Origin of the sequence: Cohnella lubricantis, from assembly GCF_014212015.1 — a bacterium.
Lineage (GTDB): Bacteria > Bacillota > Bacilli > Paenibacillales > Paenibacillaceae > Cohnella > Cohnella lubricantis.
In genome coordinates, this window is record NZ_JACJVN010000056.1 from 1 (window position 1) to 57671 (window position 57671).

The window sequence follows — 57671 nt, forward strand, 5'->3', positions numbered from 1 at the left end:
AGCACACAGTAAGGTTAGAGCACGATGCTTCACAAACGCGCAAATCGTTTCGTATCCGGTTATCAAGGCGCAAGCCTTGGCTAGACACCGGTCCGGTGGTGATGGCAGAGGGGTTCCACGCGTACCCATCTCGAACACGACCGTTAAGCCCTCTAGCGCCGATGGTACTTGGACCGAAGGGTCCTGGGAGAGTAGGACGTTGCCGGGCCGGCAACACAATTCAATATATTCCCTGATAGCTCAGTTGGTAGAGCACTCGACTGTTAATCGAGTTGTCACAGGTTCGAGTCCTGTTCGGGGAGCCATCTGGAGAGATGTCCGAGTTTGGTCGAAGGAGCACGATTGGAAATCGTGTAGGCGTCACAAGCGTCTCGAGGGTTCGAATCCCTCTCTCTCCGCCAGTATGGCCCGTTGGTCAAGGGGTTAAGACACCTCCCTTTCACGGAGGTAACATGGGTTCGAATCCCATACGGGTCACCATCTTCACTAAATTGCAGCAACAAATTTTCTTGAGAAATTGAGAAAATAGGGGTTGCAAAAGGGTAGACGCTTAAGGTATGATATTAAACGTCGCCTCTGAGGAAAGCATGTACAACGACGCGGGGTGGAGCAGTCCGGTAGCTCGTCGGGCTCATAACCCGAAGGCCGCAGGTTCAAATCCTGCCCCCGCAACCAAATGCTTACCTTCGGACTAACGATCCGAGAATGTCGTGGAGCCGTGGTGTAGAGGCCTAACATGCCTGCCTGTCACGCAGGAGACCGCGGGTTCGAATCCCGTCGGCTCCGCCATTCAAAACCTTACCTCGGCTCGGTAGCTCAGTTGGTAGAGCAGAGGACTGAAAATCCTCGTGTCGGCGGTTCGATTCCGTCCCGAGCCACCATTTAGGATTTAGGATTAAGGAATCGTATAATACGCCGGTGTAGCTCAACTGGTAGAGCAACTGACTTGTAATCAGTAGGTTGGGGGTTCAAGTCCTCTCGCCGGCACCATTGTTAGACTGCTTTGGAGGGTTAGCGAAGTGGCCAAACGCGGGAGACTGTAAATCTCTTCCTTCGGGTTCGGTGGTTCGAATCCATCACCCTCCACCACTTTTACCTTAAATTCTTAGGGGCATAGTTTAAAGGTAGAACAGCGGTCTCCAAAACCGTTAGTGTGGGTTCAATTCCTGCTGCCCCTGCCAAGCAAACTTGATATGGCGGTCGTGGCGAAGTGGTTAACGCACCGGATTGTGGCTCCGGCATTCGGGGGTTCAAGTCCCCTCGATCGCCCCATATTACAACTTCATATTGGGGATTAGCCAAGCGGTAAGGCAACGGACTTTGACTCCGTCATTCCAAGGTTCGAATCCTTGATCCCCAGCCATCATGCGGAAATAGCTCAGTGGTAGAGCATCTCGTTGCCAACGAGAAGGTCGCGGGTTCGAATCCCGTTTTCCGCTCCATATTCTTTCTAGGTACCATGTGTGAGTGACGGATTCCGTCGATTCAAAGGTCGAGCCTAGATCCTCAGCCACTTTGCGGAAATAGCTCAGTGGTAGAGCATCTCGTTGCCAACGAGAAGGTCGCGGGTTCGAATCCCGTTTTCCGCTCCAACTTTTCTCATGGCGCCATAGCCAAGTGGTAAGGCAGAGCTCTGCAAAAGCTTTACCCCCAGTTCGAGTCTGGGTGGCGCCTCCAACAACTTAATATACGCGCCCTTAGCTCAGCTGGATAGAGCGTCAGACTACGAATCTGAAGGCCAGGAGTTCGAATCTCTTAGGGCGCGCCACTTATGCTGGTGTGGCGGAATGGCAGACGCGGCGGACTCAAAATCCGCTTCCGGCGACGGAGTGGGGGTTCAAGTCCCTTCACCAGCACCAACTTTAAACAGTCAACCCTTGGGTTGCGGATATTCATCCGCGCTCAAGGGTTTTTGTTATTGCCACACAAGTCATGAATCAAAAATGTGCAATTGCCTGCAAAAGGCTGTGACGCTATGCTGAGAACAACGATGAGGTCTAGACTTCGATAGCGACGCAGTGAATGGAGGCGGTTCCTATTGAAAGCTAAATTAGAGAAGCTGGATCGAGGGCTGGCGGCAGCGGCGACCTCGGAAGGAGTCTTTCTCAGTTGGCGATTGCTTGGAGAAGAGGTCACTGGCTATTCCGACAAGGGGATGACGGGAGCAGACTTTCACGTCTATCGGGATGGGAAGCGGATTGCGCTGGTGACGGACAGCACCAATTATTTGGATCGCGGCGGATCGCTCGATTCCATCTACGAGGTGCGGGCAGTTGCAGGCGGTGTAGAGACGGACGGTTGCGAGCCGGTGACTCCTTGGGAAGGCAACTACATGGAGCTGCCGCTGCAGAAGCCGGCGGACGGTATGACGCCGAGAGGCGAAGCCTACAGCTATTCGGCGAACGATATGAGCGTAGGGGATGTGGATGGGGATGGCCAATACGAGCTCTTCGTCAAATGGGATCCTTCCAACTCGAAGGATGTGTCGCACTCCGGCTATACAGGCCCGGTGTATATCGACTGCTACCGAATAGACGGGACGCTGCTGTATCGGATTGATCTCGGCGTCAATATTCGGGCTGGCGCTCATTATACGCAATTTCTCGTGTATGACTTCGACGGGGATGGGCGAGCGGAGCTGATGTTCAAGACGGCGCCGGGGACGAAGACAATGCGCTATGACACTGCGGGGAGTCTGCTCTCGGAAGCCTACATCACGATACTCCCGGAGGATGCTGCCGCGGGATACAGCCATCAAGACGATTATCGCATGAGCAGCGAAGATTATGCCGAGCATATCGTTCAACTGTTCATGGCTTGGCATGAACAGGAGGAAGTTGCCGCCGGCCGCTGGCCCGCAAGCCTAGAGGCTTGCTTCGGCATCGAAGCGCGATTCAGCTATCCGTTATCCCGAGAGGATGCGCAGGAGCTGGCCGATTATTTCTTGGATGTATATGCGCCCTCTCGAAGCGACCGCAATCGGCTGCGGGCGTTCGAAGGCTTTGTTCTCAAAGGGCCGGAGTATTTAACGGTCTTCAGCGGCGAGAGCGGAGAAGAACTGCAGACGATTCGCTACAAGCCGGGCAGGTATGACGACGGTCTCATGTGGGGGGACTACGCCTGGAATCGAATCGAACCCGGCAACCGAGTGGACCGCTTCCTCGCTGGCGCGGCCTACCTGGACGGAGCGAAGCCCTATGCGATCTTCGCCCGCGGGTATTATACGCGGGCGGCAGTGGTTGCTTACGCTTGGGATGGGGTGAGGCTGCGGGAGGTATGGACGGCAGACAGCGGTTGGGTGCCGATGGACAACCCATTCGGCGATACGCTTCGAGAGTCGGACGGACGCGATGAGAAGCATGGCAGCCTCGCACGGCAAGGAGCGCATTCGCTAAGCATAGCGGATGTGGATGGCGACGGATGCCAGGAGATCATCTACGGCGCGGCGACCATCGATCACGACGGTTCTATCCTCTACAGCTCTAGAGCCGTCATGCCCCCGGAGAGCGCCGCGCCGGGGGAGATCGTGAAGCTGGGGCATGGCGATGCCTTGCATGTAGCCAAGATCGATCCGGATCGGCCTGGTCTGCAAATCTTCATGGTTCACGAAGGCGGAATCTGGGGGCCGTACGGGTATACGCTGCGAGACGCGGCGACGGGCGAGGTGCTGTTCGGTGCTTCAGCCCGCGAAGACGTAGGCCGCGGCATGATCGGACAGGTGGACCCGGACTGGCGCGGATTGCAGGTCTGGTCGAGCGAAGATATTTTCAGCCGGAATACGTTCGGATTGCTGTCGGCGACCGGTGAGCAGATCGATCGGAAGGCGCCGGGCACGAATATGAGCATCAGATGGGCGGCGGACATGACGACCCAAATCATTAGCGGATCGTTCGAGGAACCGGTGACGATCCAGGATTGGAAGCGAGGCTGTCTGTTAACGGCGGAAGGGACGAGGTCCAATAACGGCACGAAGGGCAATCCTTGTCTCGTGGCGGACATTCTCGGCGACTGGCGGGAAGAGCTGCTCGTTCGAACTTCGGACAGCTCGTCGATCCGCATCTACCTGAGCACAGAGGCGACCGACCGCAAGCTGTACACGCTGATGCACGACCTCCAATACCGCGTTGGCGTCGCTTGGCAGAACGTCGTCTATAATCAGCCATGCTATCCGAGCTTCTACTTCGCATCGGACATTGATTGGTCCAAGGTGCCGCTCCCAGGTAAGCCGGCACAAGGGATTTCGACTGTTTAGCAGACTTTGCACTTTCTTGATCGAGGCTGGCAGAGATGCATCATTACGCTGCTTCTCTGCCGCGCAAAAATGTCCGATTGGCGGCAAATTCAACTTCGGTCATAATCGGATCAGTTCCAGGCAGATCCAGGCCAAGAGACGAATCGCTACGGAGGTGACAATCGTTGAAGCTAACGGCCGAGTCAGCCCCTAGTTCCGCACACGCCCGCCAGCGCGCTACGGTCATGGCCCGGCTGCGCAAAGACAAATGGACATACGTGCTGCTCGCCCCCGGTTTGCTCTACTTCCTTATCTTCAAGTACGTTCCGATGTGGGGTGTCTTGCTTGCGTTCCAGAATTACCAGCCCTTCCTCGGCTTCTGGAAGAGCGAATGGATCGGGATGGAGAACTTCCGCATCTTCTTCGACAATCCCGAATTCTTCATGCTCTTGCGCAACACGCTAGTGCTCTCGCTCTATAACCTGCTCTTCTTCTTCCCGGCGCCGATCATCCTCGCACTGCTGCTTAACGAAGTCCGCCGCGCCTTCTTCAAACGAACGATCCAGACGATGATCTACGTTCCTCACTTCATCTCTCTTGTCATCGTGGCCAGCTTAACGTATGTCTTCCTAACGACGCAGAATGGGATCGTCAATACGATGCTCGAAAAGTATACGGGCGACACCATCGATTTCCTTGGCAGTCCCGACTGGTTCAGGCCAATGATCATCACCCAGACAATCTGGAAAGAGTCAGGCTTCGGAACGATTATATTTCTCGCCGCTCTGGCCGGAGTCGATGTGGAGCAGTATGAAGCCGCGATTATGGACGGCGCTAACCGCTGGCGGCAAATGTGGCATATCACACTGCCGTCGATCCGCAACACGATCGTTATTCTGCTCATTCTGCGAATGGGAGACGTGCTCGACAACGGCTTCGAGCAAATCTATCTGATGCTCAATCCGCTGAACCGCGAAGTCGCGGAAGTGTTCGATACGTACGTCTATATGATGGGCATTACGCAAGGCGCATTCAGCTACAGCACGGCAGTTGGCTTGTTCAAAGCGGTCGTGGGCGTCATTCTCGTGCTGGGAGCGAACTGGACGGCCAAACGGTTCGGCCAATCCGGTATTTATTAAGGCGCGCGGCTGGAAGGAGGAAGTCCGTTGTCCAAATCCTATCGATCGTTAGGCGGCACGCTGTTCGACATCTTCAACTACTTGCTTCTCAGTTTGATCGGAATCGCTGCCGTGCTGCCCTTTCTCTATATTGTGGCAGGCTCCTTCGCCAGCGACTCGGAGCTGACCCGGCGAGCGTTCTTTATCATTCCCCAGTCGTTCTCGGTGGCCGCTTACAAATACATTTTCTCGACCGATACCGTTACGCACAGCATCTGGAACTCGCTCATGATTACCGTCGGAGGGACGATCGTTAACCTGTTCTTCACCGTTACGATGGCTTATGCGCTGGCCAAACGGGGATTAATGGGCCGCAATCTTGTGCTCAACTTGGTGATCTTCTCGATGCTGTTCAGCGGCGGCATGATCCCGACCTATCTGGTTGTCAGGGAGCTCCAATTGTTGGACACCTTCTGGGCTCTTATTCTGCCGGGAGCGATCAGCGCGTTCAATCTGATTATCGTGAAGAACTTCTTCCAAGAGATACCGCCGGAGCTTGAAGAGGCGGCCCGCATCGACGGATGCGCGGAGATCGGCCTGCTCTGGCGAATCGTGCTGCCGCTGTCCATGCCGGTGCTGGCGACCTTCACGCTGTTCTATGCGGTTGGCCACTGGAACAACTTCTTCTCGGCGCTGCTGTATATCAACGACCCTGAGAAATGGCCCTTGCAGGTGATGCTCAGGCAGATCGTTCTGCTGTCGCAGATGGCTGCAGGCAGTGCGCAGAGCGTGGATTACAACTATGTCAAAGAAGCGGAGCAATCCATTAAGATGGCCGTCATCGTCGTCGGCACCATTCCCATTCTGCTCGTCTATCCGTTCCTGCAGAAGCACTTCGCCAAAGGGGTCTTGATCGGTTCGGTCAAGGGATAACGGATTGCGACCATAGCGCTACCTAATATGAAGAGGGAGGAAAGTGAATGAGCAAATTGAAAGTGAAATGGTCTTTGCTAGGTGCGGCGGGCGCGCTGGCGCTCGCATCGATCGCCGGCTGCGGCGGCAACAACGGGAACGGCAGCGCCTCGCCATCTGCAGAAAGTTCGGCTCCGGCAAGCGGCACCTCGTCGTCTTCGGCTTCAGCATCGGCCTCGGCAGCGCCATCGGCCTCGAATCAGGAGCCGCTTGATCTATCGATCATGCTGCCGATCTTCAAGACGAACTATCCGAAGGACGACGGACCTGTCACGACGGAGATCGAGAAGAAGACGAACACGAACATTCACCTCCAATGGGTACCGAACGCATCGTATGAAGACAAGTTCAACATTACGCTTGCCTCCGGCAAACTCCCGGATATCATCTATGTGCCTAGCGTGAAAGTCCCGAGCTTCGTCAATGCCGTCAAATCCGGCGCATTCTGGGAGGTTGGCAGCTACCTGAAGGATTACAAATACTTGAGCCAATCGAACGAGGTCATCCTGAACAACTCCTCGATCGACGGGAAGACCTACGGCATCTACCGCGGTCGCGCTCTCGGGCGCAACGGCATCAACTATCGCAAGGACTGGCTCGAAGCGGTCGGCCTGCAGCCGCCGAAGACGATCGACGACTTCTATAATATGCTGAAGGCATTTAAGGAGCAGGACCCGGATAAGGATGGCAAGGACGACACCTACGGCATGGTGCTCGTGAAGTGGACGGGAAGTTGGGCCAGCGGCTTCGATATTATGAAGCTATGGTTCGGCGCTCCGAACAAGTGGGGCGTCGTGGACGGCAAGCTGGTCCCTGAGCATCAGACGCCGGAATACTTGGAAGCGCTTAAGTTCATGAAGAAGCTGTACGATGAGAAGCTGATTAATCAGGACTTCGCCGTATTCGACAGCGCCAAATGGAATGATCCGGTTGTCAATGGCGAGGCTGGCGTCATCGTCGACGTAACCGACAACGCGGCGCGGCTGGATGATAAGATTCACCAGGCGCTCGCGCAGGAAGGCAAGGACGATCCGAGCGTCCATTACGTCGATAATATGATTGGCGTCACCGGCGACCACGGTCTTCGCGCCCTTCCAACCTCCGGCTTCGCCGGCGTGCTCGCCATTCCGAAGTCGTCGGTCAAGACCGAAGACGAGCTGAAGCGTGTGCTGCAATTCCTCGACCAGATGAACGAGCCGGAGCTGCAATCGCTCGCAGGCTTCGGCATCGAAGGCAAGCATTACACTCTTGAAGACGGCGCTGCTGTGCCAAGCAAAGACACAGCGCTGCTGGAGTCCGAGGTGGAGGGTCTGAATCAGATGCTGCCGTTCATTCCGGAGGACCAAGGAATCAAAGTGAAGCAGACGCCGCTGCGGCTTCAAACGGCGAAGCTTCAGAAAGAAGCGGAGCAGTATGTCGTGGCGAATCCGGCAGAGCCGTTCATCTCTACGGTCTATTCGCAGAAGGGCCAGCAGCTCGACAACATTATCAATGACGCCCGGATTAAGTTCATCGTCGGCCAGATCGACGAAGCCGAATTGCTGGAAGCCTTCGAGACGTGGAAGAAGACGGGCGGGGACGATCTGGTGAAGGAAATGAACGACTTGTACGCTGCTTCTCAAAGCAAGTAGGCAGGCAGGGGTGACACTAGGATGGCCGTCCGGCAGCTAACCCGGATGGCCATTCTCGCGCTGTTGCCGAGATCGCCGTCCTGTTATATTCTGGTATAAGAAGACGAATGCTTCCCCCGAACTTTCCATGTAGGCTGGTGAGAGCATGCTGAATGCCTTAAGAGCGAGACTGGCGAGAAGATGGGAACGATCCTCCGCTCGTCAGGGACTCTACTACAAGAAGAGTCTCATGATGATCTTCATCGTCTCCGGGATACCGGGGCTCATTACAGGCGCGCTCTTATATGGAATAGCGGGAGGAAGAATGGAGAGCGACCTGTTGCAGCTGCACTACCGGCAGATCGAACAGCGCTCCCGGAATATCGATGATCAGCTCAGCAATCTGGAGCTGCTACTGTCGCATTGGGCGTTCGATACTAAATTCGGCAGTTCCTTATACGACCTTGACTTTGTTCGGAGCTTCGATACGACGATAGACCTTACCAAGACGCTGATCGCGATGCAGGGCTCCAACGCCTTGGTTAAGCGGGCGGAGCTCTATGTCGGAGGCGTACAGAGGGTTCTGCTGAATCCGGAATACGAGAGGCTGAGCGCCGAGAAGGAGCAATCCGTGTATGAGCCGCTGGTCCATGGCCATCGGGAGACGTATTGGACACAGTGGGCATTCGATCCCGATGACCCTGATGCGAAGGATCTGGCGCTAATCCATCGAATTCCCGGCGGAAGCTTGCAGCCCTTCGGCGTGTTGATCTTCCGCTTCAGCCAGGAGAAGGTGGCTAACCTGCTCCGAACGATGTCCCCCTATAACAACGGGGAGACATTCGTGCTGAATCCTTCAAGCGATCTGTTCATATCCGGAAATGGAAGCGTTTACGATTCGCCGCTTATTCAAGCTTTGACGAAGAGAATTGCCGCTGCCGGCACGTCCAAGGGCTCGTTCTCCATGGATTGGAAGGGAGCGACCTATACGGTCTCCTTCGGCAGTCTGTCCCGAATTGCGGACGATTGGACTTATGTGTCCGCTTCACCGATTACGAACATCACATCGCCGGTTGTGTTCATCTCCAAAGTCATTATCGCGGTCAGTCTGGCTGCCTTGCTGCTGGCTGCGATTCTCGCGTGGCTGGCGTCGCGGCGCATCTACTCGCCGATCCGGCGTTTGGTCACGCTTCTGGCGGGTCCGCCAGGTGCGAGCGGACAGGATGAATTCGCGCTTCTCGAGCGGAAGTGGACCAGCTTGCACCAGCACAGCTTGGAATTAAGCAGCAGGCTGGACGCCCAGCTCCCGCATCTGAAGGAGAGCTTCCTGCACCAATTGCTTCAAGGCTACCTGTACGCCTACTCGGAGACCGAGCTGCAGCGCCGGATGAACCAGTTCAAGTGGGAGCTTGAAGGGCGCAAGTTGATCGTGCTCTATATCCAGCTTGACGGAATTGGCGGCGTGGAAGGCCGATTCCGTGAAGGAGACGAGGGGCTGATTACCTTCGCGGCCGTCAATATGATCGGGGAATTGGCGGGCCATCGGTTCGAGCAGAGCAATACGATTAATTTTCACGATCTCACGGCAGGTCTTCTTATTCTCGTTCCGGCAGGAGAGGATTACGCACGGTTGCTTCAGGAGTTCGGCGGCGAGCTGATTCAGTCGATCAACCAAATGCTGAATATGCGCGTCGCAATCGCGTTCAGCGGTCCTGTGCCGCGGATCTCGGATGTTCCGCTTGTCTTCGAGAGAACCAAACAGGCGGTCGGCTATCGGAACTTCGCCAGCGCGAACCAGATCATCAATATGGAAGATGCTCATTCCAGCGCCGATGCGGACGCTGCCCTCTCTTATCCCTTCACGTTGGAGCGTGAGCTCATCCAGGCGTTGCGAACCGGACGGGAGGACGAGGCGCATGAATTGCTGGAGTTGTTCCTGGACGCGTTGACCTGTGAAGGCGCCAAAGCGCTCGACGTCCAGCAGGGGATGCTTCACTTGCTCGGCAACGTGCTGCACGCGATTATGATATCCGGCGTCAACCCGAACCGCTTGTTCCAGGGGGAGAATCTATACGAGCAGCTGTCCCAAATCCGGGAACCGAAGCGGATGCTGGCGTGGTTCCGGAAGAAGGTGCTGCACCCGTTCCAAGCGGAGCTCGCAAACCGTTCCGATTCTCAGCTCAAACGGACGATTGAGCAGGCGATGATCTATCTGCAGAACAATTACATGAGGGACATCTCGCTCGACAACTGCGCGGACCATGTCGGCACCAATCCGTTCTATCTGAGCAAATCGTTTAAGCAGGTAACCGGCAAGAACTTCATCGATTACCTGACCGAGCTTCGCACGGACAAAGCCAAGGAGCTGCTGAGGGAGACGGAGCTGCGGATCAACGATATCGCCGAGAGCGTCGGCTATCAGCACAGCTACTTCAATCGCATCTTCAAGAAGCAGGAGGGCATGACCCCGACCCGCTATCGGGAGATGAGCCGGCAATCGCAGCAGAGCGGCGAACGTTCGTAGAGGAAGAGGCTGGCAAGGACAAAGAAGAGGAGAGATTCAGATGGGCAAAATTCTGCTGTGTTATCCCGGCGGACGGCACAAAGCGCTGACGATGAGCTACGACGACGGCCAGGGTGCTGATCGGCGGTTAGTGGACATTTTCAACCGATATGGCATTAGAGGAACGTTCCATTTGAATTCCGGACTGCTCGGGGAGTCGGATCGCGTGACCGCGGAGGAGGTTCGTGCGCTGTATGCGGGGCACGAGGTGTCGGCGCACACACTGACGCATCCAACCATCGCGCGCTGCCCGAACGAGCAGATCGTTCACGAAGTGATGGAGGATCGCCGCCGATTGGAACAGCTCGTCGGATACACGGTGCGCGGCATGTCATACCCGAACGGCTCCCACAGCCGGCGGATTCGGGAGCTGCTGCCGGGACTCGGCATCGAGTACGCGAGAGTCGTTCCCAGCTCCGGCCAGTTCGGCTTGCCGGATGACTGGCTGCAGTGGCAGCCGACGTGCCATCACAACCATAACTTGATGCCTTTGGCAGAGACGTTCGCTGGCCTCCACAAGACGCAATATTTGTACTTAATGTACGTATGGGGGCACAGCTACGAGTTCGATAACGACAATAACTGGGAGTTGATGGAGGAGTTCTGTTCGTCTATCGGCGGGCGGGACGATATTTGGTACGCCACCAATATCGAGATCGTCGACTATGTCAAAGCTTATGAGCAGTTGAAGTTCTCGGCTTCGCTGGCGTTCGTCCATAACCCGACGGCCACGAACATCTGGCTTAGCGTAGACGGGCGAATCATCGAGGTCAGGGGCGGAGAGCAAGTGCAGCTGAACATATCGGAAGCGCTGAACCGACTCGAATAGACGGGGAGGGTAAGATCGATGGATCAATTCAAGGAACCTTGTCTAGCGGGGAGAATCGACCTGCGAGCAGCAGGGCCGCGCTGCAAAATGCTGCTCGGCGATCTGAACGGCGACGGCCGCATGGAGATCGTGATGGTGCAGCCCGACAATCGCCAGGACGTGCGGTACATTCCGCATCAGACGCAATGCCTGACCGCCTTCGACCTGGAAGGCCGTCTGCTCTGGCAGTTCGGCACCCCGGATCCGGGCGCCGGCTCGCAGGGCTCGGACTACCCCGCCCAGATCGCCGATATCGACGGTGACGGCCAATTGGAGGTGCTGTGCGTCATGCACGGCAGTCTGCTGGCGCTGCATGGAAGCACCGGGCAGGTGAAGCGGTCACGCGAGCTGCCGGATCCGCAAGCGCATGACTGCCTTATCGTCGCGAATTTGGCGGGAGGCGAATATGCCGGGGATCTGATTCTGAAGGATCGGTACCGGACGCTATGGGCGCTCGACCGGGAATGGAACCTGCTCTGGAAGCACGAGGGCAATCCGGGGCATTACCCGTGGGTATACGACTTCGACGGTGACGGAAGAGACGAGGTGATGGCCGGTTACGATCTGCTCGATCACGACGGTCGGCTGCTATGGAGCTGTCAGGGCTTGGACGATCATGCAGACTGTATCTGGGTGGGAGACGTGAACGGCGATGGAAAGCCGGAGATTGTCGTCGGCGGCAGCGTCACGGTGATGTACGATGCGAAGGGGCATGAGCTGTGGCGATACGAAGGCTCAGTCGAATCGCAGCACATCGCGCTCGGCCGCTTCCGGCCGGAGCTGCCGGGCCTTCAGATCGCCGGCCTGGACCGGCTCGTCCGGGAGGACGACGGCAAAGGGCTGGCAGGCAAGGACGCATTGTTCTTGCTGGATAACGAAGGCCGCGAGCTGTGGAAGGAAGATCGCGCGACGGCTGGCTGGCTGACCATTGCGGAGACGCTTGGAGGCTGGGAGGCGGACGCGCCGGACTACATTCTCGCTTATCGCCGGGGCGGCGGCGTTCCGCCTACCTTATACGACGGACAGATGGGCATCGTCACACAGTTCCCGTTGAACGGTTATGCTGTCCATGCCGATCTGTGCGGGAGCGGGACGGAGCAGGTCATCGTCTACACCGACGAGACGGCGGAGATCTACGCCAGCCGTCCGCTCGATCTGAGGGCGAAGCGTCCCGGCGCGCCGTTGCAGCAGCCGAAGCGGCTGTCTCATTCGACGCTGTATCCGGGAGGGGAACAGATCGAGAAGGCGCTGACCGCTCAGTTCGGCCGTTAAAGGCTGACCGGAGAATAACCGAATCGCAGGTCCAGAACCGGAGCTTCGATAGCGCTTCGGTTCTTTGGCATTCAACCGCACCTGTCCAGGAGGCACGGGACCTCAAGGCTGTAGCGTTCCCCGCCCTTGGTCTAGGTTCAAAAACGTGCGCGGGTCCGTTATGCCCAAACGGCGCAACGTTTACAATGTGAATGTGAGGTTAAGAGAACCGGCGAAGGACAGAGCACAACGATCTGGCTGCCGGGAGAAGGGAAGAGGTGAGGAACGGTTGAGAAAAGGAAACGGATTGGCCGTCATTCTAATCGTCATCGGCATTCTGCTGTTATTCGGCAAATTGGGCCACTTCTTCGGTTGGCTCATCTCGCTGCTGATCCCGGTGCTGATCATCGGCCTAGGGGTCATGGCGTGGAGGAGAGGCAACAGGCTCGTAGGGGGCATCCTCGCGGTTATCGGCGGGTTCATGCTGCTCGGCAAGCTGTCCACGGTGATATTCTGGGTCGCGGTCATCGGGTTGATCTTGTTCGGGATCTCGATGCTCAGCAAACCGCGTAACCGGCCTTAACGCGTCGGTCGAAGGAGGATTTAGAACAAATGAGCGTGATTAAACGAGTAAGAGACATGACAGCAGCTACGTTAAACGATCGGCTCGAGAAGTCGGAGGATCCGGTGAAGCTGATCGATCAATTCCTCTGGGCCACGCACCAAGAGATTGTCCAGAGCGAGCAGCTCGAGCGGCAGTACGCTGCGCACACGGATCATCTGCTTCGGCAGTGGCGAGAAGCCGAGCAATGGAAGCAGCGGCGCGAGCAGCAAGCGATGACGGCGCTCCAGGCCGGCGAAGAAGCCGCGGCGAAGCTGGCGCTTCAGGAGAAGATGGCGCAGCAGGAGAAGGCGGAGCGTTACCGCGAGCTGTACGAGCAGAGCAAAGGCGAGCTGAACGAGCTGGAGCAGCTGCTGCAGGAGCTGCGCGACGAGTACCGGGCTGTGTACGACCGCAGGCAATTCTATATCGCCCGGATGGAATCGCTTCGGCTGCAGCAGCGGCTGAACGCAAGGTTCGGTCCCGGCGCGGGCAGCAGCCCGAACACAATGTTCCGCAAGCTGGACGACCGGCTGACTGACATCGAGCTGGAGACGAAGAGCCTTCGCGATCTGCGCCGGATGGGGCAGGAGATGGTCTATCAAGCCGGAACGGTTGTCCACGAGGCGATCGAGAAGGAGCTGCAGCAATTGAAGCGGAAGCTGGAACAAGGAGGCTAAACGAATGCGCAAGCTGTATCGTTCGACGCGCGACCGGAAAGTGTTCGGCGTCTGCGGCGGACTGGCAGAGTACTTAGGATTCGACGCTACGCTGCTTCGGATTCTGTTGATTGTCGTGACGATATTCTCGGGGGGCTCTCTCGTTATCGTATATATCCTGGCGGGACTTATCATTCCGCAGGAGCCGCACTTTGGCGGAGGAGCATTCGGCGGCGGCTGGAACGGCGGCGGCGGCTTCGGCGGCGGCAATGGCGGTAATGGCGGCTTTGGCGGCGGCGGTGGAGGCGGCGGCTTCGGCGGCTGGAATCCGCCCCCGCAATCGACGGGCTGGAAGCCGGGTACGCCGTGGCCGGGCCCTGGAGGCTCCGCGTCTGCGGGCACAGCAGGCGGCCCGGTTCGTCCGGAGCCCGCACAGGCGGGGGCGTCAAGAGCGTCAGCATCGCCTGCGCCGGAGCTGGATGCGATGATGGAGGATATCGAGAAGAAGGCGCTGCGGCGCGAGATTGAAGAGCTAAAGGCGAGAATCACCAAATTCGAGCAACAATCGAAAGGGGAAGAATGAACATGGGAGTATTTCAACGCGTGAAGGATATGACGAAGGCGTCGATTCACGAGCTGCTCGACAAATTGGAAGATCCGGTCGTCATGCTGAACCAATATCTCCGCGATATGGAGACGGAGATCCACGAGGCGGAAGTGACGGTCGCGAAGCAGATGGCCTCCGAGCGCCGACTGAAGCAGCGCCTCGACGAAGCGGCTCGTATCGGTGTCGAACGCGAAGCGCAAGCCGAGCAGGCGCTCCGCGCAGGCAATGAGGCGATTGCCCGCAAGCTGCTGGAGGAGAAGGTCTACTACGATCAGCAAGCGGCGAACTTGATCGAGCTGCATGCTCAAGCAAGCGAGCAAGTGAGCGAGCTGACGAGCCAGCTGCATGAGATGAAGGAGGAGTACTATAAGCTGCGCAACAAGCGCAATGAGCTGTCGGCGAGAGCTCAGATGGCCAAGGCTCGCAAGCAGATGGCGCAAGTCAGCTCGCTGCACGCCATTGAGAGCGGCAACGCTTCCCGCGGCTTCCACCGCATGGAAGAGAAGATCATGCAGCTGGAGGCGGAAGCCGACGTCGCCCGCCTGCCGGGATCGCCGCTACGTTCGGTAGGCGCCCCGATCGACGCCGAGAAGGCGTTCCGCGTCGACCAAGAGCTGGCTGCGCTGAAGAACCGCATGCAGCCGCCCGCATCGGCAGAATGAAGCCAGCGCTCCGTCTTGCCCTGGCCTCCGGCCGGGGCAGATTGAGCCGGAAGACCGTGCCAAGCGGCTGGCGTTAGCTAGCTCGAAGCTTGTCGCAGAAGGTCATTTGCCGCATAGGATAGATATGGTATGCTATCAAAGATACTGCAGGCCCAGGCCATAACGGAGCTAAGTTCCGTTATGGCTTTAGCCGTGGAGACGGAATATCGCGCGAGGAGGCGAGGTCCGACGTGAAGAGAGGTTCCAGTCATGCGTTGTTGTTCATCTGCGCCGGATGTTATCTCGCTCTCGGGGGGCTGGCTGGGTTTGCGACTGTGAATGCCATTCTTCTTCTATGGTTAGGAATTGACCGGTTCAGAAGAGACAGAAGCCGCCTTGCGCTGCTCGTCATTGCCATCTGCGTCCTGGTGCTTATCGTGAAGCAGATCCTGTTGATTCTCGTACTCGTTCTGGTCATCTTCGGACTATATTATCTGAAGGCAAGACCGCAGGACACAGCGGCTGCCGGCAATGGCGGAAGATTGGGAAGACAATATCAGTTCGCGCTGAGCATGAGGCTGGATCGGCATTCTTGGGTGCTTCATTCCCTCTCCAGCTGGCATGCCTTCGGCGAAGTGCGCATGGATCTGTCGATGGCGGTGCCTGAAGAGAAAGAGACGACCATCGTGCTGCAGGGCATCGTCGGAGATATCGAGCTGATCGTTCCGGAGGATTATGGCTTGGAAGTCGACGCTTCGGTCATGTTCGGACAGGCCCGGTTCCCCGACCGGACGGAAGGCGGCCTGTTCCATCGCGGTCATTGGCGCACGCCCGGTTACGATACCAAAGAGCAGAAAGTGAAACTCCAGTTGTTCTATCTCGTAGGCAATATTAGAATTCGGTCGATCTGAAGGGGGAATGGCACATGGTCTGGCGGCATATTGGCGAGTCTGTCTTATTCTCCCTCGGAATCGGCATCGTTGTCGTTTATTTGCTTCAAAGCCAAGGGTTGGCCGAGCCTTTTGAATCATGGACCACCATTATAACGTTCGGCTTGTCCGCTGTCGGCGCGCTGCTCGTCTCCGGCCTCGCCTTCGGAATCTATCGGAGCTATCCGATCCGCAACCGGATCGACACGCTTCGAGACGCGATGCTTATGCTGGAGAAGGGCAATCCGGTGCCGCAGCTGCCTTATATGGGCAAAGACGAGATCGGAAGGCTGTCTGAACAATTATCGCGCATCAGTTATAAGTGGGAAGAGCAAGTGGCCAGCCTGCAGCGGCTGTCCTCGAACAACACGGAGCTGGCGGCGAAGGCGCGCATGAGCGCCGTCGTAGAAGAGCGGCAGCGGCTTGCCCGGGAGCTGCATGACGCGGTCAGCCAGCAGCTATTCGCCATCTCGATGACGGCGACGGCAGTCGGCCGGACGCTCGATCAGGACTTCGAGAAGGCGAAGCGGCAGGTGAAGCTGATCGAAGAGATGGCGTCGGTCGCCCAATCGGAGATGAGGGCGCTGCTGCTTCACTTGCGCCCCGTTCACTTGGAGGGCAAGAAGCTGTCGCAGGCGATCCCCGAGCTGGTCGAGGAGATGCGCGCGAAGGTGTCGATGGACATCTTGCTCGATATGGATGAAGATCTCCAACTGAACAAAGGGATCGAGAACCACCTGTTCCGCATGGTGCAGGAGGCGATCTCCAACACGCTCCGCCATGCGAAGGCGACGAGGATGGACATCGCGCTTCAGATGCGCGGCGAAGCGGTTCGGCTGGCGATCAAGGACAACGGCGTCGGCTTCGACGTCATGGCCAAGAAGCAGACCTCATACGGCTTGGTCAGCATGGAGGAGCGGGTGAACGAGCTGGGCGGTTCACTGAACGTGGCGAGCGCGCCGGGCAAAGGAACAAGGATCGAAATTCGCGTGCCGATCATGGCCAAAGAGAGAGGTTGGGAAGATGGAGGAGCAGCAACCGATACGAGTACTGTTAGTTGACGACCACGAGATGGTCCGAATCGGGCTGGCAGCGGTTCTCGATACCGAGGAAGGGATCGAGATCGTAGGCGAAGCGGGCAACGGCTTGGACGGCCTTCGGCTCGCGAAGGCATACAAGCCCGATGTCGTGCTCATGGATCTCGTGATGGAAGGAATGGACGGCATCGAGACGACGCGCAGGCTGATGGAAGAGCAGCCGGATTGCAAGGTGATCGTGCTGACCAGCTTCCTGGACGACGAGAAGATGTACCCGGTCATTGAAGCCGGCGCATTCAGCTACCTGCTGAAGACTTCGCGCGCCTCGGAGATCGCCGACGCGATCCGGGCGGCCGGCCGGGGGCAGTCGGTGCTCGAATCGCAGGTCGCTTCGAAGATGATGAACCGGTTCCGCAAGCCGGCGCAGTCTTCTTCCGCGCCGCACGAAGAGCTGACGGACCGGGAGATGGAAGTGCTGCAGCTGCTCGCGCAGGGCAAGTCGAACCAAGAGATCGCGGACGAGCTGTTCATCGGCATCAAGACGGTGAAGTACCATATGACGAACCTGTTCGGCAAGCTGGGTGTCGAAGACCGCACGCAGGCGGCGATCTACGCGCATCGGCATGGGCTGGCGGAATGAGAAGCAGCGCAGGCAGGATGAGCTGTTCCAAGGATGATCGGCATCCGGGGAACGGCTTTTGTTTATAATCAGCGTTAGATGCGTGTATCCAGCAAGGCGCCTTTGGACTGCGGGGGGACGTGCTTCTCGCCTTGAGAAGTATACGTGATGAAGGCGTCCGGCGGCGAGGCGAGAGACGGGGCTTCGGAACGGATGCCGGCGTCAGGCTGCTGGGCGGCTGGAGACTTGGCAAGGCTGCCCTGTAGAAGATCGCGTTCATCGGCGAAAGGATGCGGAGGATAGAGCGGCGGTATTCGTTCAATCGGCGTATAGAGCGTGCGAACGGGACGAATCAGCATGCCAGGATCACTCCTTCCAAGTGCGGGCGTCTTCTTTATTTTACCAGATCATCTTCTGTTCCGAAAATAGCGCCGCTCTCCCGACGGATCATGATCGTTGTCGAGGAGGCGGCGCGTGCGTGCATGGATCGGCGGCGGCATCGTTACAGAAGCGTTATAGCAGCAGCACGGCGTCGATGGGCTTGATCGGCAGCACGACCCGGGGGCCGAACAGCGGAACAGGCGGGCCGAGGCCGATATAGCCCCATCCGTCCGCGCCTGCGAGGAGCATCGGCTCCTCGATTGTCCCTTCGCCGCCTGTCTTCGGCTTGCCGCCCGACGTCTTCGCCAATCGCCGCCCGGCTCCGCGTCCGCTGCGCTTCCGCCCGCGCTTGCGGCCTGGACGCACTTGCTGCGGGGATTCCGCCGCCAAGTCGTCCTCGCTGCCGTTCAGCACGACCTTGCCCTTCGAGCATCCGGTGAGGAAGCCGAAGTGGCGCGCGCCGTCGTTCATCACGATGCAGACGGGAAGTCCCTGCAGCTCCCGCAATTGCTCTTCGGTAACCGGCGATTCAGGTGGTTCCAGCATGACGTTCACTCCCTTGGGATAATCTAGACCAGTGTATTCACCCAAGGGCGAATGCGTATGGATAAGTACCCAGATGCCAAGTCTAGCCATAAATAGAAAAGGATTGCCGATTGTGATACACTACACTACAAAACACGTATCCTATCCTTAATGACGAAAGATGAGGATCTTCAGATGGACAAAACGTTGGATACCGCCGCCGCGGAAGGCGCGGTCTACTTCATTTTCGGCGCGACGGGCGACTTGGCCCGCCGCAAGCTGTTCCCGGCGCTGTACAGCCTGTACCGCGAAGGCAAGCTGGGCGACAGATTCGCGATCGTCGGGCTTGCCCGCCGGCCGCGCACGGACGAGCAGTTCCGCGATGACGTGCACGAATCGATTCGCGAATTCTGCCGTTACAAGCCTGCCGAGGGCGGCGAGTGGGCGGCCTTCGCCGAGCGGTTCAGCTACCATCCTCTCGATATTAGCAATGTGGACGGCATGCGGCAGCTTAGCGAGACGACGCAGGAACTCGAACGGCGCTATGAGATCCCGGGCAACCGGCTGTTCTATCTGGCACTGGCCCCGGATCTGTTCGGCACCGTATCCCGCACCCTGCGCGATGGAGGCATGCTGAACTCCCCGGGGTGGCACCGGCTCGTCATCGAGAAGCCGTTCGGGTATGACTACCCGTCGGCGGAACGGCTTAACGAGGAGATCCGGCAAGTGTTCCGCGAGGAGGAAGTGTTCCGGATCGACCATTACCTCGGCAAGGAGATGGTCCAGAACATCGAGATGATCCGCTTCGCGAATGCGTTCTTCGAGCCGCTCTGGAACGCAGGCCACATTGCGAACGTGCAGATCACGCTGGCCGAGACGGTCGGCGTCGAGGAGCGCGGCGCGTATTACAACAAGTCAGGCGCGCTGCGCGACATGGTCCAGAACCATATGCTGCAGATGTTGACGATGATCGCGATGGAACCGCCAAGCCGACTCGATCCGGAAGATATTCGCGATGAGAAGGTGAAGGTGCTGCGATCCATTCGCACCTTCTCTTCCCCCGAAGAAGTGCGCGCGAGGGTCATCCGCGGCCAATACGCGGAAGGATCGTCCAAGGGCAAGCCCCTCCCGGGCTACCGGCAGGAGGAATCGGTGCCGGCGGATTCGGCGACCGAGACGTTCTTCGCGGCCCGCATGTTCGTCGACAACTTCCGCTGGGCGGGCGTGCCCTTCTACGTCCGGACAGGCAAACGGCTTCCGGTGAAGTCGACCGAGATCGTCGTCGAATTCAAGAACGCGCCGCGCAACGTGCTGTTCGCCCGCAAGCAGGAGCTCCAGCCGAACCTGCTGGTCATTCGCGTCAATCCGATGGAAGGCATCTACATTAAGATTAACGCTAAGAGGCCCGGCAATGAGATGACGATCCAGCCGGTCGTGATGGAATATTGCCAGAGCTGCCTCGTCGGCATCAATACGCCGGAGGCTTATGAACGGCTGATCTTCGACGCGGGCAGAGGGGATTCGACCTACTTCACGCGCTGGGACGAGCTGGCTGCCGCCTGGCAGCTGGTCGATCCGATCGCGGCGGCCTGGCGGAACAACGAATCCGAGCTTCACTTCTATCCGGCCGGCACGTGGGGGCCGGAGCAAGCGGACGCGCTGCTGCGCGAGGACGGCTTCCGCTGGTGGCCGGTGAACGGGGAAGAGGAAGACAACGTCGTCTGGGTCACCAATTCGAAGCCGCAGTGACGACGGAGGAATGGAACGAGCCTTAGCGACGAGTGCCATAGCATGAACCAAGCAAGTCCCGAGCGGTCGGCCGTTCGGGGCTTGTTTGGTTATGGTCATTTTTAGAAAGAAAAAATATTCCACAAAACAAAAATAAAAAGGAGAAATATGCTTTCTATAATCTGGAGATATGCTATAATCAATCCAATAATGTCACGTCGTAAGAATTTAACATTACGTGACATGGAATTTATATGTAATTATTAAAGGGATGAAAGGGTGCAAGCAGAGATGAAGAGATCCGCCAAAGTTATGCTGTTCGGCACGCTCGCAGGAATGACGATCGCCATGACCGCATGCTCGAGTAACAACAATGAGGGCTCGCCTTCTGCCAACGGAAACGACGGAAATACGTCCGCGAATGAACCGGTTACGCTGGAATTCTGGACCATCGCGCTGCAGCCGAAATTCAACGATTACTTCAACGCCTTGTTCGCCGACTATGCGAAGACGCATCCGAACGTCACGATCGATTGGAAGGATTATCCGCTCGACGCGATTCAGAGCAAACTGCTGGCCACGGCCGCCGGCGGGGATGCGCCCGATGTCGTCAATCTCAATACGGAGTTCGCCAATCAGCTCGCCTCCAAAGGCGCGCTCGCCGATCTGGGCAGCCTGATCAGCGAGGAGACCAAGAGCGCTTACTTCGACGGAATCTTCAACTCTACCGTATTCGATGGCAAGCCGTATGCGTTCCCTTGGTATACCGGCACCCAAGTGCTCTATATGAACAAGAGCCTGGTAGAGAAGGCGGGGCTCGATCCGGCTAATCCGCCGAAGACGAAGGAGGAGCTCTACGAGTGGGGACGCCAGATTAAGGAGAAGACCGGCGCCGCCGGCTACGCGACGCAGTTCTCGGCGAATCACTTCCCGAGCGAAGACATCCCGATTCTGAATGAAGACCGTACGGCTGCCGCCTTCAATTCCGACGCCGGCGTCGCCGTTATCCAGAACCTGAAGGACTTGGTCGATGAGGGCATCATCCTGAAGGACGACGCCAACTTCGACAAGCAGATTCAATACTATGCCAGCGAGCAAGTGGCGTTCGAGCTGTCCGGACCGACGTTCATCAACTTCATCAAGACGGCGGCGGAGGATGTCTATAATAACACGATCGCGGTTCCGCTCCCGACAGGCAAAGGCGATCTGCGCTACTCCAACTCGATGAACATCGTCGTGCCGAAGGGCTCCTCGCATCCGCAGGAAGCGGCCGACTTCGCGGCGTTCCTCACGAACGCGGACAATCAGACGGCCTTCTCCAAGATTGCCAATACGCTGCCGTCCACGAAGAAGTCGATCGAGGATCCGTTCTTCACGCAATCCGACAATACGCTGGAAGCGCAGGCCAAGATCGCCTCGGCGCAAAGCTTGGACAAAGCGCAGGAGTACTTCCTCGGCGTGCCGAACGCTTCGGATATCAACACGGCGATCAACCGCAAGCTGCAGGAGATCATTCTGAACGGAGCGGACGTCAAGTCCTCGCTGGACGCAGCTGCCGCCGAAGTGAACGACGTTCTGAAGAACGCCGAGAATTAATGCGTTAAGGGGGCGGCTGGAGCCGCCCTTCAAATTAGCTCCGGGTGGTGACGACGATGCGCTTCAAGAGGCTGCATTCCGATACCTTCTCGGCCTGGTCGTTCATGGCGCCGGGACTGATCCTTCTAGCCATTTTCGTCGTATGGCCGATTGTCTACAGCATCCCGCTCTCGTTCACGAACTACTCCGTGATCGGAGAGACCAAGTACGTCGGAATCGATAATTTCGTCCGCGCCTTCAAGGACCACAACTTCCTCATCTCGCTGTGGAACTCGCTCCTGTATGTGATTGTCGTGCCGTTCATTCAGGTATTCTCGATTCTGATGGCGATTCTGGTGAACAGCAGGCTTCCCGGCATCTCGGCGTTCCGCACGGCGTATTACATCCCCGTCGTCACGTCGATGGTCGCGGTAGCGCTCATGTGGAGCTGGATGCTAAGCAACAACGGGCTGGTGAACTACGTGCTCATGGAGCTCGGCATCATTCACGAGAAGGTCGGCTGGCTGTCGAGCAGCGATACGGCGCTGTACGTTCTCATGTTCATTACGATGTGGAAGGGCCTTGGCTACTACATGATGCTGTATTTGGCCGGGCTGCAGGCGATCCCGTCCGATCTGTATGAAGCGGCGATCGTCGATGGGGGAACGAGGTTCCAGATTATCCGCAAGATTACGATTCCGCTGCTGAAGCCATACGTGTTCTTCTGCAGCCTCATCTCGGTCATGGGAGCGGTTCGCGTGTTCGACGAGGTGTTTGTCTTGACCAAGGGCGGACCGGGAACGTCGACGCTGACGTCCAGTCTATACATTTATCAGGAAGGAATTGGGGAGTTCAACTTCGGCTACGCTTCGGCCCTCGGGTTGATCGTCAGCATCCTGATCGCACTGCTCAGCATCGCGGTCTTCAAGTTCAATCAAAAAGGCGGTGTCAATCCCTATTGATGAACGATATGAAGCGCGCCGTACTGAAGCCGGTCAGCTACACGGCAGGTTACCTGATGCTGGCGCTGCTGGCGATATTCATGATGGGTCCGTTCCTGTGGCTGCTCAGCGTGTCTCTCATGCCGGGGAAGAATATCTTCTCATTCCCGCCGGCGATCTTCCCGACCTTCATCGACTTTAAGAATTATGCGGAAGTGTGGGAATTCATCGACTTCCCGAGGTATATCGGCAATACGGTCTTGATCGCGGTATGCGGCGTGCTAGCCAATATCATCTTGGCATGCCTGACCGGCTACCCGCTGGCGATGTTCCGATTCAAGGGCCGATCCTTCGTGTTCGGATTCCTGATCGCGACGATGATCATCCCGTCCTCGACGGCGCTAATCGTGCATTATTTGACGATCCGCGCATTCGGGCTGCTCGGCACTTATGCCGGCGTCGTGCTGCCTTCGGCGGCGGCGGTGTTCAACATCTTCCTCATGCGGCAGACGTTCATGGGCGTTCCGGGCGAGATCCGCGACTCGGGCAAGATCGACGGGGCGTCGGAATTTCTCATCTGGCGGAGGCTGATGCTGCCGATGGTGAAGCCCGGCATCGCGGTCATCGGGCTGCTCGAGATGATGTCGTATTGGAACAGCTTCCTGTGGCCGATCGTGGTGCTCGACGACCCGGCGAAGTATCCGCTGGCGTCCGCGCTGACGTATCTGAACGGTCAATTCTCCTACAACTTCGGCTGGATCGCGGCGGGGACGATCATCTCGGTGCTGCCGATTATTCTCGTGTTCCTGTTCACGCAGCGATATTACATGGAGGGCATCTCCGGCGCTGTCAAGGGCTAAGAGGGCCGAGAGAAGGCTGGGATGTCTCGTGTTCGAAAAGGAGGATGGCCATGTCCGGCACGATGAATCGGCCTGGGCGCAAACCGAAGATCGTCTATTTGCCGCTGGATGAGCGGCCCTGCAATTATGAATTCCCGTATCTGCTCGCCAAGGATTCCGCGGTGTCGCTCGTTCGCCCGCCGTTGCCGCTGATGGGGCGCAAGAAGCAGCCCGGCGATACGGACGGGCTGTGGGCGTGGCTCGAAGCGGAATGCGCGGACGCCTACGGCGCGATCGTCTCGCTGGATACGCTGCTGTACGGCGGCATCGTGCCTTCGCGGCTGCACAGCCTTGATGCTGAGGCGTGCGAAGCGCGCATCCGCCGCTTGCGCGAGCTGAAGCGGAGCCATCCGCGGCTTAAGCTGTTCGCGGTACATCTCATTATGCGCTGCCCGCAGTATTCGATCGCGGACGAGGAGCCGGACTATTACGCCGATTGGGGGCGAGAACTGTTCCTCAGCGGTTATCTCAGGCATAGACAAGAGCTGGGGCTCGCTTCTGAAGAGGAAGCGGCGGAGCTGGCCCGCATCGAAGCGGCGTTGCCCGAGGAGGTGCGGGATGACTACTTAGGCCGCCGCGCGGTTAACGCCGAGGCCAACAAGGCGGCGGTCGCCAGCGCGGCGGCGGGCGTGATCGACTTCCTCGTCATTCCGCAGGACGATTCCGCGCCCTATGGCTGGACGGCGAAGGACCAGGAGCTCGTGCGCGAGGAGATCGCCCGATGTGACGCCGAGCTTCGGACACTTATGTATCCTGGCGCAGATGAGGCCGGCTGCACGCTGCTGGCGCGCATGCTCAACGAGCTGCACGGAAGAGCGCCGCTCGTCTATCCGCGGCTGTCCAGCGCCAACGGGCCTTACTTCACGCCGATCTATGAGGATCGCCCCTTCTTCGAGAGCTTGAAGGCGCATATTCTGGCGGCCGGCGGCCATACGGCGGCAAGCGCGGAGGAAGCGGATCTGCTGCTGCTGGTCAATACGCCGGGAGGCGCGATGAAGGAGGCGGTGACGCAGCGCTATCCTTACGCGGACGACCAAGTGCTGCGAAGCTTGGTCGAGCTGGTCGAATACGGCGCGTTCGCGTTAGAGCGCTACGGCAAGCCGATCGGCGTCGCCGATGTCGCCTACGGCAACGGCGGCGATCTGCTGCTGCTGAAGCTGCTGCGGCAGAAGGGGCTGCTGTTCCGGCTCGGCGGCTATGCCGGCTGGAACACGAGCGCGAATTCGCTCGGCACCGTCCTCGCGCAGCTCATGTTGTTTTCGATCTATGGACCAACGCAGGGACACCTGGATTTTCTGGCGCTGCGTTACGTGGAAGACTTCGGCTATTGTTCGAGCGTTCGCAGGGCGATCGCGAACGGACCCATCCGCGAGCTGGGCCTCGATTACTTCGCGGTAGACGGCCAGCGGGGCAAGGCGGCCGAGCTGGTCAGAGAAGCGTTGACTCGGTTCGCGAACGAGCATATCAATCACAAGTCGGAATATCGGGTTGCCATAACGGATTGCTACATGCCCTGGAGCCGCATGTTCGAGACGGGGTTAGAGGTGAAGGCGGTCCGGAACCGCGACTAGCGGCGGCCCGCATAATCGGCGTGCAAGGGAGAGGACAGCGATGAATCTATTGGAACGAGTCCGGCACGGCATTATCGTATCCTGCCAGGCGTTGCCGGATGAACCTCTGCACGGCTCGGCTATGATGGCACACATGGCGAAGGCTGCGGAGCAGGGCGGAGCCGTTGGCATCAGAGCCAATACTGGAGAGGATGTCCGAGCTATCAAGCGAGCGGTATCGCTGCCGGTGATCGGCATCGTGAAGCGGGAATATGAAGGTTCGGAGGTGTATATCACCCCGACGTCCAATGAGGTAGACGAGCTGGCGGAAGCAGGCGCGGACATGATCGCGTTCGACGCGACGAGGCGCAAGCGTCCGGCAGGCCAGACGTTGGAGAGCCTGATCGCCTATATGCGGTCGCGGGACATTCTCATGATGGCGGATGTATCGACGCTGGAGGAAGCGGTGTATGCCGAGAAGCTGGGCGTGAATTGCGTATCGACGACGCTCTCGGGCTATACGTCTTACTCGCCGACTGGCGGAGGGCCCGACTTCGGGCTCGTGGAGCAGGCGGCGAAGAAGCTGCGGCTGCCGCTGTTCGCTGAAGGGCGGATCGAGACGCCGGAGCAGGCGCGGCAGATGCTGAGCCTAGGCGCGCACTGCGTCGTCATAGGCTCGGCGATTACCCGCCCGCAGCTCATCACACAGCGGTTCGCAGCCGCAGCCACTAAGGGGAGTGCGCAATCGCATGGACATGAAGTTAAGAATTAACTCGTATTATCCATCGCTGACCAAGTCGGAGCAGAAAGTAGCGGACGGCGTGATGGGCGGCGCTGACGATCTAATCTATCATTCGGTGACGGAGCTGGCGGAGATATCGGGCGTCGGCGAGACGACGGTCATGCGGTTCTGCCGCAAGATTGGCTTCAAGGGCTATCAGGACTTCAAGCTGGCGCTCGCCCAGGATCAGCGCGACAAGAAGGCGGATGAGGCGGAGGCAGGAGCTGACGGCGACTTCACGCAGCTGGTCTACCGCGAGACGATGGGCATTCTTCAGGACAGCATGAGCCTGCTGAACAAGGAGAAGCTGGAGCAGGTCATCGACTTGATCGACAAGGCAAGGCACGTTCAATTCTTCGGCGTGGGCGCCTCGGGCGTGACCGCGCAGGATGCCAAGACGCGGCTGCTGCGGATCGGTAGACGCGCGGAAGCGGTCAATGACGCGCACATCCAAGCGATGATGGCCGTCTCGATGGGCGAAGGCGACGTCGCCTTCGGCATTAGCTTAAGCGGCAGCACGATCGACACGAACGACATCCTGATGAAGGCGAAGCAGAGCGGCGCGGCCGTCATCGCAATGACGAACTATGCCAAGTCGCCGATTACGTCGATCGCCGATCTTGTGCTGCTGACCGCCGGCAAGGAGTCGCCGCTTGAAGGCGGTTCGATCGGGGCGAAGATCTCGCAGCTGTTCCTGATCGATCTTATCTGCGAGGGGCTGGCGCGCAAGGATGTGGCGCGGGCGAAGGCGATGAAGGAGAAGACGGCGCGCGCTGTCATCGACAAGATCTATTAAGACGGCGGGCGGCCGCCGGTGAGGGAGGTCGGCTCGATTGGCGAAGGTCATCGGCATCGATATCGGCGGCACCTCGATCAAGGGCATCGTCGCCGACGGCAGCGGGCGGGTATGCCTGCGCGATCAAGCGGCGACGAACGCTGCGGGTGGACGCGAAGCGATTCTAGCCGCGGTGGAATCGTTGGTTGCGCGGTTGCGGAACGGATGCCCGGAGGCGGAGGCGATCGGCATCGCCACCGCAGGGCGCGTGAATGCGGATGCCGGCGTTGTCTTCTATGCGACGGATAATCTGCCCGGCTGGATGGGGATGGAGCTGAAGCCGTGGGCCGAAGCACGATTCGGATTGCCGGCAGCGGCGGAGAACGACGGCAACGCGGCGCTGCTGGGCGAAGTATGGCTGGGAGCGGGCGTAGGCAAGAAGCACCTGATCATGCTGACGCTCGGCACCGGCGTCGGCGGCGCCAACATGTCGGACGGCGAGCTGGTGCGCGGCGCCCGCTGGAGCGGAGGCGAATGGGGACACAGCGTGCTCGTCCCCGGCGGGCTGATCTGCAACTGCGGCCGGCGCGGCTGCTTGGAGCAGTATGTGTCTGCGACGGCGCTCGCGCGGATGGCGGGCGAGGCGGCCGGCAAGCGATACGCCGGCAGCCGCGAGGTGATGGCGGATGCCGCCGCTGGGAACGCCGCCGCCTTGGAGGCGGCCGCGCGGCATGCGCAGTGGCTGGCGCTGGCGATCGGCAGCCTGCAGGAGGGCTTCGATCCGGAGGCGTTCATTATTGGCGGCGGATTTGCGGCAGCGGGAACGCCATGGTGGGCGATGCTTGAGCAGGCGCTGAAGGACTCGCGCTCTCCCGCCGCCGTGCTGCCGGCGAAGCTGGGCGGAGATGCTGGCGCTTATGGCGCGGCGGCTCTTGCGCTCCGGCGGCTGGGTTGCGCGGGCGAGACAGCAGAAGCGGTAAAGCGCGATTGAAGCAGGTTATGCTGCTGTATAGGCGAGGCAATGATTGAAGCGGATAGGAGAGGATCGAAGATGCGGCAGGAGCTGAAGGCGGACGTTATTATTATCGGCGGGGGCGTAGGCGGAACGGCGGCGGCGCTGGCAGCGGCCGAGGCGGGCATGCGGGTCATCCTCACCGAAGAGACGGACTGGATCGGCGGCCAACTGACCGCACAGGCGGTGCCTCCGGATGAGCACAGGTGGATTGAGCGGGATATGGGAGCCACGGCGGCTTATCTATCCTTCCGCAATCGCGTCCGCAGCTATTATCGCGACAACTATCCGCTCGCCGAGCAGGCGAAGAACGATCCGCTGCTGAACCCCGGCCAAGGCTGGGTGAGCCGGCTCTGCCATGAGCCGCGAGTCGCGCTGCGCGTGCTGGAGGATATGCTCGCGCCATTCGTCAACAGCGGGCGGGTCGATATTCGGCTCGGTTGCGCGCCGGTCGAAGCGCGAACCGAAGGCGACCGCGTGGTGTCGGTGACGGTGCGCCGCATTCGCGGCGATGGCGGCCTGCGGGGCAGCGAAGAATATACGCTGAAGGGCGCGTATTATCTCGATGCGACGGAGCTTGGGGATCTGCTGCCGCTGACCGGAACGGAATTCGTCAGCGGAGCGGAAGCCCGCGGCGACACGAATGAGCCGCATGCGCCGGAGCAGGCCGATCCGCTTGATATGCAAGCCATTACGCACGTTGCGGCGCTGGATTATGCGGAAGGCGGAACGTTCACGATTCCGAAGCCGGAGCAATATGATTTTTGGAAGAGCTACCGCCCCTTCTATTCTCCTTATCCGATGCTTAGCTGGGAGACCGTCAATCCGGAGGATGTGACGAAGACGAAGAGGTTCACGCTGTTCCCGAACGATCGGGGGATCGTGTCGCTGTGGGATTACCGCCGCATCGTCGAACCGAGGCAGCTGGATAAGCCGCTGTACGACGGTCCGGTCTCGCTGCTCAATTGGCCGCAGAACGATTATTTCCTGGGGCCGATCATCGGCGTGCCGGAGCGTGAACGGAGCGAACGGCTGGAGGCTGCGCGGCAGCTGACGCTGTCGCTCGTCTATTGGCTGCAGACCGAAGCGCCTCGGCTGGATGGCGGGACCGGGTATCCGGGACTGCGGCTGCGCGGCGACATGCTCGGCACATCCGACGGGCTGGCGAAGTCGCCCTATATTCGGGAGAGCAGGCGCATCCGGCCGGTATACCGGATTACCGAAGCGGATGTCAGCGCCGAATGCCGCGGGAGGCTGGGAATCCGGCGTTATGAGGACAGCGTCGGCGTCGGAAGCTATGCGCTAGACGTACATGTCACAACGGTGTCGCGGCGCGGCTATTATATTCCGAGCCTTCCCTACGAGATTCCGCTAGGCGCGCTGCTGCCGATCCGGATGACGAATCTGCTGCCCGCCTGCAAGAATATCGGCACCACACAGGTGACGAACAGCTGCTATCGGCTGCATCCGACGGAATGGAATATCGGGGAAGCGGCAGGCTCGCTGGCGGCGTATGCGATCCGGCATGGCGTTCTGCCCCGCGATGTCCGGTGCGATGCGCCGCACCTGAAGAGATTCCAGCAGCAGCTCGCCGGCCGAGGCGTGCAGCTGCATTGGCCGGAAGAAGCGGAAGCCGAAGCGATGCTCGGGCTGGTGTAACGCCGAGCAGCCGTTACGGATCGGCTAACAAAGCGAAGCTGCAGCAGAGAACGGCTCGATATTGAACCGCGTAACAGAGAAGGGTTCGACATTGAACCGCGTGACTGAGAACCGCGTGACAGCGGGCAGCAGCATAGGGGGACATGATAGACGGAGAGCGTTACAAAGATGGGCGGAATTGTCGAAACCGCGAAGGGTTATACCAACTGTCGGGAGGGAAATATTGATGAGAGCCAAGCTGCTGCTGCAAGTTGTGCTAATCGGAACCCTAATGACGGGCGCCACGGCATTCGCCGAAGGCGAGAAGGTTCCCGTTGAGACGTTGAAGCCGGCCGTTCATATGGACAAGCCCGAATTGACGGGCACAGGCGGAGCGCTGATTCTGAGCGATTCGCCGGAGTCCCCGAAGACCGAAGGCGCATATTACCGGGATACGGTAACAGGGCAATTCCGCGTCTTCTGGCATCACCAGAACCGAACAGGCGCCGAGCTGAACGTCGCCGTCGCGGTGACCAACACGAGCAGCGAACCTGTGATGCTGTTCACGGAAGGCGCAGGCGCGGCCGTGGATTATTCCCCGGCTGTCGCCGGCCAGATCGCGCTGGAGGAGTATATGAAGACGGACCGCCGCCGACAGCTGGCGGCAATCCTGCAGCCGGGCGACAATTATTATTTAGCCCTTCAGGCTCCTGATCCGTACACGGTCAGCGGCATCGCGACGTTCGATGCGGTCAGCCAGCATGCGCATCTCCCGGCTTCGGTGACGGTAACGACGCTTGGCTATGCCGGCGAGCAGCCGGCCCACCCCGAGCTGGAGCCCATCCTGCCCGGCGACGTTCACGTGCGCGGCACGTTCCCGCACTACGACAGGTCGGGCACGCTGCAGTATGATACCTCCGACGGCAACGCGCTCATCCGCATCGATTCGGCGGCTTCGGGGCCATGGAGCGACGCCCTTCCAGGCGAATATGAGGAGGGCTACAATGCGGTCGACGGCGGTACGGTTATCAACAACGGCAACTATGGCGTGTTGTATCGGCTCTCCTTCGTCATTAATAACGAGATGGACGAGAATCGGTTGATCTCGGTGTACGAGAATCCGTCCGGCGGAGCGGGCAACTATGTCGTCGGCTGGAACGGCAAGCTATTCGAAACGCCTTACCTTACTTACAATGACGCCTGGAAGATTACCGATCTCAAGGTGAATAAGCGGAGCAAGATCTTCGAGGGAGAACTCAGCCTGCCTGGCGGCGCCGCCGGACCCCAGGTGTTCTATTTCACGAACAGCCCGGATTGACGTAGAACCGTTCTGCGCGCGTATCTTCGTTTAACCGGCATCTGAGTTCTAGCGTAACGGTTGACCTGCTGCGTTTGCTCCAGCCCTTCGCGGTTTCGACAATTTCGTCCACTCAGCAGCCCTCCCGGGATTCCGGGAGGGTTGTTACGTAATTTTACTATTTCCGGCTTTACAACGTAACAGTGTTATGTTACATTATCAGCAAGGATGGTGAAACAATGTGACGGATCGCGAATTGATCTCCAAGAAAGACTTGCTCGAGATGACGGGAATCTCCTACGGACAGCTGTACCGCTGGAAGCGGAAGCAGCTTATTCCGGAGGATTGGTTCATCCGCAAATCCACCTTCACAGGCCAAGAGACGTTCTTCCCGAAGGATTTGATTCTGGCGCGGATCGACCGAATCTTGAATATGAAGGAAGATTTGTCGCTCGATGAGCTGGCCGGCAAGCTGTCGCCGATGCTGTACGATATTCGGCTGCGCAAAGACGAGTTGGTGGAACGTAACATTGTTTCGTTATTGGTGATGGAGCGTTTCGGCGCGAAGGACCCGGACGATACCGTGTACTCGTTCGAACAGACGCTGGCTTTCTACACGGCCGATCAGCTGCTTCAGACGGGCGAGATGAATCTGGACGAAGCGGAGATGCTCATTCGGACGATGAAGGAACACTTTCCGAGGTTCGAAGGCAAGCCGTGCGAGCTGCTGTTCATCCGCAAGATGGGCGTATCGACGCTCCTGCTGCTCTCCCTGCCCAACGAGACACACTTGGAGAATACGGCGAAGCTGGTCTCCCGGATGAATCTGGCCGAATGCGCAGAACAGTTGCAAATGAAGCTTACTTAGGAGGGTATGGAATGAATCAGGCGAATCAAGATTCTCTTCAGGATCTGAGCATTAGCGGCATCGGCGGCGCAGCGGGCGGCGTGTACAAGAGTATCCATCTGGACGGTGTGTGCAAGGTGCTCGCAGATGTGGAGGCGGAGACATTCGAAGCGAACGGCGTCATTACGGCGCGCGGGAACGTGCAAGCGAAGAAGATCGATATCAATGGGAAAATGAGGATCGAAGGCGGGCTCCGTTCCGGCAGCGCCCGCATCGACGGCATGCTGCGCGTAGAGAGCGGAGTGTATGGCGAACAGCTGAATATGAACGGCATGCTGACTTGCGGCGCCGATTGCACAGCCGAGAAGTTCGATGCGCGTGGATGCGTAGACATCAAGGGGCTGCTGAGCGCGGATTCCATCGACGTTGAACTGCAGGGCAAATGTACGGCCAGAGAGATCGGCGGCGAGCAGATTCGCATCACCAAGGGACCGGGGAACAGATGGGCTTGGCTGCTGAAGTGGGCCATTCCGCGGCTTGTCACGCAATTCGAGACAGAGCTCATTGAAGGAGACGTGATCGAGCTGGAGCATACGGCGGCTGCCGTTGTGCGCGGCAATCGCGTGAAGATCGGCAAAGGGTGCACGATCGGCAGGGTGGAGTATCGGTCCGAGATCGACGTGCACCCGCAGGCGAAGGTGAGCGAGCAAGTTCAAGCCTGAGCTGCCGGGATAGACCGGGGCTGCCAGGAAGCCAGCTTATATGCTTATAGAGGAGGAAGCAAGATGAGTGAGAGTATGCGGTTAATTGGCACGACCCGATCGAACGGCGGCAAGTTCGGCAACGTCAAGATCGTCGGCGAGAGTGAGCTGATCGGACAGACCGAATGTGAATCGCTGGTGTGCACGGGCACCTCGCAGGTCAAGGGGGATCTGAAGGCAGGCACCGTGAAGCTGACAGGCGAGCTGGACGTGGAAGGCTGCTTGTCTGCGCGAAGAGCGGTAATTACGGGCCAGGCGAACGTTCGCGGCAATTGCCGAGGCGAGAACTTCAAGCTAATGGGCGAGCTAATGGTGGAAGGCGACTTCGAGAGCGAAGCGTGCATGGTGACCGGCGCCGTTAAGGTAAGAGGACTGTTGAACGCGGAGAAGCTGGAGATCCGGCTGCACGGATCCTCGGATGCTGCGGAGATCGGCGGCGGGACGATCTTGATTAAGCCCTCGCGCGGGCATCGATTGAAGAGGGTGTTCGCCTTCGGCCAGTCTCCGATTCTGAGAGCCAATACGATCGAAGGCGACCGTCTCGATCTGGAATATACGAAGGCGAAGGTCGTTCGCGGCAACGAGGTTCGAATCGGACCCGGCTGCGAGATCGAACGCGTGGAGTACCGGCAGTCGCTGGCCCGGGGCAAAGGCGCGCAGATCGGCGCGGAGCATAAGATTGATTCTTAATCGGGAGGGCACCATTCCATGGCTATCAAGCGCAACAGGATTGGCTTGATTCTCGCCGGGCTCATGCTCGGCATCTTCGTCGCGGCGATCGACAACACGATCGTATCGACGGCAATGGCGACCATTGTCTCCGACCTCGGCGGGATGGAGAAGTTCGTCTGGGTCACCTCGGCTTATCTCGTGACCGAGATGGCCGGCATGCCGATCTTCGGCAAGCTGTCCGACATGTACGGGCGCAAACGATTCTTTGTTCTCGGCATCGTGTTGTTCCTGGCCGGTTCGGTGTTGTGCGGCACGGCGACGAACATCGTCGAGCTGAGCATCTATCGCGCGATTCAAGGCATCGGCGGCGGCGCGCTTGTGCCGATCGCGTTCACGATTCTATTCGATGTCGTCCCGATGGAGAAGCGGGGCAGCATGTCGGGCATCTTCGGAGCGGTGTTCGGCACCTCCAGCTTGTTCGGTCCGCTGCTCGGCGCGTACATCGTGGATCATATCGATTGGCGCTGGATCTTCTATCTTAACCTTCCCCTTGGGCTTCTCGCGCTTGTCCTCATTCTATTCCTCTACAAGGAATCGCTGCAGCATGCCAAACAGAGAATCGACTGGTGGGGAGCGGCGACGCTCGTCGGCGGAGTCGTCTGCCTCATGTTCGCGCTCGAGCTGGGCGGCCAGCAGTATGCTTGGGATTCCACGCAAGTCATCTCGCTGTTCGCCGGAGCGGCAGTTCTAATCGCAGCCTTCTTCATCGCGGAGGCTAAAGCCGAGGAGCCGATCATCTCGTACGCCATGTTCCGCCGGCGGCTGTTCGCGGCGAGCACGATCAGCGGCTTGCTCTACGGCGCAGGCTTCATCACCTTCGCCGTCTACATTCCGATCTTCGTGCAAGGAGTGAACGGAGGCTCTGCGACGAGCTCCGGCCTCATTCTGCTGCCGATGACGCTCGGCTCGGTCGTATCGGCGCAGGTCGGCGGATTCCTAAGCACGAAGATGAGCTATCGCAAGATTATGATAGGCTCCGCGCTTATTTTCACCCTAGGTGCGGTTCTGCTCGCGACATTGACGCCCGACACCTCCAAGTGGCAGCTCGCCTCGTACATGATCGTGGTAGGACTGGGCGTCGGCTTCTCCTTCTCGGTGCTCAGCATGGCGGGGATGCATGGCTTCGATGAGCGGCAGCGGGGCTCGGCGAGCTCGACCCTGTCATTCGTCCGCTCGCTCGGCATGACGGTGGGCTTGACCATCTTCGGTATCGTGCAGCGCAACGAGCTGGGCGCCAATCTGGCGAACGCATTCAGCGGAATGCCGGGGGGCGCGCCAAGCGGCGATTCGTTCGGCAACATTCGCGAGTCGCTGACTTCGGAGAAGCGTGCTGCGATCCCGAAGGATGTGCTGGATCGAATCGTCGACGCCATGAGCTCTTCCATCACGACGATGTTCCTGTGGGCGATCATTCCCGCTGCGCTGGCGATCGTCGCGGTCATGACGATGGGCAAGGAACGCATGCTGCTTCCGCCTAAAGCGCAGAAGGCCGGCGGGAAGCCGGGCGGCCAAGCGTCTGCCTCGGCAGCGGAATCCAAATAAGAGAATAATCCTATTGAACCCAGTTCATATTGAGTTCACACTCGGCTCGTAATCTAGGTGTCGCACGGAGAGGCCGACAGGAGAAACAATAGAGGGTCTCTTCAGGAAACCTGGATATGGGGTGGCTAAAGTTGGTTTACGCAAAAGGCAATAATAAAGTGCTTGTGCTGATCGGTCTTCTGATCGGCCTTATCTTCTCGGAGCTGGACGAGACGGTCGTCTCCACGGCAATGCCGACGATCGTCCGCGAGCTGCACGGCCTGTCGCTCATGGGTTGGGTGGCCGGCATCTACATGCTGTCGCTGACGATGTTCATGCCGATTCTCGGCAAGCTGGCGGATCTATTCGGTCGGAAAAAAGTTTATCTTACCTGCGTCGGTCTGTTCATCGCCGGTTCGATCGTCTGCGGCCTAACGCCGTCGATGACGGTGCTGCTGATCGGACGCGGCATTCAAGGCATTGGCGCCGGCGGCATGATGCCGCTCGCGATGGTGATTATCGGCGACACGTTCCCGCTGGAGCAGCGGGCCAAGGTTCAGGCCATGATCGGACCGGTCATGTTCCTGCCGCAGCTGCTCGGCCCGACCGTCGGCGGCTATCTCGTGGGCCACGTCAACTGGCATTGGGTGTTCTTGATCAACATCCCCGTCGGACTGCTCGCGGCGGCGGTGCTCGCCATCGGCATGCGGGAAGCGCGCGGGGAAGAGAAGCGGTCAATCGATTGGGCCGGCGCGTTCACGATGATGGTAGCCTTGCTGTCGCTGCTGCTCGCACCTGTGCTGGTCGATAACCGTGGCCTTAGCTGGTCTTCTCCATGGGTCATCGGACTGTTCGTGCTGTCGGCTCTGCTCTTCACCGTGCTCGTCTTCATCGAGAAGCGGGCGAAGGAGCCGATTCTGCCGCTGCACCTGTTCAAGAATCGCACCGTCGTTGTCCTGTCGCTGTTCGTCTGCGTCTTGATGCTGGGTCTGATGGGCGGCATTCAGATGTTCCCGTTCTTCGCCCAGAACGTCATGGGGCTGACGCCGACCGGATCGGGGTATCTGAACATCGCGTTCATGGCGAGCGCGATTCCGGTCAGCATCCTGATCGGCTTCCTGATCACGCGGGTGGCTTACCGCACCTTGTTCATCGTCTCGTTCACGCTGCCGATCATCGGCATGTACCTGCTCTCGCAGGTGGGAGTCGATACGTCCGTTCTCTATATTATCGTGACGTTCCTCATTATGGGCTTCGGCATGGGCGCGCTGTTCGGCGGCGACAACCTGATCGTGCAGGAGTCCGTCGAGAAGAAGCATAGCGGCGTCGCGCTGTCGTTCGTCCAGCTGTTCCAGACGGTCGGCATGACGATCGGCATGAGCGTGTTCGGCAGCTTGCTGGCGAGCCAGATCAAGGGCGGCGTCATGAAGCTGAGCGATCAGCTGCCCGAAGGCTCGGCCGAGACGATCGCGACGGGCGGCATTCCGCAGGGGTTGGATCCGAGCGTTACTTTGAAAGTGCAAGAGGCGTTCTCGCACGCATTCCAGAACATCTTCACCATTGGGCTTGGGTTCGCCGTCGCGGCGTTCGTCATCGTCTGGTTCCTGAAGCACGAAGTGCTGAAGAAGAAGGAAGAGAACGAGGATGGGGAAGCGGAGAAGATCGCAGCCGCTCCTGTGGAAGCTTAATATGGAAGGACGAAGCGGACCGCCTATGTGCGGTTCGTTTTGGCTATCCGGAGGCACAATGTGTGCTATAATGGAAGCTGCCATTTTCCTAAGGAAGGAACTTTGACTCTATGACTCAGACACTGCGCGAAGAACTGAAGAATGAAGTGGCGAGACGCCGCACCTTCGCGATTATATCCCACCCCGACGCGGGGAAAACGACGCTGACCGAGAAGCTGCTGCTGTTCGGAGGCGCGATTCATACGGCGGGCTCCGTCAAAGCGCGCAAGGCCGCTCGCCACGCGACGAGCGACTGGATGGAGATCGAGAAGCAGCGCGGCATCTCCGTCACGTCTTCGGTGATGCAGTTCGAATATGCCGGCAAGCACGTGAATATTCTCGATACGCCGGGCCACCAAGACTTCAGCGAGGACACGTACCGCACGCTGACGGCCGCGGATAGCGCGGTCATGCTCATCGACGTCGCGAAGGGTGTCGAGGCGCAGACGATCAAGCTGTTCCAGGTGTGCGCCAAGCGGGGCATCCCGATCTTCACGTTCATCAACAAGCTCGACCGCGAAGGCCAGAACCCGTTCGACCTGCTCGAAGAGATCGAGCGCGTGCTCGGCATCCGCTCGGTGCCGATGAACTGGCCGATCGGCATGGGCCGCGAGCTGTGCGGCGTGTACGACCGGATGAAGAAGCAAGTGGAAGTGTTCGACGGCAGCGACCATTCGACCATCGAAGTGAAGAAGGTCGAGGACTATAACGATCCGCTCATCCGCCAGATGGCGGGCGATTATCTGGCCGACCAGCTCGTGAACGAGTGCGAGCTGCTGGACGTCGCGGGCGATCCGTTCGACTACGAGAAGGTGATGCAGGGCCAACTGACGCCGGTGTTCTTCGGCAGCGCCGTCAACAACTTCGGCGTGCAGACGTTCCTCGAGAACTTCCTGCAGCTCGCACCGCAGCCGGCATCGCGCAAGAGCACCGAAGGAGAAGTCGAGCCGACGGACGAGAAGTTCTCCGGCTACATTTTCAAGATTCAGGCGAATATGAATCCGGCGCACCGCGACCGGCTGGCGTTCCTGCGCATCTGCTCCGGCAAGTTCGAGCGCGGCATGAGCGTGCGCCACGTCCGCGCCGGCAAGGAGATCAAGCTGTCGCAGCCGCAGCAGTTCCTGGCGCAGGACCGCGAGATCGTCGACACGGCGTATCCGGGCGACATCATCGGCTTGTTCGACCCGGGCATCTTCCGGATCGGCGATTCGCTTAGCCAAGGCAGCAGCAAGGTGTTCGACGAACTGCCGACGTTCTCGCCGGAGATCTTCTCCAAGGTGTCGGTTAAGAATGCCTTGAAGCAGAAGCAATACCTGAAGGGGCTGGATCAACTGACCGAGGAAGGTATGGTGCAGGTGTTCCGCTCGGTCGGTCCGTTCGAGGACACATACCTCGGCGTCGTCGGCCAGTTGCAGTTCGACGTGTTCGAGTACCGGATGAAGAACGAGTACGGCGTCGACATTCAGCTCGCGCGCACGCCGTTCCAGTTCGCGCGGTGGATCGTCGCGGAGGGCAGCGGCAAGATCGATCCGACGAAGTTCCGCATCAACTCGACGCTCGTCAAGGACAAGAACGACAATGACGTCGCGCTGTTCGAGAACGAATACGCGATGCGCACCGCGATGGAGCGGATGCCGGAAGTGAAGTTCCTCGAGACGGCGCCGTAAGCGGGGGGAGCTCGGTGCGCGATGCGCAGATGCGAAGTTGGCAGATGCGTGGATGCGTGGATGCGAGGCTGGCGGATGCGAGGCTGACGGATGCGAGGCTGGCGGATGCGAGACTGGCGGATGCGTGGATGCGAGGCTGGCGGATGCGAGACTGGCGGATGCGTGGATGCGTGGATGCGAGGCTGGCGGATGCGAGGTTAGGCGGATGCTCGGATGCACGGACTTACGGATGCGAGGTTAGGCGGATGCTCGGATGCACCGGAAGCGCGGATGTGAGGATGCACCGGAAGCACCGGAAGCACCGGAAGCACGAATGCGCGGACGCACGGGTGCTCGGTTCTGGATAACGGAACGGTGTTCCGTTATTGGCAAGTGGAAGCACGATGTAAGCGAAATAACGGAACGGTGTTCCGTTATTTCCGCGTTTTAAGTGGGTTGCTCGATTAAATGCAGCGGATAACGGAACGTCGTTCCGCTATTGCGTCTACGAGCACGTCATGGCGTCGATATAACGGAACGTGGTTCCGTTATTGCATGAAGCTGCATGAATGGCGAGCTTTGCAGGGCAGCGTCGATACATTCTCTGCGACATGGAAGCGCAGTCTCCGAAGAGGCTGCGCTTTTTTCATGTATACGAACCCCCATGTCCCGTGGATATTAACGCTATCCTTGTCATCTTAAAGATAAAGGGGTTGCTCGGGGTGGAAGAGAGCGAGCGCAGAGGCTGGAAGCCGGGGCTGTCGTTCCGGAGGAAGAACAGGCTGCCGAAGCTTCAGAAGAAGGACATTACTGTCGTCGACACGAGATCCGCTCGCAAAGCGGTGGTTGCGACAGCGCTCGGCAATGCGATGGAATGGTTCGACTTCGGCATCTACTCCTACCTAGCCGTAACGATCGGGAAAGTGTTCTTCCCAGCCATGAGCGGTTCGGTCCAACTGGTGTATACGTTCGCGACCTTCGCCGTTGCTTTCATCGTTCGTCCGTTCGGGGGGCTGTTCTTCGGCAGACTGGGAGACCGGCTGGGCCGCAAGAAAATTCTGACGGTCACACTTGTCATCATGGCGCTATCCACGCTGAGCATCGGTCTGATCCCAAGCTATGCGTCCATCGGCGTGACGGCTTCGATTCTTCTGCTCCTAGCCCGGCTGGTGCAGGGCTTCTCCACGGGAGGCGAATATTCCGGCGCGATGACCTTCATCGCCGAATCGACGCCGGACAAGAAGAGGGGATTCCTGTCGAGCGGCCTTGAGGTAGGGACGCTGGCGGGCTACATCGCCGGATCGGGTCTGGTGACGCTGCTGACGTATGCGCTCGGACCGGATACGATGCTCTCCTGGGGATGGAGAATCCCCTTCTATGTGGCGGCGCCGATCGGACTCGTCGGTTTGTATCTCCGGAACCATCTGGAGGAGACGCCCGCCTTCGAGAAGATGGAGCATGCGAAGGAGGAGCGTCCGGGCGTTCCGTTGAAGGAGATGCTGTCGATTCACTGGAAGGCGCTGCTCGTCGGTATGGTGCTTGTCTTCTTCTACAATATCGTCGATTACATGGTGTTGTCCTACATGCCTTCCCATCTGACCGCGGTGCTGGGCTACGGGGAGACGAAGGGCTTGCTGCTCATTCTGATCGTCATGTTCATCATGATCCCGATCGTGCTGACGATGGGCTTCTTCAGCGATCGGGTCGGCAGCAAACGGATTATTCAAGGCGGGTTGATCGGATTGGTCTTGCTGTCGCTCCCCGCCTTCCTCTGGATCGGAAGCGGGAATAATGGACAAGTATTCGCAGGGCTGCTCGTCCTGGCCGTCTTCTTGGCGAGCTTCCAAGGGACGATGCCTTCCTTGCTCCCCGCGCTATTCTTCACGGATGTGCGGTACGGAGCGCTTGCCATCACCTACAACGTCTCTGCGTCGCTGTTCGGAGGCACGACACCGCTCGTCATGGCCTGGCTGATCAGCTTGACGGGGAACAATCTGATTCCGGCTTACTTCCTGATCGGCGCTTCGATCATCGGCTTCGCGGTCGTCACCAAGCGGGTGACGGAGACTTCCGGCCGGGCGCTGAGGGGATCGGCGCCGGCGGTGGAGGAGAAGAAGGAGATCCCCGAGATTCTGGAGGAGCCGGAAGAGGCGATGTGGTGGTACGAGGAGCAGGTCCGTCTTGAAGAGACGAACCCGAACTCCGAGCAAGGCCGGTAATTAAGAATGGCTAGAACCCAATGGGGCGGTAGCGGGCTGCTCCATTGGGTTATTGCGCGTTTATAGGACTTGCGAATTGATGCGGCGGGGTGGCAGTGTGTACAATAGGGACAAGACAAAGGGGGAACGGATCATGGCGAATCGATGGTGGGTGCGCGGCGGGCACGTTGTGCTGCCGGATCAAGTGATGGCGGCGGACGTCGCGATCTCGGACGGACGAATCGAGGCGATCGTGCCGACAGGTGCGGAGCTTGAAGCATCGGCTGGTGAAAAGGTGCTTGACGCGACGGGCGCATGGGTGCTCCCGGGCCTAGTCGACATTCACTGCGACGCGATCGAGAAGGAGGTCGAACCGCGTCCGAATACGATTTTCCCGCTGGACATGGCCTTCATTCAGTTCGAACGCAAGCTGGCGCTGCACGGCATCACGACGATGTTCCATTCGTTGTCGCTCGGCGTGGGACTAAGCATTCGCGGGGAGAAGCTCATGGAGGAGCTCATTCGGCATGTTGTGAGCTCGCGCAGCGAACGGGCCATGATCCGTCATCGGGTTCATCTACGCTATGAAATATCCTATCTGACCGGAATGCCGCTGGCGAAGCAGCTCGTTCGTGAAGGGCTGATCGATTATTTGTCGTTCATGGATCATGCGCCGGGCGTCGGGCAGTACAGCCGGCCGGGGGCTTTCGAACGTTATGTGATGAAGAATCAAGGAGTGGGCCCGGACGAAGTAGCGGAGATCGTCGCAGAGCTGGAGGAACGGCGCTCAAGGGTAGATTGGGCTGAGCTTAGGGCATTGGCAGACGCAGCTTCGGAGCGGAGAATCGCGGTCGCCTCCCATGACGACGATTCGAGAGAATTGGTAGACCGCTCTATCGGCTTCGGGGCTAAGGTGGTCGAGTTCCCGCTGAATCTAGACACAGCGAGTTATGCGAGAGAGCGAGGTCTGCACGTCTGCGTCGGAGCGCCGAATGTCGTTCGCGGCGGGTCGCATGACCGCAACATGTCCGCTGCAGACGCCATTGAAGCGGGGGCGGCCGACATCCTATGCTCGGACTATCATCCGGCGTCGATGCTTCAAGCTATTGTCACCTTGGAGAGTCGGGGGATGGCGCTAAATGAAGCCGTGAGGCTGGCAACGCTTGAGCCTGCTCGCGCGCTTGGATTAGAAGGCGAGATCGGCTCGCTGGAGAGAGGCAAGCAAGCCGATCTGCTGGTCGTCCGCAAGGTGCGGGACTGCCCTGTCGTTACGGATACCGTCGTGGGTGGCAACGTCGTGCAGCAAACTCGGGATTACGTGGCGGTAGGGTTGTGAATGTGCTGATGAAGCGTATCGACCATCCGCTGCTGCTCGCTTGCTTCGCTATTCGACCAGATGATCTCGAATAGAACGCCGAGGCCGGGCAGCGTCACTTCCGCATTGCCGACGGAATCTTCGATGACTTCGCGCAATTCTTCGTTGCTGTTGTTCTCTACGCGGTGAACGATAGCTTGCCGCAGACTCATCGTTGCGGTCATGGCAATCCTCCTTTGGGCACGGACTTCCGGCATTTAATCTTCCCCGGCGGGGCATCTGTTATGCCTAGAGGCGGAGATTGGACGAGGCTGTTGTGGTATAATGGAAACCATCGATTGGGTTCGGAAAGGGGATTATTCGGCATCATGGCCAAGAAACAATTCGCAATTATCGGGCTGGGCCGCTTCGGCTCGAGCGTAGCTAAATATTTGTCCGAGATGGGCTATGAAGTGCTGGCCATCGACGACGACAGCGATCGCGTGCAGGATGTCTCCAACATCGTGACGCATGCCGTATCTGCTGATTCCACGGACGAAGAAGCGATGCGGGCGCTCGGCATTCGCAACTTCGATGTCGTGGTCGTCGCGATCGGACAAGATATCCAGGCGAGCATTCTGACGACTTTGATCCTGAAGGACTTAGGCGTGCCGCAGATTATCGTCAAGGCGCAGACGGAGCTTCACGGGAAGGTGCTGAACAAGATCGGCGCGGACAAGGTCGTCTTCCCGGAGCGAGACATGGGGCTGCGCGTCGCGCATCATCTCATCTCGCCGAATATTCTCGAGCACATCGAGCTCTCGAGCAACTACAGCATCGTGGAGATGAAGCTGCCGTCCGCGATGTTCGACAAGAGCCTGAAGCAGCTCGACGTGCGGGCGAAGTATGAGTGCAACGTGCTGGCGGTGAAGCGGAAGGGCGAGATGAACATCTCCTTCCCGCCGGATGAGCCTTTGAAAGAAGGCGATGTGATCGTCATCGTCGGGCTTAATGAGAATTTGACCAAGCTGGAGCAAGCCTATGCGGAGCCTTGAGCCGGCGCTGACGTCAGTCGCCAACCCGCGGGTCAAAGGCTGGGCGAAGCTGTCCGAGCGCAAGCATCGGGAGCGGGAAGGCCGCTTCAAGCTGGAGGGCACGCATCTGGTGGCAGAAGCGTTGGCGGCCGGTTGGCCGCTGGAGTGCGTAGCGTTCGACGAGGCCATGGGCATTCCGGCTGAGCTGCTGCCTTATGCGGAGCGCAAGAGCGGTGCGGATGAGGGCGCAGGTGAGGGGCTGGCGACGGCGTGGATTCCGGTGTCGCCGGACATTATCGCGAAGTGCAGCGAGACGGAGACGCCGCAGCCGGTGTTCGCGATCGCGCTGCGCAAGGAGCAGCCGCTGGAGGCGCTGTTCGGCGGCGTGGGAGGAGTGGGCGAAGGCACGGTTGGCGGCGCGGCGGCGGGGGCTGGCAGCGCAGCAGTGAACGAGGACGGCGAGATGTGCGGCGGTGCGGCTGGTGAGCGTAGCGGAGCCGGCGCAGCGAGCGCTGGCGAAGCGGTTGGCGCAAGCGGCGGCGCTGCGGGCTCGGGGCCGGTCGTTGTGCTCGACGGCGTGCAGGATCCCGGCAACGTCGGCACGATCATTCGCAGCGCGGCGGCCAGCGGCGCGCGCGCGGTTGTGCTCGGCCGCGGCACGGCCGACCTGTACAACGCGAAGACGCTTCGCGCCACGATGGGCACGCTGTTCTACGTGCCCGTGTGGGAAGCGGAGCTGTCCGCGTTGTTGCCGGAGGCGCGCAGCCGCGGAGCGAAGCTGTACGGCACGAGCTTGCAGGCGACGCGCAGCTGCTACGAGTGCGACTTGTCCGGCGGCGATACGTGGCTGCTGTTCGGCAACGAGGGCAGCGGGCTGTCGCCGGCCGTTCAGGCGCTTGTGGACGAGCCGATCATCATCCCGATGACCGGTCAAGCCGAGTCGCTGAACGTCGCCATGGCGGCGACGATTCTGTTGTTCGAGTCGCAGCGGCAGCGGATTTTTCAAACAACAAAAATTCCTGACTAATCCCGACTAACTATTGAATGAGCCGAGCTGATTTCGGGTATTTACCTGATTTTTGTTCGGCTTTTAGATTTGATCGTAACATTACAGCATTTCATTAGGCTTATAGGCTATCAATCCTCAATATTTTCTTCAGAATATTTACATTACATATAATTGAACTGAGGAGCATTCGCATGAGATTCTTAAAAGACTTGGGGGCATTTGCTGGCGCAGTAACGGGCAAGGTAATCGGCGGGTCAGTTAGAGTTGTTGGCGAGATAGTCAATAGCCAAACGATCAAGGAAATAGGAGATGGGGCCGAGCGGGCTACAGCAAAGACAGGAACTCTTCTCGGTAAGGTTGCGAGCGGTACTGTTGATGTTGGAGTGGGACTCTTCCAAAAGGATGATCATAAGGTTAAGCAAGGATTCTCAGATCTTGGAGAGGCTGTAGTGACCACGGCGACAGATGTTGTCCATGGTGTCGGATACATCTATGAGAATGGCAAAAATGTAGTAGTTGGCATTAAAGAGGGCAACATGGATCAAGTCAAAGATGGAGCGAAAAAAATAGGGATGGTTGCGGCAGTAGGCGTGTTAGCTGTAGGAGTTGTTGATGTTATAGATGGCGCAGATAGCGTGGCGGCGGCGGAAGCTCCAACGGATGTCGATACCATAAACGTTGATGCAGGCATGGTGGGGCATTCAGAAGTTAGTGCAGAGGGTTTGACTGATACAACCGATGTCGAAGTCATCGATACCGTCAACTCAGATTTGGCAGGTACGGAGCACCCGGAAACGGGTGTGCCATATGAGACCAAAACTATTCAACTGCCCGATGGACATTGGATCGAAGGGGTTTTCCCCGACTTTAATGAGGTATATGCCTATGATCTTCCTGAGAGCTTGTATCTACAGACAGACGACGTTCAATTTTCATATTTGAACGATCAATTAGCTAATGACATAGCGAATGATCCAGAATTAGCGGCGATCTTTACTGATGAGCAAATTGCGGAAATTCAAAACGGGGACACACCCGATGGTTATGTTTGGCATCATACAGAGGAACCAGGCCATATGGAATTAGTCGAAGAAGAGGAACATGTCCATTCTGCTCACACAGGTGGTCGTGAACTTTGGGGCGGCGGTGCGGAATACCGCTAAAAGAGCGGGATTCCAATTGACTATCTGTTAGTTTGTCATGGGTATCGAGTCTGTTGCATTCAGCTTAGAAAAAACCAATCTCTTGGACGATTTAATTGATCGTTTGATTATCGATTGGGGAAATGCAACAAGAAGCTGGTATCAGTGGTTAAACGCGAAAGCCCAATTCATAATATTGGACACGGCAGGAAGACCGGCATCTGAGCATTCTCTTGCTCCGATGCCGGTCTTCTTGCCGTTGTGTGAGGCATATCACAGTCGGGCAAGGCGAGTTCCTATACAGTTAGGTTTGACAACTAAGGAGGAATAAAATGCTAGATAACCAAGCGCAGGCGAAATCCTTGCGGATAACACGACGATTATGACGGCGGTCGGCCTCTTCAGCTTGTTGATCTGCATTATTCTAGGAGCGGCTATGTACCGCCTGATGCGCTGTTATGGCATCGCAAGGCGTAATTTGCGAGATGCTTCGGCTCTGCTCGCCAGCATTGACGCGACGGTCTGGCTTCGGGATCTCAATAACAGGCGATCCTTCGTATCCGCGGGAATTGCGAGTTTGTTCGGCATATCGCAAGAAGAATTCCAACGGGACCAACAGGTATGGCGGAAGAAGGTTCATCCTGAGGACCTGCCCTTTCTCCTGCGCAAGGAAGAGGAGTTGTCAGAAGGGAAGCCGGTCTTGGTCGAATTCCGCGTGCTTCTCTCATCGGATTCATGGAAGTGGGTGCAGGCAAGAGCCACGCCCGTGCTCGATTCCGAACGGAAGCTAACCCAAGTGTATGGCGTGCTGCTCGATATCACGGAACGGAAGCGGGCGGAGCAGATCAAAGAGCAGCTCTCGGAAGAATCGCGGTTCGCCAAGACGGCCATTCGAACGACGTTGGAGATTCAAGAGACGGAGCGCAAGAGGATTGCCAAGGAGCTTCACGATGGCGCCGGACAGTCCCTGTATTCGGTGCTGCTAGGCTTGAACTTCATCAAGAGCGAGCTGGACGTTCCGCTCCGCTTGCTCGAATATATGAACGATATGGCTAGAGATCTCGAGCGGATGATTCAGTCGATGAAGGATTTCTCTCTGGCCTTAAGCCCGGATCTGCTAGAACAACTGGGCTTGTCGGCGGCGCTGGAGGGCCTGGTTCGACAGCTGCGCACGACGCAGATAGTGCAAACGCTCACACTGGATGTGCGGCTATCGGAGCGGCTTCATCCCGACGTCGAGATTAACTTGTACCGGATCGTTCAGGAATCGCTGTCTAACGCGATGAAGCATTCGCGATGCGGCTCGATCCTGATCTCGATCGGTGATACGGAAGCCGGCATCCTGTTGGAAGTCCGGGATGACGGCGTTGGATTCATGACGGAAGCTGGGCAGCGAGGTTTGGGGCTTAGGCACATGGAAGAACGGGCTCGGCTAATGGGGGGGAGCTTCAAGATAAGATCCAGTCCCGAGAAGGGCACTGTAATCCTAGTGTCTGTCCCCGTCACGAGGCGGAGGGCATGATGATGATAAAAGTGATGCTAGTGGAAGATCATACGATGGTTAGGCTTGGCATTGCGTTGCTGCTTAAGTCCATTCCGGGAATTCGGATCGTCGGCGAATGTGACAACGGGCGGACGGCTGTTCAGGAGGCCGTTCGGCTGAATCCCGACGTAATCCTAATGGATCTATCGATGCAGGAGGGTATGACAGGGTTCACGGCGATCGAAGAGGCGAAGAAGGCGCTGCCGAACGTTCGGATCGTGATCCTGACGATGTACGACGGAGAGGGCTTCGTGAAGCAAGCGGCCTCCATGGGAGTGGAAGGCTACATCTTGAAGAACGGCAACAGCGACGATCTTCAGAATGCGATTTTCCATGCTTACCAGGGCAATGTGTACTATCGGACTTCGATCGATCTTGAGAAGATCCAACGGAGCCTTCGTGCCAACAAGGGAGAACCGGAGAACCACCTGACGCCGCGCGAGCAAGAGATCGTTCGCTTGACCGCACTGGGGCTTGGTAACCGGGAGATGGCGGAGCAGCTGTATATCAGCATTAAGACGGTCGAAAATCACAAGACGAATATTATGGCTAAGCTTGAGATCTCCAGCCGGAAGGAATTAATCGCTTACGCCATCAAGAATCGCTATTTGCAGCTCACTTAGAGCAAGCAGAGAGCAGCGAGCCGGGCGGCGCTCTGATTCACACGAGAAGCTCGGCTTGCTGTTGGGCTACGTATTCGACGAAGTCCGGCTCCGGGAGCGGAGGGCTGTAGTAGTAGCCTTGGATTTGCTCGCACTGGTGTTCTCTAAGGAATATGAGCTGATCCGCGCTCTCGACGCCTTCTGCCACTACGTTCATGTTCAGATTGTGCGCCAGCTGGATGATGGATTTGACGATCGTTTGGTCACCGCAGTCGACCGTGAGATCCCGGATGAACGACTTGTCGATCTTGACTGTCTGGATCGGCAGCTTGCTTAGATAGCTCAAGGAGGAATACCCCGTGCCGAAGTCGTCCAGCGCGATCTGAAGTCCCATCTCCTTCAATTGCCTAAGCGTAGACAGCGTTAGATCAAGGTGGCTCATGACGGTGCTCTCGGTTAATTCGAGCTCGATCTGTCGAGGGTCGACCCGGGTCTCCTCCAGCACGCGGGTGATATATCGCGGCAGTTCGGCATGTTGGAACGATAGCATCGAGAGATTCACGGAGACGATAAGCGGCATCCGATTGTCCCGATGCCACTGCGTGACTTGTTCGCAAACGCTGCGGAACACCCATTGGTCCAGTTCGATGATGAGCCCGCTCTCCTCCGCCAACGGGATGAACCGATCCGGGGGGATGGGGCCATGCGTGGGGTGATTCCAGCGCACCAATGCTTCGACGCCGGCGATCGTCCCCGTATCCGCGTTCACCTTGGGTTGATAGTACAGCATCAACTGATTCTGATCGATCGCCCGGCGTAAGTCCAACTCGAGCGAGGTACTAAAATCATCGTGCAGGTTAAGCGAGCTGTAAACCCGGTATTGGCCGCGGCCTTCCTTCTTGGAGATGAACATGGCCTTATCGGCATGGCGAATCAGCGTCTTCGCGTCGGTGCCGTCCGCCGGATAACAGCTGATGCCTATGCTGCAATTCAAGTAATGCTCCTGCCCCTCTAAGAAGATTGGCTGGGAGACGGCCTCGATGAATCGTTCCGCGATATGAACGGGGCGATTCGGATCGGAGATAGTCCCGAGCAGGACGATGAATTCGTCTCCGCCGACTCTAGCGATCGTATCTTCAGGACTGAGCAGCGAAGACAGCCGCTCCCCGACGGCCTTCAACACCATATCTCCCTGCGAATGGCCCGCCGTATCGTTGATGAGCTTGAAGCGGTCGAGGTCCAAGAACAGCACGGCGGCCTGCTGCTGGTTCCGTTCGGCATTCGCAAGTGCCGCCTCCAGCCGCTCGTTCAACAATAAGCGATTCGGCAATCCGGTCGTTCCGTCGTAATAGGCATGATGGCGGATCTCCTCCTCGAGCCGCTTCTGAACGGTGATGTCCTTGAACACGCCAATATAATGAAGCAGCGTACCATTCCCCGAGAATACCGACGTAATCCGCAGTCTCTCCAGATAGAGCGTCCCGTCCTTGCGCTTGTTCCATATCTCGCCTTCCCAGAACCCTTGCACATGAATATCGCGCCACATGGTCTGGTAGAAATCGCGGTCGTGCTTGCCGGAGCTTAAGATGCTCGGATAGAGGCCGACGACTTCCTGCTCCGAGTATCCGGTCGTGCGGCTGAAGGAATTGTTGACGTATTCGATTCGGCGTTCAGGCCCTGTCACCATGATCGCTTCCGATATATTGCGGAAGACAGTCACCGCCAGCTTCTCTCTAGCTTCAGCGCGATGCGCAGCGAATGGCAGTCGGATTGGAACGCCGTAGAGACCCGAGTAGATAACGGCATATAGCACCGCCAGGCATAGGAAGGTAATCGATAACAAGGGGAGCAGAAGAAGCGAATTAGGCAACTCGATGGCATCCTTTCATCGGTGAAGTTCGCATAAGAATTCATAAATCTGTATAAGACTGCATAATGCGATTGTATATCTGTCATTGTTCGACATAAATAGGGGCAATCCCCTATTCTTTGTTCATGCTCAATCTCGCAAAATTGAGAAGGGTCGGCGAATCGAGACGAGGGCTGGAATCGCCGGACCTTCAAGCATTGTAACGACTGGGGGAGAGCGGAATGAAGATCTTCGCAATTAAGTCGATTCGGATCAAGTTCCTCATGATTAGCTTCGCGTTATTGGTTGTTCCTTCCTTAATCATCGGAATCGTCGGCTTCGAGATCTCCAAGCATGAGCTCGAGATAGCCGGGAAGAACCAGCTTCAGATGAGCGTCAAGTTCGCGATCGGCTTAATCAACGAATTGGACCAAGATGTCGATGAGGGTCAGCTATCGCTCGAAGAGGCTCAGGAGAGGTTCCGCGAGGAGATATTGGGACCCAAGGGAGCAGATAATAAGAGGCCCATCCGCGAGACTTACATGATTGGAGATAGCGGTTATCTCTACGCGGTGGACAAGCAGGGCATGTCGATTATGAACCCTTCGAACGAGGGGGCTGATATGTTCGCCATTACGACAGTAGACGGCGTTCAATTGGGCAAGAAGATCGTCGAACTGGGCGGGAATGGAGGGGGGTTCTTCTCGTACGTATGGGACAACCCGATCTCGGGCCAGGCGGAAGAGAAGCTCGCGTATGTTGAGGCGGATCCCCAATGGGGCTGGATTATCGGTTCAGGCGCCTACGTAAGCGAATTTAATCAAGGCGCTAACTTGGTGCTGCACATTCTCCTCTATACGCTGGGAGCCGCAATTCTAATCGGCTTCTTCGCGGTGTGGCTGTTCATCCGCTCGATCGCGAACCCTATTGTTCAAGTGGCGCAGCAAGTCGAAAAGGTGGCCGGCGGCGACTTGGCGATGCCTCCTCTCGCGGTCAAGAGCGAGGACGAGATTGGGCGCCTCGCGCGGGATTTCAACGGTATGACGTCCAGCATGCAAGCGTTGATCCAGCGCATTGCTGCCAGCTCGGCGAAGGTGACCCAGTCATCGGGAGATCTGACGGAGACCGCTCAGCAGACCTCTATCGCGACGGAGCAGATTGCTCTATTCTCGCAGGAGGTGGCGGATGGAGCCGAAGCGCAGATGGAGAAGTCGAGCGCGGTTGCGGCCGCCGTCGACGAGATTGCCAGCGGAATGGAGCAAGTGGCGCATTCGATCCTCGCCGTTGCGGACGCGTCGGTTCGGACGAATCAAGAGACGGCGAGAGGCAACGAGGTCGTCGCGCGGACGATCGATCAGATGAACATTCTGAATGACACAGTCGAAGCGGCGGCTTCCGTCATCGGTTCGTTGAACAACAAGTCGAATGAGATCGACCAGATCGTGTCTCTCATCTCGGAGATCGCCGATCAGACGAAGCTGCTCGCCTTGAACGCCGCGATCGAGGCGGCTAGGGCCGGGGATAGCGGAAGAGGATTCGCGGTGGTAGCGGACGAAGTCCGGAAGCTGGCCACGCAGTCGGCGCAGTCGACCGAGGAGATCCGGAGGCTGCTTCAGGATATTAAGCTGGACGCGAGGCTCGCGGTGCAATCCATCGAGGCCGGGACATGCGCCGTTCGGGACGGAGTGGACCAAGTACGGCAGACGGGAGAGAGCTTCCGTTCGATATCGGGCATGATCGAGGAGGTATCGGCGCAGTCCCAAGAAGTCTCCGCCATCGTGGAGGAGGTATCGGCAAGCTCTCAGAATATGGCCGCGATGATCCAATCCGTCGCCCGCATCTCCGGTCAATCGGCGGAGAACGCCCAGCAGATGGCTGCTTCCACGGAAGAACAGCTGGCTTCCATGGAGGAGATCAATGCCTCGGCCAAATCGCTGACGGCGATGGCTGAGGAACTAACGGAGATGATTGGCAGGTATAAGGTGTAGGAATTGTTTAGGTATCGGACCTTGATAGGCTATTAGGCCTCTCAAGGTTCTTTTTTTTGTGCGTTGACTGTAGAGCAGTATGCCGTAGCCATCCGCTATGCGGGGGAGTTCTACGATTCAGAAGTTGGCTTGTACTATCTATGTGCATGGAACTATCGAATCCGCCCAGAGTATTGAGCTTCCAAGCGCAACCTAATAGGAGGCAATGTATTAGATAGATAGGAAGCAAACTCGGAATGAAGTGGGGGAATGTAACGATGAGGAGGGTTGTTTATTTTTACTTGTCTCATTCTGTCACTAACTGCTTGGACTTCGTTTAATACACTAAATATTCCTGAAATCACTTTATTTTTTGAAGACGTTGCTAATCGTATTTGATCGTCGTTGAGTATAGGTTAGAAACGAATAACTTCCTGAAGATGAGAGGGAGTCCATATTTACAACAGCAAAAATGATGAAGATTGGACATTAATCGAAGATGACGGCGGTAAGAGTGTGGTAAAGTTGGAGAAGGAGGCGGCCGCTAATGAATCGCATTCTGATCGTCGGATCGGCGGGTTCGGGCAAGTCGACGCTGGCCCAGCAACTGGGCGAGGCGCTCTCGCTGCCGGTCGTGCATCTGGACCGGTACTATTGGAAGCCCGGCTGGATCGCGACTCCGAACGAAGAATGGGATAACTTCGTTATTGGAGAAGCCAATCGGGAGCAATGGATCATGGACGGCAACTATTCGCGAACGTTGGATCTGCGGTTGCAGCGAGCGGACGCCGTTATTTTCCTCGATATGCCGCGGCTCCTCTGCCTTTACCGCGTGATTAAACGAAGAGTCCAGTATCATGGCAAGACGAGAGCGGACATGAACGAAGGCTGTCCCGAGAAGCTGGATTGGCCCTTTCTAGGCTGGGTCTGGAATTACAAGAAGAGAAGCCGGACGAAAGTGTTGGACAGGCTTAAGCGAGCAGAGGGGAGCAAGCGAATCTATATTCTCAAGACCAAGAAGGAAGTGAACAGACTGCTGGAGCAGCTCCGACAGGAGGCGGCTGAATGAAGGCCAGAGTCAATGTGAGATTCCGAATAACCGTCTGTTTTGGTATTCTATTTCTCGTAACTTCCGGGTTGGCAACCTATTTGCTGAAGACGAATAAAGACAATAGCAATCTCAATTGGCTGATGACGGCAGCGCTGTTCTCGTTCGCTGTCATGGTTGGCAATCTAATTGTGATTCTGTTGAGAAGACGATAGGAGGACACGGAAGCCGCGCATGAGCATAGACCCGCTGGCAGCTAAATGGCTGGACATCGAATATCTTCGAGTAGGCAGTTCTACCCAAGCCGAAGTGTATCGCCTGCTGAAGGAGCATCGGCTGCTGGAGACGCTAAGTCTCTACAGTCCGATCTTGGTCGGAACCGTTCCGATCGGCATTCACGTTCCGGGCAGCGACTTGGACATCATCAGCGAAGTGGCAGACTTCGAGATGTTCGCGGAACGAGTGCAAGAGCGCTTCGGCGGGTATCCGGAATTCACGATTGTTCGAAGAGTAGTTGAAGGCGTAGAGAGGATCAAGGCGAACTTCATGGTGGAAGCTTGGCCGGTCGAGCTGTTCGGTCAGAACAAGCCGACGGAGCGGCAGAATGGATACCTTCATATGGTGATCGAGGATCGGCTGCTGCGGATGTATGGCGAGGACTTTCGGCGTCGCATCATGCAGTTGAAGCGGAAAGGACTGAAGACGGAGCCCGCCTTCGCGAAGCTGCTGAAGCTGGACGGCGATCCTTATCAGAAGCTGTTGGAGCTAGGCGATTGGCCCGATGCAGATCTGCGTGAATTGTGGGTGATCTCCTCAGACGACCGAGCGCAGCCATAATATCCAAGTGCCTGAGCAGGTAAGCATCGTCTATTTGGATATTCGATACCTGGGAGAGGACCAGCATGAGATTCATCTAAAGTCTAATCTGATGCTAGAGGGGATCGGCGAGCAAAACCATGACGCGAGAATACATGGCACCCGCGGAGGTGGCTCCCATACGGAGAGGCAGTTCTTGATCTCGCCGCCGCTTCCGGACACATTAGAGCAGCTCGAATTCTCTCTTATTCCAAGCGCCATGTTCATCGAGAACAAGATTAGGGAAGTCGTGCTGGATTAGCAGGTCGACTTCGAATAACGCCCGGCAATTGTATATTAATTTGAATACACATTGAGCCACATATACCCTAAGTTGAACGATTATATATTAAAATTAATACACATTGGACCTAATCTGGTTAGAAACGGACAATTATGTATTAAATTCAATACACATTAAGTCCGATTCGCTTGGTGACGGGCCATTGAATATTAAATTTATAACACATTTCTCAATCCGTCAGATTGCCAACCAATACTTCTAGTCCAAGGGAGAGCGTACATGGGATACATATCGGAACTGCGCGAGATGGTCGGGACTCGGCCCCTCATTATGGCCGGGTCTTGCGTACTGGTCTTCGACTCGGAAGGCCGCCTCTTGCTGCAGCGCAGATCGGACAGCGGCGATTGGGGCACGATCGGCGGTGCGCTGGAGCCGGGCGAGTCTCTGGAGGAGGCGGCTGCCCGCGAGCTCTACGAGGAAGCGGGGGTAACCGCCGATTCGTTCCGGTTCGTCACCGTTCTGTCCGGCCAGGACATGTACTATCGCTATCCGCACGGCGACGAGGTGTACAATGTCATGGCTGTCTATGAAGCACAAGGAGTACAAGGAACCCCCGCGGTGAACGATCACGAGGGGTTGGAGCTGAAGTACTTCTCGCTGGACGAGCCGATCGCCAACTTGAACCCGTTCTCCGAATATTACTTGAGGAAATCCGGCTATATCACAAAGTGGTAGGGACTAGCCGCTGTCCGCGATGCTATAATAGACGGATCGACTATTGGGACAAAAGGAACGGCTAGCATGAACAGCAACAGCAACAGCAACAGCAACAGCAACAGCAACAGCAACAGCAACACCAACAGTCACATTAACCGCCGCAACAGCCCTAGCGCAATGAACGCGCTACATCCTTTTTTCACCCGCAAAGAGCGAGAGCTTGGCGTCACCCTGAACGATATTCAACGGCAAGCGGTCCTTCAGACGGAAGGGCCGCTGCTGTTGTTGGCCTCGCCCGGATCGGGCAAGACGACGACGATTATCATGCGGATCTGCTACCTGATCGAGGAGAAGGGGATCGACCCCGCGCGCATCAAGGCGGTCACGTTCAGCCGCGCGTCGGCGAGCGACATGAAGGCGCGGTTCCAGAAGTTCTTCCCCGAGCTGCCGTCTGTCGACTTCTCGACCATCCACAGCTTCGCGTTCGAGGTCGTGCGCCATCACTTCTGGACGACCGGAACCCCCTATCGAATTATAGAGGGGGATCTCGACCCCGAGGAGCTGGAGCTGGAATCCGCCGACGGCTCGGATCAGCCGCCGCTGCACAAGAAGCTTATTCTGCGGCACCTGTTCAAGACGATCGCCGGCGAGAACATTACGGACGACCAGCTCGAGGAATTAACGACATACATCAGCTACATCAAGAACAAGATGATTCCCGAAGCCGAATGGGCGCAGGTGAAGACGGATGTGCCGGAGGCAGAGCGCATTCTGCGGGAGTACGAGGCGTTCAAGCAGTCCCCCCATCATCCGAAGCTGCTGCTCGACTTCGACGACATGCTGACGATTGCGGAGCGGGCGCTGCGCGAGAACGACAGCCTCCTCCGGCGATTCGAGAGGCGCTACGACTACGTCCTGACGGACGAGAGCCAGGACACATCCTTAGTTCAGCACGCCATCGTCGAAAAGCTGGTCCGCTCCCACCGCAATCTGTGCGTGGTTGCCGACGACGACCAATCGATCTACAGCTGGCGGGGCGCGGAACCCTCTTATCTGTTGAATTTCAAGCGAACGTACCCGACAGCCGTCACGTTATTCATGGAACGGAACTACCGCTCGACGAGGCAAATCGTCCGCACGGCGAACGCCTTCATCAAGCGCAACAAGAAGCGGTATGCCAAGAACATGTTCACCGAGAACGAGGCCGGGGAGCCGATCAAGCTGAAGACGTTCGCCGATTATATCTACCAGGCGAAGTACGTCGTCGAGGAAGTCCGCCAATGCGAGAATTTGGCCGAAGCGGCCGTGCTGTACCGCAACAACTCGTCCTCCATCATCCTGATGAACGAGTTCGACCGGGCGGGCATTCCGTTCTATATGAAGGATGCGGACAACCGCTTTTTCAACCATTGGGTTGTGGAGGACATCTTGAACTTCATGCGGATGACGTTCACCGACCGGCGTCCGGACATTCTGGAGCAGATCCATTCGAAGATGAGCGGCTACATCACGAAGCGGCAGATGGCGGAGCTGCTGCGGATCGCGAACAACGAATCGGTGTTCGACAACCTGCTGCAATTCGTTCCGCTGCAGGGCTATCAGGTGAAGCTGCTGACGGAAGCGAAGGAGACGTTCCGCGAGATGCGGGGCCTGCCGCCGAAGGAGGCGATCCGCGTCATTCGCGGGCGGCTCGGCTATGAGAAGGCGATCGAGAAGATGTGCAAGAGTCTTGGCTTCCGCAAAGACTACCTGATCGGCATTCTGAACACGCTCGAGGAGATCGCCGACACGCTGCAGACGATGGAGGAGTTCGCGGCGCGGCTGAAGCATCTGGAGGCGGCGCTGAAGACGGCGAAGTCGCGCAAGGGCCAGAACGCGGTGACGTTCTCGACGTTCCACAGCGCGAAGGGCCTCGAGTTCGAGCGGGTGTACATGGTCGACCTCGTCGAAGGGATCATCCCATCCTCCGACGACGCGGACGATGACGATCTGATGGAGGAAGCGACCCGCCTCTTCTACGTCGGCATGACGCGGGCGAAGCGGCATCTGGAGCTGATCGCTTACCGGAAGCGGGACGATGAGAAGACGGCGCCGTCTCGGTTCGCGAGCTACGTCAGCGCGATATTGAATCCTGCGAAGGAGGCTGTGGAACGGAGTTCGTCAGACAGGAGGAAGCGGGCTGCACATCCTTCTGCGTCTGCGGTGAAGCTCGTCGCGGCAGAAGTGCCCGTTAACCCGAACGCGATTCGAGTTCCGGCGGAGCTGGAGACAGGCAAGGAAGTGAAGCACCGTGCGTTCGGGATCGGCACTATCGTGAAGGTGAACGAGGTGCGGATTCATATCCGATTCGGCCACAGCGAGAAGGCGCTCTCGGTCACGGCATGCCTGGAGGCGGGGCTGCTGGAGCCGGTCTGAGCTTGGGGGAGCTCGATGCGGCCCCTGTATACCACCCGCCCTTAGACAAGGTATGCCTTCTCCCACTATAATAGTGGACAAGCGCGCCGTTGAAGCGCTTCCAGCGCGAGATGCGCGAGATGAACTAGCAGGAGGAATCCCGCGACGATGTTCTATTCGCTCCGCAGCAGACTGATCACCTTCTTCGTCTTGCTATTCGTGTTGTCGTTCGGCGCGTTGTCCATCCTCATCTTTAACGAATCCCGCTCCATTATCCGCTCTTATATCGAATCGTCCGCCTTGGAGAAGATGGACGAATACGGCTCCTATGTCGACATGGTCCAGACGCAGATCTACGACCTCGCTTCGCTCGTGTTCAACAGCGAACAGACGGACGAATGGGACGCCGCCATCTCCGATCCGACGTTGACTGACGGCGAGAAGATGCTGGCCCATATTAAGATGAGCGGCTACCTGACGCAGACGGTGAACAGCTACTCCAGCGTCTCTTCGGCCGCAATCTATCGGACGGACGGCACCTGGATCAGCATGTACGACCAAGTCGTGCACGACGAGTCGATCACCGGCCAGCTCTGGTACAAGCGGTTCCGCGAAGAGAACGTCCGGTGGATGTCGGCGCATATCGACGAGGTCGAGCAGCGGATCCACAATAACCACCATCCGGTCGTCAGCATGCTGATGCCCCTGAGCACCTTCGAGCCTTCCACCACCCGCTACATCCTGAAGGTGAACGTTAGCGCGGATTATTTCCTTAAGCCGCTGAATCGGATCCACTTGGGCGACAGCGGGAGCATCTATCTGCTCGATCAGGACGGAAGCCCGCTCCTGTCTCCGGACGAATACGGCGCCGTCGCGGCCGACGCCGGCAGCGAAGTGACGGCCAAGCTGGACGATTGGCACAAGCAGGGCGTCGCCTACTTCAAGAACGGGCAAGACGAGATGCAGATTCTAGTCTTCAAAAAGGTGGGCGTGACCAACTGGATGCTCGTTGGCCTCGTCCCTGAGCGGGATTTGTACGCCAATCTGTTCAGCTTGCGCAACAGCATCATCGCGCTCGCGGCGCTGCTTCTCCTCGTCTCGCTGCTCATCGCGTTCTGGCTGTCGCTCGGCATTACGAAGCCGCTGTCGCGGCTCGTGTCCGCCATGCGGCACGTGCAGCGCGGCGACTTCGCCAGCGCGGAGAGCCGGCTGCCGCCGGCGAGAATCGTGCGCAACGAGGTCGGCTTCGCGACCGCCACTTTCCGCAACATGATCGGGCGTCTCCGGCAGCACATTCAGAACGAATTCGAGCTGAAGCTGCTTCGCCAGCAGGCGGAGTACAAAGCGCTCCTCATGCAGATTAACCCTCACTTCCTGTTCAATACGCTCGAGCTGCTGAGCAGCCTGGCGATGCAGCGGCGAACGGACGATACGGTACGGGTGATCGAGTCGCTCGGCAAGATGCTGCGGTTCTCGCTCAAGATCAGCGACGACCTGGTCGAGTTGCGCGAGGAGCTCAGGTACGTCCGCGACTACGCCGCCATTCTGCAGGTCCGGTTCGGCGGCCGGCTGCGGCTCGGCCTCGAAGAGGAAGGCGATCTGGAGGATGTGGTCATCGTCAAATTCATTTTGCAGCCGATCATCGAGAATGCGGTGAAGTACAGCTTGAAGCAACAGGAGGAAGCCCGCGTCGATGTTCGCGTCCGGCGGCGGGACGGACGCTTGCATCTGTC

General features: G+C 58.0%; 50 protein-coding genes, 16 tRNA genes and 1 rRNA gene (1 of these 67 running past the window's edge). 63 read left to right on the plus strand and 4 right to left on the minus strand.

The genetic code is table 11. The features are described 5' to 3' along the window. Positions 1-91 precede the first annotated feature (91 nt). From rrf to H4Q31_RS14395, 31 genes are all read left to right on the plus strand, one after another. Positions 92-208 (plus strand): 5S ribosomal RNA (gene rrf / locus H4Q31_RS14245). Positions 209-229: 21 nt separating this feature from the next. Next, a tRNA-Asn gene (locus H4Q31_RS14250) sits at positions 230-305 on the plus strand. Positions 306-308: 3 nt separating this feature from the next. Beyond that, positions 309-401 (plus strand) — tRNA-Ser (locus tag H4Q31_RS14255). 4 nt (positions 402-405) lie between these two features. Continuing rightward, positions 406-480, plus strand: a tRNA-Glu gene (locus H4Q31_RS14260). A gap of 118 nt (positions 481-598) precedes the next feature. Then, positions 599-675 (plus strand) — tRNA-Met (locus H4Q31_RS14265). 37 nt (positions 676-712) lie between these two features. After that, positions 713-789 (plus strand) — tRNA-Asp (locus H4Q31_RS14270). 16 nt (positions 790-805) lie between these two features. After that, positions 806-881, plus strand: a tRNA-Phe gene (locus tag H4Q31_RS14275). A 33-nt stretch (positions 882-914) separates the two neighbouring features. Further along, positions 915-990, plus strand: a tRNA-Thr gene (locus H4Q31_RS14280). Between the two features lie 15 nt (positions 991-1005). After that, positions 1006-1089 (plus strand) — tRNA-Tyr (locus H4Q31_RS14285). Between the two features lie 18 nt (positions 1090-1107). Further along, a tRNA-Trp gene (locus H4Q31_RS14290) sits at positions 1108-1181 on the plus strand. Positions 1182-1196: 15 nt separating this feature from the next. Continuing rightward, positions 1197-1272, plus strand: a tRNA-His gene (locus H4Q31_RS14295). Positions 1273-1288: 16 nt separating this feature from the next. After that, a tRNA-Gln gene (locus tag H4Q31_RS14300) sits at positions 1289-1363 on the plus strand. 4 nt (positions 1364-1367) lie between these two features. After that, positions 1368-1442 (plus strand) — tRNA-Gly (locus H4Q31_RS14305). A gap of 75 nt (positions 1443-1517) precedes the next feature. Continuing rightward, positions 1518-1592 (plus strand) — tRNA-Gly (locus H4Q31_RS14310). Between the two features lie 11 nt (positions 1593-1603). Further along, positions 1604-1677: transfer RNA gene (locus tag H4Q31_RS14315), tRNA-Cys, on the plus strand. A gap of 14 nt (positions 1678-1691) precedes the next feature. Then, positions 1692-1768, plus strand: a tRNA-Arg gene (locus H4Q31_RS14320). Positions 1769-1773: 5 nt separating this feature from the next. After that, positions 1774-1859, plus strand: a tRNA-Leu gene (locus H4Q31_RS14325). A 179-nt stretch (positions 1860-2038) separates the two neighbouring features. After that, the gene (locus tag H4Q31_RS14330) at positions 2039-4252 is read left to right on the plus strand and encodes a rhamnogalacturonan lyase (protein ID WP_185179737.1); all 2214 of its coding nucleotides are present in this window, start codon (positions 2039-2041) and stop codon (positions 4250-4252) included. Between the two features lie 224 nt (positions 4253-4476). Next, entirely contained in the window at positions 4477-5370 is an 894-nt protein-coding gene (locus tag H4Q31_RS14335; protein ID WP_185179784.1) for an ABC transporter permease, read from the plus strand. Positions 5371-5397: 27 nt separating this feature from the next. After that, entirely contained in the window at positions 5398-6282 is an 885-nt protein-coding gene (locus H4Q31_RS14340) for a carbohydrate ABC transporter permease (protein ID WP_185179738.1), read from the plus strand. Between the two features lie 47 nt (positions 6283-6329). Then, a complete protein-coding gene (locus H4Q31_RS14345; protein ID WP_185179739.1) occupies positions 6330-7952 on the plus strand; it encodes an extracellular solute-binding protein in 1623 nt (540 codons plus the stop codon). A gap of 145 nt (positions 7953-8097) precedes the next feature. Next, positions 8098-10455, plus strand: a complete 2358-nt coding sequence (locus tag H4Q31_RS14350) for a helix-turn-helix domain-containing protein (protein WP_185179740.1) — start codon at positions 8098-8100, stop codon at positions 10453-10455. A gap of 40 nt (positions 10456-10495) precedes the next feature. Then, complete coding sequence (locus H4Q31_RS14355) at positions 10496-11323, plus strand: polysaccharide deacetylase family protein (RefSeq protein WP_185179741.1); 828 nt, start codon at positions 10496-10498, stop codon at positions 11321-11323. An 18-nt stretch (positions 11324-11341) separates the two neighbouring features. Further along, the gene (locus H4Q31_RS14360; RefSeq protein ID WP_185179742.1) at positions 11342-12634 is read left to right on the plus strand and encodes an FG-GAP-like repeat-containing protein; all 1293 of its coding nucleotides are present in this window, start codon (positions 11342-11344) and stop codon (positions 12632-12634) included. Positions 12635-12902: 268 nt separating this feature from the next. Beyond that, on the plus strand, positions 12903-13196 hold the full coding sequence (locus H4Q31_RS14365) for a LiaF transmembrane domain-containing protein (RefSeq protein ID WP_185179743.1): 294 nt from the start codon (positions 12903-12905) through the stop codon (positions 13194-13196). Between the two features lie 29 nt (positions 13197-13225). Next, on the plus strand, positions 13226-13894 hold the full coding sequence (locus tag H4Q31_RS14370; protein ID WP_185179744.1) for a PspA/IM30 family protein: 669 nt from the start codon (positions 13226-13228) through the stop codon (positions 13892-13894). 4 nt (positions 13895-13898) lie between these two features. Next, positions 13899-14456 (plus strand): PspC domain-containing protein, encoded by a 558-nt coding sequence (locus tag H4Q31_RS14375; RefSeq protein WP_185179745.1) that lies wholly within the window; start codon positions 13899-13901, stop codon positions 14454-14456. 2 nt (positions 14457-14458) lie between these two features. Beyond that, the gene (locus H4Q31_RS14380; protein WP_185179746.1) at positions 14459-15142 is read left to right on the plus strand and encodes a PspA/IM30 family protein; all 684 of its coding nucleotides are present in this window, start codon (positions 14459-14461) and stop codon (positions 15140-15142) included. A gap of 230 nt (positions 15143-15372) precedes the next feature. Continuing rightward, entirely contained in the window at positions 15373-16032 is a 660-nt protein-coding gene (liaF, locus tag H4Q31_RS21800; protein ID WP_185179747.1) for a cell wall-active antibiotics response protein LiaF, read from the plus strand. A gap of 14 nt (positions 16033-16046) precedes the next feature. After that, positions 16047-17111: a sensor histidine kinase gene (locus H4Q31_RS14390; RefSeq protein ID WP_185179748.1), complete on the plus strand. Its 1065-nt coding sequence runs from the start codon at positions 16047-16049 to the stop codon at positions 17109-17111. Further along, on the plus strand, positions 17074-17727 hold the full coding sequence (locus tag H4Q31_RS14395; protein ID WP_185179749.1) for a response regulator: 654 nt from the start codon (positions 17074-17076) through the stop codon (positions 17725-17727). Before H4Q31_RS14390 ends, H4Q31_RS14395 begins: the two co-directional genes overlap by 38 nt. 74 nt (positions 17728-17801) lie before the next feature. Here the strand turns inward: H4Q31_RS14395 and H4Q31_RS14400 are convergent, their stop codons facing one another. Together H4Q31_RS14400 and H4Q31_RS14405 are read right to left on the minus strand one after the other, a co-directional pair. Further along, the gene (locus H4Q31_RS14400) at positions 17802-18065 is read right to left on the minus strand and encodes a hypothetical protein (protein ID WP_185179750.1); all 264 of its coding nucleotides are present in this window, start codon (positions 18063-18065) and stop codon (positions 17802-17804) included. 154 nt (positions 18066-18219) lie between these two features. Beyond that, positions 18220-18633, minus strand: coding sequence for a hypothetical protein (locus H4Q31_RS14405; protein WP_185179751.1), 414 nt, complete (start codon positions 18631-18633; stop codon positions 18220-18222). A 174-nt stretch (positions 18634-18807) separates the two neighbouring features. Here H4Q31_RS14405 and zwf point away from each other — a divergent pair, with 174 nt between their 5' ends. From zwf to H4Q31_RS14500, 19 genes are all read left to right on the plus strand, one after another. Further along, entirely contained in the window at positions 18808-20361 is a 1554-nt protein-coding gene (zwf, locus tag H4Q31_RS14410; protein ID WP_245347321.1) for a glucose-6-phosphate dehydrogenase, read from the plus strand. 270 nt (positions 20362-20631) lie between these two features. Next, on the plus strand, positions 20632-21936 hold the full coding sequence (locus H4Q31_RS14415) for an ABC transporter substrate-binding protein (protein WP_245347322.1): 1305 nt from the start codon (positions 20632-20634) through the stop codon (positions 21934-21936). Between the two features lie 56 nt (positions 21937-21992). Beyond that, positions 21993-22877 carry a carbohydrate ABC transporter permease gene (locus H4Q31_RS14420; RefSeq protein ID WP_185179753.1) on the plus strand — a complete coding sequence of 295 codons (885 nt, stop codon included), beginning with the start codon at positions 21993-21995 and terminating at the stop codon, positions 22875-22877. Then, a complete protein-coding gene (locus H4Q31_RS14425) occupies positions 22877-23716 on the plus strand; it encodes a carbohydrate ABC transporter permease (protein ID WP_185179786.1) in 840 nt (279 codons plus the stop codon). Before H4Q31_RS14420 ends, H4Q31_RS14425 begins: the two co-directional genes overlap by 1 nt. A 50-nt stretch (positions 23717-23766) precedes the next feature. Next, positions 23767-25326, plus strand: coding sequence for a DUF4127 family protein (locus H4Q31_RS14430; RefSeq protein WP_376698251.1), 1560 nt, complete (start codon positions 23767-23769; stop codon positions 25324-25326). A gap of 40 nt (positions 25327-25366) precedes the next feature. After that, positions 25367-26077, plus strand: a complete 711-nt coding sequence (locus tag H4Q31_RS14435) for an N-acetylmannosamine-6-phosphate 2-epimerase (protein WP_185179754.1) — start codon at positions 25367-25369, stop codon at positions 26075-26077. Continuing rightward, on the plus strand, positions 26055-26882 hold the full coding sequence (locus H4Q31_RS14440) for a MurR/RpiR family transcriptional regulator (RefSeq protein WP_185179755.1): 828 nt from the start codon (positions 26055-26057) through the stop codon (positions 26880-26882). Before H4Q31_RS14435 ends, H4Q31_RS14440 begins: the two co-directional genes overlap by 23 nt. Positions 26883-26919: 37 nt before the next feature. Then, the gene (locus H4Q31_RS14445; protein WP_185179756.1) at positions 26920-27852 is read left to right on the plus strand and encodes an ROK family protein; all 933 of its coding nucleotides are present in this window, start codon (positions 26920-26922) and stop codon (positions 27850-27852) included. A gap of 60 nt (positions 27853-27912) precedes the next feature. Further along, entirely contained in the window at positions 27913-29532 is a 1620-nt protein-coding gene (locus tag H4Q31_RS14450) for an FAD-dependent oxidoreductase (RefSeq protein ID WP_185179757.1), read from the plus strand. Between the two features lie 226 nt (positions 29533-29758). Next, positions 29759-30829, plus strand: a complete 1071-nt coding sequence (locus H4Q31_RS14455; RefSeq protein ID WP_185179758.1) for a hypothetical protein — start codon at positions 29759-29761, stop codon at positions 30827-30829. A 220-nt stretch (positions 30830-31049) separates the two neighbouring features. After that, on the plus strand, positions 31050-31676 hold the full coding sequence (locus H4Q31_RS14460; RefSeq protein WP_185179759.1) for a YhbD family protein: 627 nt from the start codon (positions 31050-31052) through the stop codon (positions 31674-31676). Positions 31677-31687: 11 nt separating this feature from the next. Continuing rightward, positions 31688-32377 (plus strand): hypothetical protein, encoded by a 690-nt coding sequence (locus H4Q31_RS14465; RefSeq protein ID WP_185179760.1) that lies wholly within the window; start codon positions 31688-31690, stop codon positions 32375-32377. Positions 32378-32440: 63 nt separating this feature from the next. Further along, positions 32441-33106, plus strand: a complete 666-nt coding sequence (locus tag H4Q31_RS14470) for a hypothetical protein (RefSeq protein WP_185179761.1) — start codon at positions 32441-32443, stop codon at positions 33104-33106. A gap of 18 nt (positions 33107-33124) precedes the next feature. Next, positions 33125-34690 carry an MDR family MFS transporter gene (locus H4Q31_RS14475; RefSeq protein WP_185179762.1) on the plus strand — a complete coding sequence of 522 codons (1566 nt, stop codon included), beginning with the start codon at positions 33125-33127 and terminating at the stop codon, positions 34688-34690. A 116-nt stretch (positions 34691-34806) separates the two neighbouring features. Beyond that, on the plus strand, positions 34807-36357 hold the full coding sequence (locus H4Q31_RS14480) for an MDR family MFS transporter (protein ID WP_185179763.1): 1551 nt from the start codon (positions 34807-34809) through the stop codon (positions 36355-36357). Between the two features lie 110 nt (positions 36358-36467). Next, complete coding sequence (locus H4Q31_RS14485) at positions 36468-38063, plus strand: peptide chain release factor 3 (RefSeq protein ID WP_185179764.1); 1596 nt, start codon at positions 36468-36470, stop codon at positions 38061-38063. A gap of 44 nt (positions 38064-38107) precedes the next feature. Further along, complete coding sequence (locus H4Q31_RS14490; RefSeq protein ID WP_185179765.1) at positions 38108-38410, plus strand: pentapeptide repeat-containing protein; 303 nt, start codon at positions 38108-38110, stop codon at positions 38408-38410. Positions 38411-38764: 354 nt separating this feature from the next. Further along, positions 38765-40261: an MFS transporter gene (locus tag H4Q31_RS14495; protein ID WP_376698252.1), complete on the plus strand. Its 1497-nt coding sequence runs from the start codon at positions 38765-38767 to the stop codon at positions 40259-40261. A 133-nt stretch (positions 40262-40394) separates the two neighbouring features. Further along, entirely contained in the window at positions 40395-41576 is a 1182-nt protein-coding gene (locus tag H4Q31_RS14500) for an alpha-D-ribose 1-methylphosphonate 5-triphosphate diphosphatase (protein ID WP_185179766.1), read from the plus strand. Here the strand turns inward: H4Q31_RS14500 and sspI are convergent. After that, a complete protein-coding gene (gene sspI / locus H4Q31_RS14505) occupies positions 41555-41779 on the minus strand; it encodes a small acid-soluble spore protein SspI (protein WP_185179767.1) in 225 nt (74 codons plus the stop codon). The two genes, H4Q31_RS14500 and sspI, sit on opposite strands and share 22 nt — an antisense overlap. Positions 41780-41923: 144 nt before the next feature. On the opposite strand from sspI, the gene H4Q31_RS14510 reads away from it, so the two are divergent. The 5 genes from H4Q31_RS14510 to H4Q31_RS14530 all read left to right on the plus strand — a co-directional run bounded on the left by H4Q31_RS14510 (position 41924) and on the right by H4Q31_RS14530 (position 46885). Continuing rightward, positions 41924-42589, plus strand: a complete 666-nt coding sequence (locus tag H4Q31_RS14510; protein ID WP_185179768.1) for a potassium channel family protein — start codon at positions 41924-41926, stop codon at positions 42587-42589. Next, positions 42576-43595: a TrmH family RNA methyltransferase gene (locus H4Q31_RS14515; protein WP_245347323.1), complete on the plus strand. Its 1020-nt coding sequence runs from the start codon at positions 42576-42578 to the stop codon at positions 43593-43595. The genes H4Q31_RS14510 and H4Q31_RS14515 overlap by 14 nt, the downstream gene beginning before the upstream one ends. A 173-nt stretch (positions 43596-43768) precedes the next feature. After that, complete coding sequence (locus H4Q31_RS14520; RefSeq protein WP_185179769.1) at positions 43769-44740, plus strand: HNH endonuclease; 972 nt, start codon at positions 43769-43771, stop codon at positions 44738-44740. Positions 44741-45101: 361 nt separating this feature from the next. Continuing rightward, positions 45102-46241 (plus strand): sensor histidine kinase, encoded by a 1140-nt coding sequence (locus H4Q31_RS14525; protein WP_185179770.1) that lies wholly within the window; start codon positions 45102-45104, stop codon positions 46239-46241. Further along, the gene (locus tag H4Q31_RS14530; RefSeq protein WP_260440164.1) at positions 46238-46885 is read left to right on the plus strand and encodes a response regulator; all 648 of its coding nucleotides are present in this window, start codon (positions 46238-46240) and stop codon (positions 46883-46885) included. The genes H4Q31_RS14525 and H4Q31_RS14530 overlap by 4 nt, the downstream gene beginning before the upstream one ends. 37 nt (positions 46886-46922) lie before the next feature. On the opposite strand, the gene H4Q31_RS14535 is transcribed toward H4Q31_RS14530, so the two are convergent. Continuing rightward, positions 46923-48734, minus strand: a complete 1812-nt coding sequence (locus H4Q31_RS14535) for a putative bifunctional diguanylate cyclase/phosphodiesterase (protein WP_185179771.1) — start codon at positions 48732-48734, stop codon at positions 46923-46925. 221 nt (positions 48735-48955) lie between these two features. On the opposite strand from H4Q31_RS14535, the gene H4Q31_RS14540 reads away from it, so the two are divergent. From H4Q31_RS14540 to H4Q31_RS14575, 8 genes are all read left to right on the plus strand, one after another. Next, positions 48956-50701: a methyl-accepting chemotaxis protein gene (locus H4Q31_RS14540; protein WP_185179772.1), complete on the plus strand. Its 1746-nt coding sequence runs from the start codon at positions 48956-48958 to the stop codon at positions 50699-50701. Between the two features lie 526 nt (positions 50702-51227). Further along, positions 51228-51749: a DNA topology modulation protein gene (locus H4Q31_RS14545; protein WP_185179773.1), complete on the plus strand. Its 522-nt coding sequence runs from the start codon at positions 51228-51230 to the stop codon at positions 51747-51749. Further along, positions 51746-51943 (plus strand): hypothetical protein, encoded by a 198-nt coding sequence (locus H4Q31_RS14550; protein WP_185179774.1) that lies wholly within the window; start codon positions 51746-51748, stop codon positions 51941-51943. The genes H4Q31_RS14545 and H4Q31_RS14550 overlap by 4 nt, the downstream gene beginning before the upstream one ends. Before the next feature lie 19 nt (positions 51944-51962). Further along, complete coding sequence (locus H4Q31_RS14555) at positions 51963-52565, plus strand: DUF4269 domain-containing protein (protein ID WP_185179775.1); 603 nt, start codon at positions 51963-51965, stop codon at positions 52563-52565. Between the two features lie 7 nt (positions 52566-52572). Further along, on the plus strand, positions 52573-52845 hold the full coding sequence (locus H4Q31_RS14560; protein WP_185179776.1) for a hypothetical protein: 273 nt from the start codon (positions 52573-52575) through the stop codon (positions 52843-52845). A gap of 261 nt (positions 52846-53106) precedes the next feature. Next, positions 53107-53562, plus strand: coding sequence for an NUDIX hydrolase (locus H4Q31_RS14565; protein WP_185179777.1), 456 nt, complete (start codon positions 53107-53109; stop codon positions 53560-53562). Between the two features lie 159 nt (positions 53563-53721). Continuing rightward, positions 53722-55959 (plus strand): ATP-dependent helicase, encoded by a 2238-nt coding sequence (locus H4Q31_RS14570; protein ID WP_185179791.1) that lies wholly within the window; start codon positions 53722-53724, stop codon positions 55957-55959. Between the two features lie 147 nt (positions 55960-56106). Beyond that, positions 56107-57671, plus strand: the 5' portion of a protein-coding gene (locus H4Q31_RS14575) for a sensor histidine kinase (protein WP_185179778.1). The gene runs 253 nt beyond the window's last position; 1565 of the gene's 1818 nt are visible here — the first part of the coding sequence; the start codon lies at positions 56107-56109; its stop codon lies beyond the right edge, outside the window.

What these genes read in the sequence shown, in the direction of transcription:
- H4Q31_RS14500 (WP_185179766.1), top strand. Translation starts at nt 40,395, where the DNA reads ATGGCGAATCGATGGTGGGTGCGCGGCGGGCACGTTGTGCTGCCGGAT.
- H4Q31_RS14370 (WP_185179744.1), top strand. Translation starts at nt 13,226, where the DNA reads ATGAGCGTGATTAAACGAGTAAGAGACATGACAGCAGCTACGTTAAAC.
- H4Q31_RS14470 (WP_185179761.1), top strand. Translation starts at nt 32,441, where the DNA reads ATGAGTGAGAGTATGCGGTTAATTGGCACGACCCGATCGAACGGCGGC.
- H4Q31_RS14440 (WP_185179755.1), top strand. Translation starts at nt 26,055, where the DNA reads ATGGACATGAAGTTAAGAATTAACTCGTATTATCCATCGCTGACCAAG.
- H4Q31_RS14490 (WP_185179765.1), top strand. Translation starts at nt 38,108, where the DNA reads ATGCGTGGATGCGTGGATGCGAGGCTGGCGGATGCGAGGCTGACGGAT.
- H4Q31_RS14530 (WP_260440164.1), top strand. Translation starts at nt 46,238, where the DNA reads ATGATGATGATAAAAGTGATGCTAGTGGAAGATCATACGATGGTTAGG.
- H4Q31_RS14335 (WP_185179784.1), top strand. Translation starts at nt 4,477, where the DNA reads ATGGCCCGGCTGCGCAAAGACAAATGGACATACGTGCTGCTCGCCCCC.
- H4Q31_RS14540 (WP_185179772.1), top strand. Translation starts at nt 48,956, where the DNA reads ATGAAGATCTTCGCAATTAAGTCGATTCGGATCAAGTTCCTCATGATT.
- H4Q31_RS14550 (WP_185179774.1), top strand. Translation starts at nt 51,746, where the DNA reads ATGAAGGCCAGAGTCAATGTGAGATTCCGAATAACCGTCTGTTTTGGT.
- H4Q31_RS14375 (WP_185179745.1), top strand. Translation starts at nt 13,899, where the DNA reads ATGCGCAAGCTGTATCGTTCGACGCGCGACCGGAAAGTGTTCGGCGTC.
- H4Q31_RS14415 (WP_245347322.1), top strand. Translation starts at nt 20,632, where the DNA reads ATGAAGAGATCCGCCAAAGTTATGCTGTTCGGCACGCTCGCAGGAATG.
- H4Q31_RS14435 (WP_185179754.1), top strand. Translation starts at nt 25,367, where the DNA reads ATGAATCTATTGGAACGAGTCCGGCACGGCATTATCGTATCCTGCCAG.
- H4Q31_RS14565 (WP_185179777.1), top strand. Translation starts at nt 53,107, where the DNA reads ATGGGATACATATCGGAACTGCGCGAGATGGTCGGGACTCGGCCCCTC.
- sspI (WP_185179767.1), bottom strand. Translation starts at nt 41,779, where the DNA reads ATGACCGCAACGATGAGTCTGCGGCAAGCTATCGTTCACCGCGTAGAG.
- H4Q31_RS14345 (WP_185179739.1), top strand. Translation starts at nt 6,330, where the DNA reads ATGAGCAAATTGAAAGTGAAATGGTCTTTGCTAGGTGCGGCGGGCGCG.
- H4Q31_RS14390 (WP_185179748.1), top strand. Translation starts at nt 16,047, where the DNA reads ATGGTCTGGCGGCATATTGGCGAGTCTGTCTTATTCTCCCTCGGAATC.
- H4Q31_RS14555 (WP_185179775.1), top strand. Translation starts at nt 51,963, where the DNA reads ATGAGCATAGACCCGCTGGCAGCTAAATGGCTGGACATCGAATATCTT.
- H4Q31_RS14430 (WP_376698251.1), top strand. Translation starts at nt 23,767, where the DNA reads ATGTCCGGCACGATGAATCGGCCTGGGCGCAAACCGAAGATCGTCTAT.
- H4Q31_RS14450 (WP_185179757.1), top strand. Translation starts at nt 27,913, where the DNA reads ATGCGGCAGGAGCTGAAGGCGGACGTTATTATTATCGGCGGGGGCGTA.
- H4Q31_RS14350 (WP_185179740.1), top strand. Translation starts at nt 8,098, where the DNA reads ATGCTGAATGCCTTAAGAGCGAGACTGGCGAGAAGATGGGAACGATCC.
- H4Q31_RS14420 (WP_185179753.1), top strand. Translation starts at nt 21,993, where the DNA reads ATGCGCTTCAAGAGGCTGCATTCCGATACCTTCTCGGCCTGGTCGTTC.
- H4Q31_RS14360 (WP_185179742.1), top strand. Translation starts at nt 11,342, where the DNA reads ATGGATCAATTCAAGGAACCTTGTCTAGCGGGGAGAATCGACCTGCGA.
- H4Q31_RS14515 (WP_245347323.1), top strand. Translation starts at nt 42,576, where the DNA reads ATGCGGAGCCTTGAGCCGGCGCTGACGTCAGTCGCCAACCCGCGGGTC.
- H4Q31_RS14545 (WP_185179773.1), top strand. Translation starts at nt 51,228, where the DNA reads ATGAATCGCATTCTGATCGTCGGATCGGCGGGTTCGGGCAAGTCGACG.
- H4Q31_RS14485 (WP_185179764.1), top strand. Translation starts at nt 36,468, where the DNA reads ATGACTCAGACACTGCGCGAAGAACTGAAGAATGAAGTGGCGAGACGC.
- H4Q31_RS14475 (WP_185179762.1), top strand. Translation starts at nt 33,125, where the DNA reads ATGGCTATCAAGCGCAACAGGATTGGCTTGATTCTCGCCGGGCTCATG.
- H4Q31_RS14525 (WP_185179770.1), top strand. Translation starts at nt 45,102, where the DNA reads ATGACGGCGGTCGGCCTCTTCAGCTTGTTGATCTGCATTATTCTAGGA.
- H4Q31_RS14465 (WP_185179760.1), top strand. Translation starts at nt 31,688, where the DNA reads ATGAATCAGGCGAATCAAGATTCTCTTCAGGATCTGAGCATTAGCGGC.
- H4Q31_RS14405 (WP_185179751.1), bottom strand. Translation starts at nt 18,633, where the DNA reads ATGCTGGAACCACCTGAATCGCCGGTTACCGAAGAGCAATTGCGGGAG.
- zwf (WP_245347321.1), top strand. Translation starts at nt 18,808, where the DNA reads ATGGACAAAACGTTGGATACCGCCGCCGCGGAAGGCGCGGTCTACTTC.
- H4Q31_RS14520 (WP_185179769.1), top strand. Translation starts at nt 43,769, where the DNA reads ATGAGATTCTTAAAAGACTTGGGGGCATTTGCTGGCGCAGTAACGGGC.
- H4Q31_RS14570 (WP_185179791.1), top strand. Translation starts at nt 53,722, where the DNA reads ATGAACGCGCTACATCCTTTTTTCACCCGCAAAGAGCGAGAGCTTGGC.
- H4Q31_RS14510 (WP_185179768.1), top strand. Translation starts at nt 41,924, where the DNA reads ATGGCCAAGAAACAATTCGCAATTATCGGGCTGGGCCGCTTCGGCTCG.
- H4Q31_RS14395 (WP_185179749.1), top strand. Translation starts at nt 17,074, where the DNA reads ATGGAGGAGCAGCAACCGATACGAGTACTGTTAGTTGACGACCACGAG.
- H4Q31_RS14455 (WP_185179758.1), top strand. Translation starts at nt 29,759, where the DNA reads ATGAGAGCCAAGCTGCTGCTGCAAGTTGTGCTAATCGGAACCCTAATG.
- H4Q31_RS14380 (WP_185179746.1), top strand. Translation starts at nt 14,459, where the DNA reads ATGGGAGTATTTCAACGCGTGAAGGATATGACGAAGGCGTCGATTCAC.
- H4Q31_RS14480 (WP_185179763.1), top strand. Translation starts at nt 34,807, where the DNA reads ATGGGGTGGCTAAAGTTGGTTTACGCAAAAGGCAATAATAAAGTGCTT.
- H4Q31_RS14355 (WP_185179741.1), top strand. Translation starts at nt 10,496, where the DNA reads ATGGGCAAAATTCTGCTGTGTTATCCCGGCGGACGGCACAAAGCGCTG.
- H4Q31_RS14425 (WP_185179786.1), top strand. Translation starts at nt 22,877, where the DNA reads ATGAACGATATGAAGCGCGCCGTACTGAAGCCGGTCAGCTACACGGCA.
- H4Q31_RS14400 (WP_185179750.1), bottom strand. Translation starts at nt 18,065, where the DNA reads ATGCTGATTCGTCCCGTTCGCACGCTCTATACGCCGATTGAACGAATA.